This window comes from Flavobacterium sp. (assembly GCF_036741995.1).
GTDB lineage: Bacteria > Bacteroidota > Bacteroidia > Flavobacteriales > Flavobacteriaceae > Flavobacterium.
In genome coordinates this window covers 1-47,264 of record NZ_DAINRG010000017.1, presented here as the reverse complement: position 1 = coordinate 47,264, position 47,264 = coordinate 1, and the positions used below count along the sequence as shown (strand labels likewise).

At 38.4% G+C, this 47,264-nt stretch carries 36 protein-coding genes; 5 read left to right on the top strand and 31 right to left on the bottom strand.

Translation table 11 applies throughout. From position 1 onward, the window contains the following. Nucleotides 1–1,495 (bottom strand): choice-of-anchor L domain-containing protein (locus tag V7D82_RS07325; protein ID WP_333600328.1); only part of this gene is annotated, 1,495 nt, incomplete at its 3' end. Between the two features lie 130 nt (nt 1,496–1,625). Between V7D82_RS07325 and V7D82_RS07320 the strand changes: the two genes are divergently transcribed. The 4 genes from V7D82_RS07320 (at nt 1,626) to V7D82_RS07305 (ending at nt 5,911) form a co-directional block, all read left to right on the top strand. Further along, complete coding sequence (locus V7D82_RS07320; RefSeq protein ID WP_333600327.1) at nt 1,626–2,522, top strand: NifU family protein; 897 nt, start codon at nt 1,626–1,628, stop codon at nt 2,520–2,522. Nucleotides 2,523–2,586: 64 nt separating this feature from the next. Beyond that, a complete protein-coding gene (locus tag V7D82_RS07315) occupies nt 2,587–4,608 on the top strand; it encodes a thioredoxin domain-containing protein (protein WP_333600326.1) in 2,022 nt (673 codons plus the stop codon). A gap of 46 nt (nt 4,609–4,654) precedes the next feature. After that, nucleotides 4,655–5,014: a hypothetical protein gene (locus V7D82_RS07310; RefSeq protein WP_333600325.1), complete on the top strand. Its 360-nt coding sequence runs from the start codon at nt 4,655–4,657 to the stop codon at nt 5,012–5,014. 63 nt (nt 5,015–5,077) lie between these two features. Then, nucleotides 5,078–5,911 carry a mechanosensitive ion channel family protein gene (locus V7D82_RS07305; RefSeq protein ID WP_333600324.1) on the top strand — a complete coding sequence of 278 codons (834 nt, stop codon included), beginning with the start codon at nt 5,078–5,080 and terminating at the stop codon, nt 5,909–5,911. On the opposite strand, the gene tsaB is transcribed toward V7D82_RS07305, so the two are convergent. Genes tsaB through V7D82_RS07290 form a run of 3 tightly spaced genes read right to left on the bottom strand, consistent with a single transcriptional unit; the run spans nt 5,912 to nt 9,308 of the window. Then, nucleotides 5,912–6,577: a tRNA (adenosine(37)-N6)-threonylcarbamoyltransferase complex dimerization subunit type 1 TsaB gene (gene tsaB, locus V7D82_RS07300; RefSeq protein WP_333600323.1), complete on the bottom strand. Its 666-nt coding sequence runs from the start codon at nt 6,575–6,577 to the stop codon at nt 5,912–5,914. Nucleotides 6,578–6,596: 19 nt separating this feature from the next. Further along, nucleotides 6,597–7,925 carry an efflux RND transporter periplasmic adaptor subunit gene (locus tag V7D82_RS07295; protein ID WP_333600322.1) on the bottom strand — a complete coding sequence of 443 codons (1,329 nt, stop codon included), beginning with the start codon at nt 7,923–7,925 and terminating at the stop codon, nt 6,597–6,599. A gap of 3 nt (nt 7,926–7,928) precedes the next feature. Further along, nucleotides 7,929–9,308, bottom strand: coding sequence for a TolC family protein (locus tag V7D82_RS07290; protein ID WP_333600321.1), 1,380 nt, complete (start codon nt 9,306–9,308; stop codon nt 7,929–7,931). Between the two features lie 163 nt (nt 9,309–9,471). Between V7D82_RS07290 and V7D82_RS07285 the strand changes: the two genes are divergently transcribed. Then, on the top strand, nt 9,472–10,863 hold the full coding sequence (locus V7D82_RS07285) for a DUF4403 family protein (RefSeq protein ID WP_333600320.1): 1,392 nt from the start codon (nt 9,472–9,474) through the stop codon (nt 10,861–10,863). A gap of 3 nt (nt 10,864–10,866) precedes the next feature. On the opposite strand, the gene V7D82_RS07280 is transcribed toward V7D82_RS07285, so the two are convergent. From V7D82_RS07280 to V7D82_RS07150, 27 genes are all read right to left on the bottom strand, one after another. Then, nucleotides 10,867–11,076 (bottom strand): hypothetical protein, encoded by a 210-nt coding sequence (locus V7D82_RS07280; RefSeq protein ID WP_333600319.1) that lies wholly within the window; start codon nt 11,074–11,076, stop codon nt 10,867–10,869. A gap of 22 nt (nt 11,077–11,098) precedes the next feature. Next, the gene (locus V7D82_RS07275) at nt 11,099–11,692 is read right to left on the bottom strand and encodes a DUF420 domain-containing protein (protein WP_333600318.1); all 594 of its coding nucleotides are present in this window, start codon (nt 11,690–11,692) and stop codon (nt 11,099–11,101) included. Next, entirely contained in the window at nt 11,685–12,365 is a 681-nt protein-coding gene (locus V7D82_RS07270; protein ID WP_333600317.1) for an SCO family protein, read from the bottom strand. The genes V7D82_RS07275 and V7D82_RS07270 overlap by 8 nt, the downstream gene beginning before the upstream one ends. A 12-nt stretch (nt 12,366–12,377) precedes the next feature. Further along, on the bottom strand, nt 12,378–13,034 hold the full coding sequence (locus tag V7D82_RS07265; protein ID WP_333600316.1) for a hypothetical protein: 657 nt from the start codon (nt 13,032–13,034) through the stop codon (nt 12,378–12,380). A 77-nt stretch (nt 13,035–13,111) separates the two neighbouring features. Next, a complete protein-coding gene (locus V7D82_RS07260; RefSeq protein WP_333600315.1) occupies nt 13,112–13,468 on the bottom strand; it encodes a cytochrome C oxidase subunit IV family protein in 357 nt (118 codons plus the stop codon). A gap of 19 nt (nt 13,469–13,487) precedes the next feature. Continuing rightward, the gene (locus V7D82_RS07255) at nt 13,488–14,519 is read right to left on the bottom strand and encodes a cytochrome c oxidase subunit 3 (protein ID WP_333600314.1); all 1,032 of its coding nucleotides are present in this window, start codon (nt 14,517–14,519) and stop codon (nt 13,488–13,490) included. 43 nt (nt 14,520–14,562) lie between these two features. After that, on the bottom strand, nt 14,563–15,153 hold the full coding sequence (locus tag V7D82_RS07250) for a cytochrome c oxidase subunit 3 (protein ID WP_333600313.1): 591 nt from the start codon (nt 15,151–15,153) through the stop codon (nt 14,563–14,565). A 2-nt stretch (nt 15,154–15,155) separates the two neighbouring features. Beyond that, nucleotides 15,156–16,058: a heme o synthase gene (gene cyoE, locus V7D82_RS07245; protein WP_333600312.1), complete on the bottom strand. Its 903-nt coding sequence runs from the start codon at nt 16,056–16,058 to the stop codon at nt 15,156–15,158. Nucleotides 16,059–16,359: 301 nt separating this feature from the next. Then, nucleotides 16,360–16,977 carry a fasciclin domain-containing protein gene (locus V7D82_RS07240; RefSeq protein ID WP_333600311.1) on the bottom strand — a complete coding sequence of 206 codons (618 nt, stop codon included), beginning with the start codon at nt 16,975–16,977 and terminating at the stop codon, nt 16,360–16,362. Between the two features lie 353 nt (nt 16,978–17,330). Then, a complete protein-coding gene (locus V7D82_RS07235; protein WP_333600310.1) occupies nt 17,331–19,451 on the bottom strand; it encodes a gliding motility protein RemB in 2,121 nt (706 codons plus the stop codon). A 17-nt stretch (nt 19,452–19,468) separates the two neighbouring features. Then, nucleotides 19,469–20,212, bottom strand: coding sequence for a deoxyribose-phosphate aldolase (gene deoC, locus V7D82_RS07230; protein WP_333600309.1), 744 nt, complete (start codon nt 20,210–20,212; stop codon nt 19,469–19,471). A gap of 47 nt (nt 20,213–20,259) precedes the next feature. Further along, a complete protein-coding gene (locus V7D82_RS07225; protein WP_333600308.1) occupies nt 20,260–20,652 on the bottom strand; it encodes a VanZ family protein in 393 nt (130 codons plus the stop codon). Next, a complete protein-coding gene (gene gcvH / locus V7D82_RS07220) occupies nt 20,645–21,025 on the bottom strand; it encodes a glycine cleavage system protein GcvH (protein ID WP_333600307.1) in 381 nt (126 codons plus the stop codon). Before gcvH ends, V7D82_RS07225 begins: the two co-directional genes overlap by 8 nt. 78 nt (nt 21,026–21,103) lie before the next feature. After that, the gene (gene sov, locus V7D82_RS07215; RefSeq protein ID WP_442902381.1) at nt 21,104–28,342 is read right to left on the bottom strand and encodes a T9SS outer membrane translocon Sov/SprA; all 7,239 of its coding nucleotides are present in this window, start codon (nt 28,340–28,342) and stop codon (nt 21,104–21,106) included. A gap of 3 nt (nt 28,343–28,345) precedes the next feature. Next, nucleotides 28,346–28,927 (bottom strand): Holliday junction branch migration protein RuvA, encoded by a 582-nt coding sequence (gene ruvA, locus V7D82_RS07210; protein WP_333600306.1) that lies wholly within the window; start codon nt 28,925–28,927, stop codon nt 28,346–28,348. 83 nt (nt 28,928–29,010) lie between these two features. After that, nucleotides 29,011–31,302 carry an NADP-dependent malic enzyme gene (locus V7D82_RS07205; protein ID WP_333600305.1) on the bottom strand — a complete coding sequence of 764 codons (2,292 nt, stop codon included), beginning with the start codon at nt 31,300–31,302 and terminating at the stop codon, nt 29,011–29,013. Nucleotides 31,303–31,498: 196 nt separating this feature from the next. Then, nucleotides 31,499–33,598, bottom strand: a complete 2,100-nt coding sequence (locus V7D82_RS07200) for a T9SS-dependent choice-of-anchor J family protein (protein WP_333600304.1) — start codon at nt 33,596–33,598, stop codon at nt 31,499–31,501. A gap of 104 nt (nt 33,599–33,702) precedes the next feature. Beyond that, nucleotides 33,703–34,638, bottom strand: a complete 936-nt coding sequence (gene queG, locus V7D82_RS07195) for a tRNA epoxyqueuosine(34) reductase QueG (protein WP_333600303.1) — start codon at nt 34,636–34,638, stop codon at nt 33,703–33,705. Beyond that, nucleotides 34,635–35,657: a Holliday junction branch migration DNA helicase RuvB gene (gene ruvB, locus V7D82_RS07190; RefSeq protein WP_333600302.1), complete on the bottom strand. Its 1,023-nt coding sequence runs from the start codon at nt 35,655–35,657 to the stop codon at nt 34,635–34,637. Before ruvB ends, queG begins: the two co-directional genes overlap by 4 nt. Nucleotides 35,658–35,739: 82 nt before the next feature. Beyond that, complete coding sequence (locus V7D82_RS07185) at nt 35,740–37,530, bottom strand: cytochrome c oxidase subunit I (protein ID WP_333600301.1); 1,791 nt, start codon at nt 37,528–37,530, stop codon at nt 35,740–35,742. Nucleotides 37,531–37,557: 27 nt separating this feature from the next. Next, nucleotides 37,558–38,742, bottom strand: a complete 1,185-nt coding sequence (locus V7D82_RS07180; protein ID WP_333600300.1) for a cytochrome c oxidase subunit II — start codon at nt 38,740–38,742, stop codon at nt 37,558–37,560. Nucleotides 38,743–38,761: 19 nt separating this feature from the next. Next, entirely contained in the window at nt 38,762–40,087 is a 1,326-nt protein-coding gene (locus V7D82_RS07175; protein WP_333600299.1) for a quinol:cytochrome C oxidoreductase, read from the bottom strand. Between the two features lie 27 nt (nt 40,088–40,114). After that, complete coding sequence (locus tag V7D82_RS07170; protein ID WP_333600298.1) at nt 40,115–40,672, bottom strand: c-type cytochrome; 558 nt, start codon at nt 40,670–40,672, stop codon at nt 40,115–40,117. A gap of 8 nt (nt 40,673–40,680) precedes the next feature. Further along, entirely contained in the window at nt 40,681–41,208 is a 528-nt protein-coding gene (locus tag V7D82_RS07165) for a DUF3341 domain-containing protein (protein WP_333600297.1), read from the bottom strand. A gap of 8 nt (nt 41,209–41,216) precedes the next feature. Then, nucleotides 41,217–42,626, bottom strand: a complete 1,410-nt coding sequence (nrfD, locus tag V7D82_RS07160) for an NrfD/PsrC family molybdoenzyme membrane anchor subunit (protein WP_333600296.1) — start codon at nt 42,624–42,626, stop codon at nt 41,217–41,219. 39 nt (nt 42,627–42,665) lie between these two features. Then, nucleotides 42,666–45,722, bottom strand: a complete 3,057-nt coding sequence (locus V7D82_RS07155) for a TAT-variant-translocated molybdopterin oxidoreductase (protein WP_333600295.1) — start codon at nt 45,720–45,722, stop codon at nt 42,666–42,668. A gap of 32 nt (nt 45,723–45,754) precedes the next feature. Next, nucleotides 45,755–47,104 carry a c-type cytochrome gene (locus tag V7D82_RS07150; RefSeq protein ID WP_333600294.1) on the bottom strand — a complete coding sequence of 450 codons (1,350 nt, stop codon included), beginning with the start codon at nt 47,102–47,104 and terminating at the stop codon, nt 45,755–45,757. Nucleotides 47,105–47,264 lie beyond the last annotated feature (160 nt).

The following is a 47,264-nucleotide window of genomic DNA, read 5'->3' as shown; positions in this document are numbered from 1 at the left end:
CCAAAGCAATAGCCGTTTGTGGGGTGAAATCAAAACTCGCCGATCCATCATTCGAAGGATCATCACAAACTACTAAATTAGGAGGTGTAACCGGAGTGGCAACGCATAACGACGAATTGATATGCAAAGCAAATTGTGTTGTTGTAATACAACCTGTGGCATCATCTTCAACTGCAGCATAAATAATTTCTCCTTCTGTCCCGGTATAAGATGTTGGTGTGCCAATTTGATTGGCTATGTTTTGCGCTTCAAGTAATGAGTGATGAAAAGTAAGACTGTTACTTAAACCATTTAAGATAGCCGCAGAATTGTCTGTTAAATCAAAAGTTGGATAACATTCCGTCAAATCACTTGGAGTGCCAACTGGAAGTGAGGCAATATGATCAACCACCATACAGTCTGTCTGTTGACAACCGCCGGGATATGTAATCGTCACACAATAATTACCCGCTTGTACAATGTCATAAGTATAACCATTTGCACCAGGAATAGGGTTTCCGTCTTGAGTCCAAGCATATGTTGCACCGGCAATCGGAACTGAACCGGCTTGTGCTGTAATAACTTTTGAACCACAAACAGCATTGGCTCCTGAAAAATCATTTAATCCTGCATAAGGACCTGTCCCTGAAATATCTGCAGAACCAATATCAAAACTTCCCCCTCCTAAAAATACAGCAGAGTCATAAGAGCCATCATTTAAATCTGAAATAACAAGCTTAATATGATAAACATTATTAGGAATAACAGCCGATGTAGCTGTCATTAAAGTGGTTTGACCATTAAAATTTGTTGCAGATCCTGCCGCATTTGTACCTTGATTGTTGGATCCGAAATAACCACTATTAGCAGCACTACAGGAAGCATTGGTGTTATCATGGATTGTGGTAACCGAAATAGGTGTCGTGGTAGAAGGAATCAAAGCCAAATTTTGTGCTGGTGTTCCCGCCGTAACATTGGTCAGAAAAAAAGCAAAAGCATCAGAATATGTACATTGAAAAGTACCATACTCATCCGAAGCAAACAAGAAATCAAAACTCATTTGATTGGTTAACGGAGTAAAGTCAAATTCTAAAACCGTAGCATTATAATATTCGTCACCACCCGCAGCATCAATGATTCCCAAACCATCCATATAATTTAACAAATCTGCATCTCCTGGCCAGGAAAACGATCCGTCACTCAAAGTAGAACCATTTGGCCCGTGAGCATTCAAAGCGTTCCCAGTACTCAAAATAACCCCTGAAGTTAAAGGAAAATTAGGATTAGTATTGGTAAAAAAACCTATCCCGTTGGAAGAACCAAAATCAGTTCCTGTACTCCAAGATATATTACTAACCGTTCCCACACATGAAGAACTTCCTCCACTGCTTGGCGCAAATAAAACATCCTGAACAAGTTGCGGGACAGTGTAAGTAGTATTGTTAACCGCAATGGCTTGCGAGAAGGATTTTAACCCTGTTAAAACGAGAAAAAAAGCAAGTAAAATTCGTTTCATCAATATGGAGTTTCTTGAGTATTTTAAGAATCTTAAGCCACCCAATATGTTAATTAATTGTTTAAATGCCCAAATATAAGTATTCATAGAAAATAACTTTGTTAAATTTGCAAAAAAATACACTACTACTATGAAAATCACTATAAAAGAAACTCAAAACCCAACTATCCTGAAATTTGAATTCCCCGATTTCATAACTCAAAACGAAAGCTTTGAATATAAGAACATTGACGAAGCCAAAAACTCCCCTCTGGCGCAGCAACTTTTTTATCTTCCGTTTGTAAAAACCGTATACATTTCGGGAAATTTCATTGCTATTGAAAGATTCAGCATAGTCGAATGGTCTGACGTACAAGAAGCAGTTGCCGAACAAATAGAAAGTTATGTCAACAACGGTGGCGTGATTGTGTTGGCCAATGAAAATCCAACCAAAAAGCAACCGATAACGGTTTATGGCGAAACCACGCCCAACCCGGCTTCGCTGAAATTTGTAGTCAATAAAGCCTTGACCAAAACCGCTGTAGAATTCAAAAACATAGACGAAGCAAAACCTTCGCCTTTGGCACAGGAATTATTCAAATTTCATTTTGTCAAAGAGATTTTCATTAGCGAAAATTATGTTTCGGTAACCAAATACGAAAGCACTTCCTGGGATGAAATCACCATAGAATTACGCACATTCATCAAACAATTTATCGAAAATGGTGGAACCGTTATTGACGAAAGCCTGATTATAGCTGACGAAAAACACGAAAAACAACAAATCAAAAACTTTGATCATCTTGATGTGACTTCGCAACAAATCATCAATATTTTGGAAGAATACGTAAAACCGGCCGTAGCGGCTGATGGCGGAAATATTCTGTTTGATTCCTACGACGAAAGTGAAAAACGCGTAAAAGTAGTACTGCAAGGAGCTTGTAGTGGCTGCCCTTCGTCAACTTTTACTTTGAAAAGCGGTATTGAAAACATGCTGAAAGACATGCTTAATGATAAAGATATTATTGTGGAAGCCCTAAACGGATAATCCATATTCAAAAATAAAAAGTAACTTTAAGCGTCCAAAACCGGACGCTTTTTTTATTCAAATCATGAACGAACTGCAACTCGAAACCAGTCCCTATTTATTGCAACACGCGAACAATCCGGTGCATTGGAAAGCCTGGAACCCTCATTCTTTGGCTCAAGCCAAAGAGCAAAACAAACTCATCATTATCAGCATTGGCTACTCTGCCTGTCATTGGTGCCACGTGATGGAGCACGAAAGTTTTGAAAACAACGAAGTCGCCGAAGTAATGAACGCCCATTTCATCAACATCAAAATCGATCGCGAAGAACGCCCGGATATTGATGCGGTATATATGAAAGCGGTGCAAATTATGACCGGTCAAGGCGGTTGGCCGATGAATGTAGTGGCGCTTCCCGACGGAAGACCGATTTGGGGCGGCACTTATTTCAGAAAAAATGACTGGATTAATGCTCTAGAAAAACTTCAGGAAATTTACACTCAAAACCCAGAAACCATTTTTGACTATGCCCAAAAACTGCACGATGGTTTGCAATCGTTGAGCATTATCCAAACTCATGACACTACCGATTTCAACTTTGAAATTTTAGAAAAACTGCTGGAGAAATGGCAAAAAAGTTTCGATTGGGAATTTGGTGGTATGGCGCGCGCACCCAAGTTTATGATGCCCACCAATTACGAATTTCTGTTGCGTTATGGCTATCAAAAAAACAACCACACAATACTGGATTTTGTAAATCTGACTCTGACCAAAATGGCTTACGGTGGTTTGTTTGACACGGTTGACGGCGGTTTTTCGCGTTATTCTGTGGATATGAAATGGCATGTGCCTCACTTTGAAAAAATGTTGTATGACAATGGTCAATTGGTTTCGCTTTACGCCAATGCTTATAAATTGACCCAGAATAAACTCTATAAAGAAGTCATCGAAAAGACTTTGACTTTCGTCGAAAAAGAATGGCTGACCCACGAAGGTAGTTTTTATTCGGCACTCGATGCAGATAGCCTGAATGTTGAAAATCACCTCGAGGAAGGCGCTTTTTACGTTTGGACAAAAAAAGAATTGCAAACGATACTGCAGGAAGATTTTGAGTTGTTTTCAGTAGTTTTCAACATCAATCCGTTTGGGCATTGGGAACATGAAAATTATGTATTAATTCAAAATGAATCTTTAGAAGAAATTGCCAAAGAGCAAAAAATTGCTTTAGAAACATTGGAACAAAAGAAAAAATCCTGGGAACAAAAACTCTACCATGAAAGAGAAAAACGCAGCAAACCAAGACTGGACGACAAATGCTTAACTTCCTGGAATGCCCTTATGCTAAAAGGTTTTGCGGAAGCTTACAAAGCGTTGAATGAAAAAAAATATCTTGACATTGCCTTGCAAAACGCGCAATTCCTAGTCAAAAATCTTTGGAGTCCCGAAGGTAATTTGTTCCGAACTTACAAAAACGGCAAAGCCACCATCAACGGCTATCTCGAAGATTATGCTCATGTGATTCAGGCTTTCATTAGTTTGTATGAAGCGACTTTAGACGAAAGTTGGCTGCAAAATGCCAAGCAGTTGACCGACTATTGTTTTGATTTCTTTTACGATGACAAAGCTCAGTTTTTTTCGTTCACTTCCAAAAAAGACACAGAACTAATCACCGCTCATTTTGAAGTGGAAGACAATGTGATTCCGGCCGCGAATTCAGTGATGGCAAATAATTTATTTCAGTTAAGCATCTACTTCAACAACCGTTATTACGAAACTATTGCCCGGCAAATGACCCAAAATATTGTTCCGACTATTGATTATCCTTCGGCATTTTCAAATTGGCTCAATGTGTTTTTGAATTTTTCGGAGCAAAATAAAGAGCTGGCCATTTGCGGTAACAAAGCGTTTCAGTATTTGGAGCAAGTCAATCAAAAATATTTACCAAATATGGTTATTGCCGGAACTAGCAAGGATTCGACACTTCCATTTTTGGAAAATCGCTTTTCGGAAACCGAAACTTTATTTTACTTGTGTCAAAACAAAACCTGTGACCTTCCGACTGCTGATTTTGAAGAAATTATCAAAGAAATTACACTAAAATCTTAGAAAAAAATCGTAATATTGTTATTATTAACCAACAAAAATTAAAGTCATGGGATTTGGAGATTTTTTTAAAAACTTATTTGGCGGTGCCAAAGGAAAAGCTGCTGATACTGCCGGAAATTTTGCTGAAGAAGCCATTGAAAAAGTAAAAGAAATGGCGGAGCCAATGATGGACAAAGTAGACGAATTTGTAGAAACGGCCAAAGAAAAAGTAAGCGAGTATGTTCCGCAAGCCAGCGAAACGATTGACAATATTGTAGATTCGGCTAAAGAAAAAGTAAGTGAGTTTACGGATAATGCGGAAGAAACCGTAAAAGAAAAAGTGAGTTCATTTGCCGATGACGCTTCTGAACATGCGGAAGAGGCTGTTAAAAATGTCACAAATCGCGTAGAAGAGAACGCCGATTAATTACTAAAATTAGTATTTTTGCATACCTAATATCCCGATTCGTCGGGATTTTTTTAGCGCTTTATGGAAAAAAAAGAACTGCACTACATTCATTCTTTTGGAGAATATGTTGACCAATTCATCAACGCCTTGATTGATTATTCCCCGAAACTGATTTCGGCATTTATTATCCTTTTTGTGGGATTGTATACCATTCGATTCATCAATCGTTTGGCCAGAAAGATTATGATTAAAAGAGAACTGGATCCAACTTTATCCAGATTCCTGGCCGACAGTTTGCTTTGGGCGTTACGCGTCTTATTGTTTGTGACTTTCATTTCCAAATTAGGCATTGAAACCTCTTCATTTGTGGCTATACTGGGCGCTGCTGGTTTGGCAGTTGGTTTATCCTTACAAGGTTCATTATCCAATTTTGCGGGTGGAATGCTGATTATTTTATTCAAACCTTTTCGCGTTGGCGATACTATTGAAGCTCAAGGAGTAACCGGTGTGGTGAGTGAAATTCAGATTTTTGTTACCAAATTAATTACCGGAAACAACCAAACTATTTTTGTGCCGAATGGCAATTTGTCAAACGGAACCATCACCAACTTTTCAATGGCCGGAATGAGAAGAGCTGACTTGTTGTTTTCGCTTTCGTATGAAACCAATATCAAAGCGGCCAAAGACATCGTGCTACAGGTAATGCAGGCACATCCTAAAGTTTTGAAAACTCCCGCTCCTACTGTTTCGGTGAGAGACTTGAGCGATTCTGCCATTCATTTATCCATAAAACCCTGGTCGAAAAATGCCGATTTTGGTGATATGTGTTCCGATATTCTGGAAAATTGTAAAGAAGCTTTTGACACTGCCGGTATAGTGATTCAGCCTTATGTAAGAGAGGCTTCGAAAGAGTAACTAGCCTTTTTTGGGCAACATAAAATCTTTTAAGTAAAACGGCTCAAAATAAGCCACATCTTCAAAATCCTTTTTGGTGAATTTTTCGAAGCTCAAAGCACTCATTTCTTTAGCTGACGGGTATACAATTTCGGGAAGAAAAGTAAAAGTATCTTTGGTTAAAACCGTTTGGCATTTTTCCTGACAATCGCCAATGAAATAGATGTTTTCTGCAATATCAGCATAACTATTTTCGGTTAACACTTCCGCCTGCACTTCCATGATTTTGGTGTGATTGCTGTCAAAAACAGCGCTGTAAACTTCCATTCTTCGGGCATCAATCATCGGCACAATCAAACCGTTGGCAACGGAAACCTGTTTGGCTAAAACCTGCAAAGTATCCACCGAAATCAACGGAACTCCCAACGCATAGCACAAGCCTTTAGCCGTAGAAACACCAATGCGCAAACCGGTATAGGAACCCGGCCCTTTGCTAATGGCAACAGCTTTAATTTGCTGAAAATTGATACCGGTTTCTTTTAAAATGTCTTCTATAAAAACATGTAATTTCTCGGCATGGGAATAACCCTGCTCGGCAATTTCTTTACACAAAAGAGTTTCACCGTCTTTGGACAAAGCCACCGAGCAATTCTTAGTGGCCGTTTCTATGTTGAGGATGTAGGTCAAGGTTTGAGGTTTAATAATGCTAATTAGTAGAAACCGTAATCGAAGAACCTTTTTTATCCTTGCTGTTCTCGGTTCCTTTCTTGACAGTCACTTTATCGCCAGAATTTAAGTCTTTGGTAACGGTTGTATAAGGACCCGTAATCACAACGTCGCCTTTCTTCAATCCGGAAAGTACTTCAATATTAGTATCGTCCTGAATGCCGGTTTTAATGACTCTGATTTTGGCCTTGTTGCCTACTTTCACAAAAACACATTCGTATTTTTTATCGCTTTTGGCTTTTACTTTGTCAGCTTCGCTTTGGTCTTTGATTTCAAATTTCTTAGTAGCTGTAGTATCGGATTTAATCACAACCGAACTGATTGGTACGCCAATCACTTTTTCTTTTCTTTTGGTAATGATATCAACTGTAGCGGTCATTCCCGGACGGAAAGGAGAATAGCTCGCTGGCTTTCCTTCTAATAAATCCTGATACGATTCTTTTAAGATTCTGACTTTTACTTTGAAATTGGTTACTTGATCCGCTGTAGTAGCAGTGCTGGCCGAATTGGAAATGCTCGTCACTATCCCTTTGAATTCTTTTTTCAGATAAGCATCCACTTGAATATTGGTACTGTCGCCCACATTAATCTTAACAATATCATTTTCATTCACATCTACTTCAACTTCCATATTATTAAGATTGGCTACTCTTAACAATTCGGTTCCTGTCATTTGTTGCGTTCCCAAAACACGTTCGCCCAATTCCACACCAAGTGACGAAATTGTTCCGTCTGCCGGTGAATAAATAGTTGTTCTTCCTAAGTTGTCTTTAGATTCAGTTACAGTAGCCGCTGCACTTTCTACATTATAATAAGCTGATTGTTTGCTGGCTTTGGCCACATCAAAGGAAGCCACAGCTTTGTCCCAATCCGATCTGGAAATAATTCCTTTATCGTATAAGGTTTTGTTTCGGTCATAATTGGCTTTGGCTTCTTTAAACGAAGCATCAGCCTGACTCAAACCGGCTTTGGTTCCTGATAAATTAGAAACCGAACGGTTCAATCCCGAAGTATAAAGCATCGGATTTATTTTGACCAACAAGTCTCCTTTTTTCACTACCTGTCCTTCTTTTACCGGCAATGCAATGATTTCCCCGGAAACTTCGGAAGAGATTTTCACTTCAATTTCAGGCTGGATTTTTCCGGTGGCGGAAACAGTTTCTACTATGGTGATTTGGTCTGCCGCGGCAGTTTCTACTTCAACCCCTTCGTCATGATTGCCAATGATTCCTTTTTTTGACAATACAATTAACACAGTAATTAAAACAATTACGATTCCGACTAACCAGTATATTTTCTTTTTTGACATGATTTATTGTTTTTGAATGATTGGGATTCCAAAATAAAGTTCGACTACTTTCATTTTAAAGATGTAATCGTATTTGGCACGGATAACATCCGATTGCGCCGTGGTGAAAAGCGTTTGCGACTGATTAAAATCAAAGGCATTCATCATTCCTACGGCGTATTTTTCTTTGGCATAATTGAAGGCTTCCTGACGGGCTTCAACAGTTGCGAGTGACGCTTCATACGTATTCAACGCGCCTTTAGCATCCGTGATGGCTTTGTAAACATTGGTTTCTAAGTCCAGTTTGGCCTGGTCAAAAGCATTTTTAGTTTTTTCGTAATTGATTTTGCTTTTGTCCACGTTGCCTCTGGCCGAAAACCCGTTAAAAATTGGGATTCTCAATTCCAATCCAAAATTGTGTCCTTTGTTATCGCTAAATTGTTCAAAAACCGGAAGTGGCCCTTGTACTATCGGATTGCCATTGATGTCAAGTCCAACGATTCTGTCGGTATAACTGGCTCTGGTGCTGAAACTGTAGAACCCTGACAAACTAGGTTGGAAGGCGCCTTTTGCTATCTTAATATCTTTGGCCGCCAGGTCTAAATTGCTCTGTGCGATTTTGATTTCCACACGAACCTGATTGGCTTTTTCTACAATAGCTTCGGGAGTTTCTGCCATGACCGGACTTGGTTTTGCTTCCATGTCCACATCGGCTATGTCAAAATTTTGAAAATCGTCTAATTTCAGTAATTGGGCCAAACTCAATCTCGAAATCAACAAGCTGTTTTCGGCGGCTACTACCTTTTGTTTGTCGGCAGCCACGGTAGCTTTCATATCTAATAAATCGCCACGGGGCACAACTCCGGCATCAACCAATTCCTGAGAACGCTTTAATTGCTTGTCATCATTAATGGCCTGAGCTTGTTGCACTTTTAAATTCTCTCTGTTGAAAAGAATGTCCAAATACGCATTGGCCACATATAATGAAATATCATCCTGCATTTTGGTCAATTGATATTGTGCGCCCAGTTGAGCCATTTTAGCTCTTCGCAAACGGTTTTGATTTTGCAGTCCATTGTAAATCGTAATATTCGAATTCAAACTGGCTGAAGTATATTGTGTGGTTTGGTTTTCGTAAAGTCCGGTGGTGATGTTTTGGTTTAAACCAATATTCCAAGAGTGCGAAGCTCCTACATTTAAACTCGGAAGAAAATTACCAACCGCCAGTTTTTTATCTATCGCGGTAGCTTTGACATCCAATTCGGATTGTTTGATAGAGATGTTGTTTTTTAGTGCATATTCCACACATTCCTGTATGGTCCATTTTTTGACTTGCGCCGAAGCGGTGGCTCCCAGAAGCAAAACAAAAAAGAGTACAAAAGAATTTTTCAGTATTTTTTTCATAGTAAATCGGTTAGGGAACCTCTATTTTCTGACTAAACAAAGATATAATTTTTGTCTTTCAATCCACAATTTAGAGACCTACAATCTTAGACTTTACTTTTTGGATTATGTTACAAGTTTATTGCGATTTTACTTTATTTTTGCCGAAATTTTATTTTGCATTATGTCTTCTATTAAATCAACTATTTCCATTCTATTGCTTGCTGTCTTATTCAACAGTTGTTCGACCACACAAAAAATCGAGGCTTTAAAACCGCTTCCTTCTGATGATACGCCTATGGTATACAAAACCAAGACTTCGTTTGTCAACATGCCTTTGGAAATTACTTTGAAAGAAATTGAAAATCAGTTGAACAAAACCTTAGCGGGCGAAATCTACAACGATTCCAATTTGGAAGATGATAATACCGAAATGAAGATTACCAAAACGGCTCCCATTCGTTTGGTGGAGAAAAACGGTAAAATTGAAACGATACTTCCTTTGAAAATATGGTCCAAATTCAAATACGGAACCGATTTCATGGGATTAAACGACACGCGGGAAATTAATTTAAACGGAACATTTACCTTGATTAGCGATGTGAAATTATCGAATTGGAAAATGTCAACCACTTCTAAAATAGAAGATTTCAATTGGTCGGAAAGCCCATCGATATTGGTAGCCGGAAGAAATGTTCCGATTACGTATATCATCAATCCAACGCTTTCTATTTTTAAGGCAAAAGTGGCTAAAAAGATAGACGATGCTATTGAAAACTCTTGCGATTTCAAACCTTATGTGCTTGATGTGTTGGAAAAAATGAGCACGCCATTTTTAACCAGTGAGCAATACCAAACCTGGTTTAAACTGATTCCGGTAGAAGTCTATGTTACCGATGCCGTTTTAGATAAAAGTGAAATCAAGATGGATTTGGGCTTAAAATGCAACATGCAAACCATGGTAGGTTTGAAACCGAAAAACAATTTTGACAAAACCGCCATTGAATTCAAAGCGGTAACTCGAGTTCCGGATAAAGTAACGGCAAACGTAGCGGCCATTTCAACTTATGAAAGTGCGGCACAACTTATTACCGCTAATTTTAAAGGCAAAGAATTTGCTGCCGGCAGCCGAAAAATTGTGGTACAAAATGTAGGTTTATGGCAAAGAGATGGCAAAATCATCATTGCTCTTGACATGACCGGAAGCATCAATGGAACGATATACCTTTCGGGAATTCCAAATTACAATACGGTTACCAAAGAAATCTACTTTGAGCAAATGGATTATGTGTTAAACACCAAAGGCATTTTGACCCGAACCGCTAATTGGTTGCTGCAAGGCGTTATTCTGAAAAAAATTCAGGAAAACTGTCGCTATTCTATCAAAGAAAATTTGGAAGATGGCAAGAAAAGCTTACTGCCATATCTGAACAATTTCTCTCCGATGAAAGGCGTTTTTGTTAACGGAACGATGAATGATTTCGAATTCGAAAAAGTAGAAGTTACCGACAAAGCCATCATTGCTTTTATTACTACTACCGGCAAAATGAGTGTGAAAATTGACGGAATGGATTAAGGTTTATTTTGGACTTTCAACCTTCTCTTTTTTGTAATACATTTTATAGATTACAAATCCGATTACTGCTACTAGGATGTAAGGAATAGCCATTAGAAAAACTATGCCGTCATTCACCGCTTCTACCTTTGTTTTATTGCCTTCGCTTTCTAAAGCCGCGCGACACATAGCACATTGCGCATTAGTAGTCATTCCTATCAGGAAAAAACACAATCCAATAAATAAGGTTTTACAATTAATTCGCATAATACGGTGAAATCATAAGATACACTACAACTCCTGTTACAGCCACATACAACCAAAGCGGGAAAGTGATTTTTGCTAATTTTTTATGTTTGTCAAATCGCTCAGCCAAAGCTCTTACATAGGTAAACAACACTAGCGGAATAATGGCAACTGACAATATGATATGCGAAATCAGGATGAAAAAATAAACATATCTGGAAGCACCTGCGTTAGCTTTTTCTGTAGCATCAAGCATTCCGTCTGCATTAATATCACCAAACTTTGTAGAATCGGCGGTCATGTGATAAGCCACATACATTACCAAAAAAATAACCGAACAGGCAATAGCTGTTGTCATCAGGCGTTCGTGCACCTTTCTGTTGCCATTTTTGATAGCCAATACGCCCATAATTAAAAGCATAGCGGTCAAACCATTAATGGAAGCATAAATGGGCGGCAAAAACGACAAAGGTTCTACCTGAATTCCGAAATCTTTTAGTTTAACCGTAAACAAAATAGCTACGGCTACAGGAATTAGTATCGATACCGCAATAATAGATCCTTTAAACTTTTTCTCTAACGTTTGGTTTCCCGAATTACTCATTTAATAGTTTTTTTATGTCTTCTGTAATGGCTTTAACTCCTTTGGCATCCAATCCATCGTAATATAGAATCGGATTGTTGAATTTATCTTTTCTGCAACGAATATTCCCTTTTTTATCAATCAGGGCAAAAAGTCCCGAGTGTTCAAAACCGGCAGTAATGTTTTTGTTTTCACCCACATACAGATTAAAACCTTTATTGGCTATATCGTAAATGTATTTTTTATCTCCGGTCAACAAATGCCAATTGGAAGATTTCACACCAATTTTTTCGGCGTGTTCTTTCAAAATTTTGGCAGTATCATGTTCCGGATTTATAGAAACCGAAGCGATTCCGAAATTGGGATTGCCGAAAAATTCGTTTTGAATGTCCACCATATTTTTATTCATGATAGGACAAATAGAAGGGCAAGTCGTAAAGAAGAACTCCACCACATATACTTTCCCTAAATAGGTTTCGTTGGAAATTTTGGCTCCGTTTTGATCGGTTAATACAAATTTGGGTGCCGGACCCACTTTCATTAAACCCGTATCCGAATTTTTATGATTGGAAACCGCATCCAAACGGTCTCCTTGCACTACGGTTCCATTACTTATTCTGTTTACAATTTTGGGAATAAAAATAATTCCGAAAACCAAAATGATAAACGCTAATCCGATATATGACTTTTTCATTTTTTGTATGCTCTAAATTTGACGGTCGGCATTGTTTCTTTTTAACGCCAAACGGTATTCTGCTAATATAATTTTCACATCGTCCACCATATCGTTATGCAGTTCTGCAGCCGATGCTGTATTGTACCCTTCTTTATATTCCGGCTCACCCTGAACGCTTTTGCCTTTTCGGCCACGAAGATTTCTCTTTTTGTCAATGATGTAAACTGTAGGTGTTCCGAATTTTGAATCCAATTTGCCTAACAGTTTTAAACTATTGAAATACGTCTGAATCTCGGCAGTCGAAGCAAACACAAAGTGATAGCGGGAAACATTGGAAATCTTGGCCAATTCTTTCAATAGTTTCTGTGCTTGTGGCTGCGTTCCTTCCGGAGCTATAAAAACAAACTGGAAGTCTTTAAAAGGACTGTAGTTATTGTATATTTTTTGATTGAGCGTGAAAAAATTACCGCTGTTCTCCATTAGGTTTTCGCCGGCAAATCCTAAGATGGTTATTTTTTTATTTAACGTTACCGCTTCTCCGTTTAAGGATTTCCATTGTGGGTTTACATCCGGTATCGTTTTGGTAATGGTAGGCAAAGTGATAAAACTGTTTACGCCCGAAGCAAAGAAAAGATAGGCTACAATTGGCAAAACAAACAGTACGAAGAGGACAATATTTTTTTTCATTTTAATTACGAAAAACTGATGTACAAAAATAAAAAAATCCCGATTGTTATCGGGACTCTTTTTGAATTAATATAGTGTTAAAAATTCCATTTAATGGTAGAATCTTTAAAAACCCCATAAACATAAGTTGCTTCTGTAAGAAGTATGAATAGTAAATATAATACAAGGAAAATAACGGTGGCAACTACGGCCCAGCGTAAACTACTTTTTTCACCTTCCATGTGCATGAAAGCCCAAACAATATAGTAAGCTTTATAAAGCGTTAGTATGATGAAAACCCAGTTCAACAAGTTCATGCTTAAAAAATTGTGCATGAATAAGGCTTCAGGTCTTATAATCCCTAGTGTTACCTCAACTATGGTTACAACAGATAAAAGTAAAAATACTTTCCAAATTCTGCCGGTATTTGATACATGTTCGTGTGCGTGTGACATAATGTAAGCTTTCTAAAAATTAAACTAAGTAGAAGAATGTAAATACGAATACCCAAACTAAATCGACAAAGTGCCAATAAAGACCCACTTTTTCTACCATTTCATAAGTCCTTCTTTTCTCATACGTTCCCAAAAGAACATTCAAGAAAATAATAAAGTTGATAACCACTCCCGAGAATACGTGGAATCCGTGGAATCCGGTGATGAAGAAAAAGAAGTCGGCAAACAATTTGCTTCCGTATTCGTTTCTTTTCAGGTTGGCACCTTCTACCACTAAATGAGCATTCCCAACCAAAACATCCGATTCGGCTCTAGTTAAAATCTCTCTGTGTTTGTTATGATTTAATCCCGGTTGAAGCTTAGTGTTTTTTCGGTCTTCTTCGGTATCTCTGTAGATTTTTTCAGTTCTTACTAATAATTCAGGATGCGCTTTGTAACCGGCCTGTACTTCAGCAACAGAATAAGTAGAAAGTGTTTCTTCATCTTTCATGAACCATTTCCCTTTACTTCTGGTCAATTCTTCTCTTTGTCCCGGAAGTTTAACCGCGAAGTCTTCTAGTTTTACTCTTTTTCCTTCTTTGGTAACAAACTGGATGATGCTTCCACCTTTGGTTTCAACAGCTCCGTATTCTCCATGAATGAAGTTTTTCCACTCCCAGGCTTGTGAGCCAACGAAGATTAAACCTCCAACAATGGTCAGCAACATATAAAATGCCACTTTCTTTTGTTTCATTTGATGTCCGGCGTCCACCGCTAATACCATAGTTACCGAAGAGAAAATCAGAATAAAAGTCATCAAGGCCACATAGTACATTGGTGCTTCCACCCCATGCATAAACGGAAAGTGCGTAAACACCTCATCGGCTAAAGGCCAATTGTCGATAAATTTAAATCTTGAAAATCCGTAAGCAGCCAGGAATCCAGAGAAAGTTAAAGCATCCGATACGATAAAAAACCACATCATCAATTTGCCATAACTAGCGCCCATTGGCTCGTTTCCGCCACCCCAAGTATTTTCTGTTTTATTAGCAGTAGTAACTGTCGCTCCCATAAAAGTTATTAGTTAAAAAGTTCCCAAATTTAGATTTTTTTTCTTATTTAAAGAAATATAAAAAGAAAAACAAACAAATCCATAAGAAATCAAGAAAGTGCCAATACATCGCACCTAGCTCAATTCCAAGCGTTTGACTTGAATTGTATTTTTGTTTAAAATGATTATAAATTATGATTAAAAGCGAAATCAGCCCTCCGGCAAGGTGAGCCAAGTGCAACACAGCGATTACATACAAAAATGTGGTGGCAATATTACTCTCCGGACCGGTGAAATAATAGCCGGCATCCATCACTTGCCCAAACCCTATAAATTGTAAAACCACAAAAGCAATTCCAAGTCCTAAAGTCAGCAAAAGGAAGTTCGTCGTGGCGGTTCTGTTGTCTTTTTGAATGGCTTTTTTGGCCAAATGAAACGTAACGCTACACAGGATTATCGTTAGGGTACTGAAATAAAAAGCTGTTGGTAATTGAAAATCTTTCATCCAGTCTTCTCTGGATTTACTCACTACAAAAGCACTGGTTACGCCGGCAAACATCATCATCATACTCATCATGGCGAACCACAATAACAATTTGTAGGATCTTGAGGTACGGGCTTTGTGTTCTTCGGCGGTCATTGGTATTGTTGCCATAACTATCTTAAAAATTTATCTATAATATAAACTAACTGTAACAAAGTGATATAAGAAACGCTCACCAACATCAAAGTTCTGGCGGCTTTGGCGGTTCTTAATTGGTATAATTTCACAGCATAAAAAATCATCCAAAGTCCGAGCAAAAATACAATTCCTGCCGCAACGGGCGAAATAAATAATCTTCCTGTATATCCCAAGCAAGGTAGTAAGGATGCCACCAACAACCAAACCGAATACAAAATAGTTTGTAAAGCGGTTGATGTGTCCTTTTTCCCTGTAGGCAACATAAAGAAACCTGCTTTTTCATAATCCTCATAAAGAAACCAACCAATGGCCCAAAAATGAGGAAACTGCCAAAAAAACTGAATTAAGAAAAGTGTTCCGGCTTCGATACCAAAATTATTGGTAGCCGCTACCCAGCCCAACATAAACGGAATTGCTCCGGGAAAAGCCCCAACAAAAACCGAAAGTGGCGTATACACCTTTAACGGCGTATAAATGCTGGTATATAAAAAGATGGAAATCGCCCCAAACATGGCCGACTTCGGATTAATCAAATACAAGAGAATCAAACCAACGATAGTCAGCAAACTCGCCACAAACAACGCGTGATTCGGCGACATTCTGCCCGAAGCCACCGGACGATTTTTGGTTCTGTCCATCAAAGCATCCAGGTCCTTTTCTATCACTTGATTGAAAGCGTTGGAAGCGCCCACCATACAGTAACCGCCAAGAGCCAGCATCAATAAAGTCGTAACTTTTAAATCCTGAAAATTAACCACACCGAGAAGATAACCGGCTATAGAAGAAAACACCACGCTAATCGCCAAACCTGCCTTGGTGATTTCTTTAAAATCAATCGCAATTTGTTTTATGGAAAATGGAGCAGTGGTAGCGTTCATCAGTGGTTTTAAAACTGGCGCAAAGGTACTTTATAGAAAACGATTTGACAAAAAAATATTGAGGTATATTTTGCATTTTTATTGTTTTCAGAAGCACTTGTTTTTCTTCTCTTTCACTTATGCTCCCGCTATCCACGCTACAAGGTAGCTCGCTCCTATCGGGGCTATTTTGGATGTTTTGTTTCCTTTAGTCATTTCGGCAGTATACCATCACGCGAAGACTATTATAACAAGGATAAATTGAATAAAAAAAGAGGCCTGCTAATTGACCTCTTTTTACTTTACAAGTTTTTATTTTTTTTTAATTGATTGGGAGCAATACTGTATCTACAACATGAATAATCCCGTTAGAGGCTGATATATTGGCTGCAGTAATATTAGCGGTGCTTCCAATAGCGGTAATAGAACCACTTGGAGTTACTGAAAATTGACTTCCTAAAAGCGTTGTTATTTGACGGATTCCTTTTTTGGGAACAACACTATTAGCGGCACGTCTTCCTTCAACAACATGATATAATAAAACATCACGTACTAATGGCGCCGGAAGATCAGTGATACTAGTAACGTTCAATGCGGCGTATAAATTTTGAAATGCCTGATCGGTTGGCGCAAATACAGTATATTGATCTGTTCCGTTGGCAAAAAGATTTACAAGTCCGGTATCAAGTTCAGAATCTACATATACCAGAGCAGAAACCAATTCATTAAACCCGCCATTAACCGCTATTCCGGCAATTGATGAACTTCCAGGAGCCGGTGAACGATTGAGCGAATCAAAAGTCTCTTTTATTGAGAGCTTTGATGCTGTTTCCTGAGATGTGTTTTCATCAGTAGAACAAGATGAAAAACTAAACAAAATAAGAACTAGTAATACTAATGCCTTTAAGGCAGTAATTGGATTGAAAATTTTGTTTTTCATGGTGAATGTTTTTAATGTTAATATTATTGAAATTGTTGATTTCTATTAAAATAATAAACCAAAAAATGGCTTTAAAAACATTAGCAGGATATAGAGATGGAGTAAAATAAAAAAACTATAGTTTGTTTAATTATTTTAACCCAAAGTTAAACAAAATATTTACACCAATAAAACTTTAATATTAAATTAACAATCGTTTATTAATAGATAAAAAGATTACCAAAACCTGTTAGGTATAAATAGTTTGTTATTAAAAAAAAGGTACTCTTTACATTACGAATACCTTTTTGCAATCTTTTAAATTAATGCGGATAAACCATTCCGTTTATGCAGATGAAAATTTAGGCTATAATCTAATAATCAAAATACCAATTAAAGATGTCGCATCTCAACCCAACGGAAAACCAAGTAGTGCTTTCTTTAATCGTCGTGGCTGTTTCAGTGGCCGGATTGAAATTTCGGTAAATAAAACTACCGAACAGTTTCATATTCGTAGCCGGATTTATCAAATACCCAGCTTGAATATCCGCTATGAACACATGGGTTTTATTTCCTTGCCCAATGGTTACCCCTTCGTCATAGGGGCGGTTTTCTTCATAATCTTTGTAGATATTCCCGCCATAATTATAACTATCGGTAGCGGTATCAAAATCCAAACCGCGAAGTCCGGTGGTGAATTTGGCATCGGCAAAATAACGTCCGCTGTGGTAACGCGCAATCGCGATTAATTCTTTAAAGTTTCCTCCCCATTGGTGGCCTAAACTTTGGTTGTTGTGTCCATAATTGGTAATCACATCACTATGCGAGTACACATAAGGGCGCACATGGTTGTACTCTATCTGCAGCATCAGGTTTTTGATGTTGAAAGCGTTGTAGTATTTGGCCCCTAATTGGTAACCGTATTTGTTTTTCCAGCTTTTTTTGCCGGCTTTCATATCGCTTAATGAAAATTCATCCAACAAGAACTGTCCGTAAAAATTAACCTGATTGTTCCATTTGTATTTAGAAGTCAAGCCCAACATGGCATTCCCGGTTCGTGCCGAAGATTCAAACTCTACTGAACGATAGAAAATAATCGGATTCACAAAACTCATATCAAATCCACGATTGTTCTTATTCGTCCAAATCACCGATTCGAAAAAGCCCAAGTTCCAATTGTTAGTCACATTCAAACTCAAATAATGACTGGCGGCAAATTTGGTAGCATAAGTTCTGTCTACCGTAGCTTCGGGACGCACGTCTTTGAGCCAAGTGTAAATGTTAGTGTATTTTATCTTCCAAAAGGTAGTATTCAATTTGAAATACGGATACGGGCTCGCACCATCAGCCAACAATAAGGAACGGTAGCCATCGCCTATAAAGTTTTTACCGTACCCCAAATTGATATTAATGAATTTACTAGGCGTATACGCTAAATTAGCTTCGGCCATCGGGAAATCATAAGCATCCGATTTGAAAGGTTTTGCAATGCCAATACCGGGAATAATTGCCGGGTCGCCACCATCCGGTTTTATCGATTCGGCATAGCGGTTGAAATAATCTGCAAACCTTCCCTGGCTTTCATAAATGGTCGTTGTAAAATTTAAATCCTTTCCTAAACCACCATTAAACTGAATGCCACGTGTATTGATAAACGTATAATTGGCCGCACTCGGGTCGCTTTTCCCCACTTGCAAATCAATAATCGGATTCAGCGTAAACCAGTAATCTTCGCCTTGGATTTCAACTAAATTTTCATTCCAAAATTTCCGTCCCCACCACTCTTGCTTGTTTTTCAACAGCTTTTGGTTTTCTTCTTTCAGATTGTAATATTTGGCAACTTCTGCATAAGAATAAGGTTTTGAAGCCGTGTGATTATTAGCACCCACCTGATTCATTTCGTCATCAAACTGCGAATAATAACTATGCGAAAAAGGAATGTTCAAATGACTTTCAAACTGCGGATTGGTGAACTTTTTGTACTTCACACTATCCAATTCTGATAAATATTTATCTGATGGTTTGTAGATTTTGGAGGCTTTCTCAGCTACTGCTTCCGCTTCTTTTTGCGCCTGAACTTCGGCAGCACTTTGCAACGGAATCGCAATCTTTATCGTGTATTTGGCATAGGTTGGATTTCCGTTATAGGTTGGCGGACTTATCTTTGGTAGTTTACCAAAAACTCTTTTGCTTTCAGCTACTAATGATTCTTCATTAGCATCAACATAGGTTACCACAAAGTTCCCTATGTCCGTAACTTCAAAGAGTACGATGACATTCCCTCGGTAATTGTTTTGTTTCAGATTGTCGGGCACTTTGAAATTGTTATATACAAAATCCTGAACCTGACTGTTAAAACAAGTTTCCAATGCTTGTGCCTGCAAGCCTTCGCAAGCCGGAAAAACCGGAAGTCTTTCGCTTATTTTCTGAGTCACTTGTGCGTTGGAAACTACACTGCAAAACAACAATACTAAAAAGGGAATTATCTTTTTCATGTTTTTGGAATAATAAATTAATAACCGCTTGAAGCCGTTCCTCCGTGCGCAATAGTTTTGGCAGCTGAAGTCCCTATTCGTTTTACACCCAAGCGAATCATTTCCTGCGCTTCTTCATAAGTTCGCACTCCACCGGCAGCTTTTACCGGAAGTGGTGAAGCGTTTTCGAGCATCATAATGATGGTATGTACTGTGGCGCCATTGGGCAAACCGTTTTCGGTTTTGAAAAAACCTGTGGAAGATTTCACAAATACATTTGAAAAGTAGTCTTCTTTAAAGTTGGAAATAATGACATTCTTAATCAGTGTCGAAAATTGAATGATTTGCGCATCCGTCAGTGCGGCCACTTCAATAATCCATTTCACGACTTTATGATTTTCGAAAGCTAATTTGGTGCCTTGATAAATTTCATTCTTTACCAGATCAATAGCACCGCTTTTAAACGCCTCATAGTTGCACACGAAGTCAATTTCATCTACACCATCTTCAATGGCCTGCATGGCTTCCTCCAGCTTTTTCTCTAGAGTATTGGTGCCTTCCGGAAATGAAATCACGGTTCCTACCAACACTTTTGATTTGGCTTTGGTTATCATTTCTTTGGCCATTTTCACTTTATCCGGTCTAATCATGATGAGTTTAAAACTTTCATCAATGGCTTCCTTAATAAACCCTTTTACAATGGTATCATTGTCTTTTTCGGACAAACCACTTTGCTCAGCGGTTTTCAAATAAGTGGAGTCGAGGTATTGCTTTATATTCATGGGATAAAAGTAAAAAAAAATCCCGACTTACATCGGGACTTTCTTTGTTAGCTATTTGGTGATTGTATTTTACTTTCTTTTCTTTTTTTATAAAGAATAAAGAAAAATAATGCGGCGGCGGCTCCTGTTAAATTGGCCAACACATCAAAGATATCGGCGTGGCGTGTTGTGGTACAGGTTTCCTGCAAGAACTCAATTAGTATTCCGTAGCTTAAGGAAATCAACAGCACTTTTACAATGAGCTTCAAATCTGTTTTATCCTGCTCGAGCCATAAGTAATACCCCCAGAGCATGGTGAACACAAAATGAAATGTAAAATGAACGTATTTATCGACTCCCGAAACATGAACGGTTGGCAATTCGCCAAACTTCATCAAGCACAAAACACCAATTAAGGCAGTCCAGCAAACTGCTAAACCGAAAATTGTTTTTTTACGCACCAATAAGTTCTTTATAAGCATCGCTCGAAAGCAATTCGGTAACTTCAGCCGCGTTGGCGATTTTTAGTTTAATCATCCATCCTTTCCCATAAGGATCAGAATTGACATCTTCTGGAGTTCTTTCTAATGCGTCATTGAATTCAATGATTTCTCCGGAAAGCGGCAAAAACAAATCGGAAACAGTTTTTACGGCTTCTACCGTTCCGAAAACTTCGTCTTTGTCCAATGTTTGATCCAAAGTTTCTACTTCAACGTAAACGATATCTCCTAATTCTTTTTGAGCAAAATCGGTGATGCCAACAGTGGCAATATCGCCATCAATTAAAACCCATTCGTGGTCTTTTGTATACTTTAAATTGCTTGGTATATTCATTAGTTTGCTTGTTTATTAATTTTCCTCAAAAGTATAATTTCTGCAGAGATTATTAAAAGGAATGTTTCAAAAGTTTAATTAATTTCCAAAATTGTAGCGCAACGTAAATCCGGCTTTAATATTGGTTAATGGGAACGAAGTTGAAATAACCGGTTTCGAAAACGAATGGTCATAGAAGAAAATCGCCGTTAGGTTTTTACTAAGTGAATAATCCGCTGTCAGTTTGGCTGACCAAATGTTTTGTCCACCACCCAATTGATTGTTATTGTAATCTAAATAACGGACAATGGTTTTGTTATTCCTATACGAGAAATCAATTTTAACATTCAAATCACTTTTGATAATTCCCGTTGGGTTATCGGCCAATTTTGAGGAGAAAATTACATCTTTGAAACGGTATCCTAAACCGATCACGTATTCTTTTCCTTGTACTTCGGTCAATAAGTTGTTATCAAAACTCATCGATAAACTTCTATCTTTTTTCACTTCGGCCAGGATTTTGAACGAGTTTTTCATTTCAAAATCAACTCGCACCAAAGGATTGAATTGCTCCACTAAGTTAATGTTTCCAATAATGGTTTTGTTATAATAATTCCCGGTATTCGGATCAATTTCGCCCGGATGCTGATCATAATCAAAGTTAGAACGGAAAGAATTAATCGTATAGGAAGCTCTATAAGCATGTTGCAAAGAGAAGCGTTTGAAATTGTCTTTAAAGAATTTGTAACGCATCAATCCGCTATATTTTACAGTCCAATTTGGTATTGGAATATTCCTGAAGGCGTCTAATGAAATGCTCTTCGCCGTTTCGCCCGCACCAAAAGAATATAAACCTGTATAAGCTGCTAACAAGGACGGAATTAACACCGCCTGACTATTTTTGCTATAGCCTAAAGGATAACCTTCGGCATCTAAGTTGGCTGGGTTCGTTATATCAATCCCTCTTGCAGCCGCTAAACGATTGGCAATAATGATTCTGTTATTTCTAAATTCATCAAAAGCAGAAGAACCCAGTTCATCACTTTTCTTAAAGGATGTTTTCAGCATCACGGTAGAAATCGAGAAGTTACCGGTGGTATATGGTGATCTGGAGTTATAATCTCCGCCAGTAACATCATATTGTTCCGAGTAATTGCTGGCATACGTTCGGTCGGCCGTTAAATCAATCTTGAAATCAGGAAACAAATCAACATTGGCAGTCATCCCTAATGTTTTGGTCACCACCTGAGTATAGTTTTGGTTAAAATCAGGGTAAGTGGTTAACCAACCTCTTTTTGCCGCTTCATAACGTACATCTTCTTGGGAACCGAAAACGAAACCAAGAGACGGTTTTGCCGAACCAAAGAACCCTAAGCCGGGTAAGAATCCCGGAAGCACAGTTCCTTCGTTTCGGGTGTAATTAACCTGAACATTTTTCACACTGGTCAAAACACCTTTCAAACCATCTAAAAACACATTGGCCGATTTTGCCGGTTGCACTTTAGTATTTGTTATTTTTTCACCTGGTTTTGGCAAACCTATAGGCTTGGCTGCCGGAGTAGCCGGTTTTTTACCCAATCCGATGTATTTATAGAATGTCTCCATGTTGAATGCTGTATTCAACTTGTGCGCTCCGGCATTTTGAATAGTATTTCCAAGATTATAGGTACTACCATCACTGGCTTCGATAGATTGTAATGCCAAAGAAGCTCTTTGCCAATTGTAATCTCCGGTATAAGAATAACTGGCTTTAACAAAAGCTAAAAATGGGATTTTGTTGATTGGCAAATCATAATTCACTACAATCTGTTGGTTGTGCTGGTTGGCTTGCCCAACATTCCAAAAATCGGTCCAAATCGTGTTGCTGTCATCCACTACGTTGTTATCGTCTATATAGTTTCGCACAATATTATGGGATGCAGCCGTATAGTTAACTTTCAATGATTTTGTAATGTTGTAATTAAATCCATATTGGTAATTAAACATATAATTTCTTCTAAACAATGGGTCTAAAGCAATTCCTGACACATCCACTTGTCTAAACTGCTGTCTGTTATATTGTCTAATAATATTGGTACTAAACGAAATACTCGCCGGCAGGTAATTGAAATTGAAATCACTCAAAAGTTTCCAATACTCGCTTTTCTTAAAGAATTTATTTTTCTTAAAAGGCTCCACTGCTTTCGGCTGGAAAGAAAACGTGTAATCAACAGCGGTATTGACTTGTTGATCCATATAGTTTTCTATCTCGTAATTGTGTTTTTCAACTTGATTATAAGAATACGAAAGCGTTAAATTCTCTGGATCATACATATGTTGTTTCTGATCCGGTGCTCTTTCTTTTTTAACTCCGATGAAGTTGATACTTTTTCTCTTTGTATAATCAATTGCTCTGTTTGTGATATTAGCTCTTGCAGCAGCATCGGGAGTGTTGTCCAACAATTGTTGCAGTCTCAAATCCTGATTATACGGATCATATTCTGGAGTAATGGTTTCTTCGCCAATAGCATAATTGAACGGTAAATTGATGCCCCATTTCTTTGGCAATAATTTACCCAAACTAAGATTGGTTACTATGTTGTACTGTTTAGTGTCTTCTCTGCTTCTTTCTTGTGGGCCTTGTTCCAAAGCTCCGAAACCAATGGTACTCATTCTTCCGGTAGCAGAAACCGTGGCAAAATCAGCTAAGTTGGTATCCATATTTAATACCGCAGCCATACCACCTTTGTTGTTCATGTCGGCCAAACGCAATTCGTTAAACCATACCTCACCTCTAATCGGTTGTGTACTTCTGTTTCTTATACCCACCATCAGGGTTCTTACTAAACCAAAGTTTGGATTTCCTTTTACTCCAAGTCTAAGCGATCCACGAGACGTATTCCCGGCAAGCGATGGATCTAAATCAAAGTCATTTTTATACAAAACACCATCCACAAAATCACCTGGCGCAGCACTCATGGCTAAAATTTTCAGTTTTGACAACAAACCTGTAGGCAAATCAATATTATTAAGTTCAGGCCATATTTGATCTGCCGCGGTAGGTGCCGGTAAAAGTGGTGTTACTTGTAACGGAATCTCAACTTCATAGTAGTTATCGGTAAAGTCATTTCCAAAACGAATGAAAGCTGACATCTGATTGTTTTGTAACGGAGTGGTGTCCGATTTTAATGCCTCAGCGTGTAAAAACATTTTTAATTTGTTGTACTGACGCATGTCAACACTTACGTTTTTAAATACGGCTCTCGAATCTCCCGCTTCCAATCCAACTGTTCCTGAAACTCTCAACGAAAGCGACTGCTCATTTTGACTGATGACTTGATTCCCATTAGGACTTACTTCTCTTACTACTCCCGGAGGCAATACGTAGTGGATAGGATCTCTTTGAGCATTTTCCTGGATGCTTACTGACAGCACGTCAAAATTTGTCCCGGTATCATCTGTATCCGAATCTGTAAGCGCATCAAACGGTTTATCATATCGTCTCCATTCGCCACGAACTAAATCCAAAGCACCAAAACGAACGGTAATCGGCTGGTTAAAACCTGTCATGAACATCCTCATGAAACGGATAGAACGAAAATCGGTTATACTCCCAATGGTATTCGTGGGCTGCGTTACCGGGATTTTGAATTGTAACCAACGTACTCGTGTGGTTAATCCGTTGGGTAATTGAACATCTTGTTCTACTTTATCGGTAACAAAATTAGTCGTTCCCACATCCATCGTTGAATTGATATCCACTTGGTATTCATAGTAGGCATTGACCGTATTCATGGTATTATCACGGTTGATGTCTTCTACATCGGGAAGCGTTGTAGAGCCTCTGTTGTTGTCAGAAACATTTACTGGTGAATTCCCTTGTACCCCATTATAATTTTTGTAACGATCAAAAACACTACCGGAAGCATTTAAAAAATACTGATAATTATCGGCTGCCGGGTCATTTTGAGCAGCAAACCCCGGAGCTATATTCGGCAAAGCTTTTTCGGCATCATCGTTAATCCCGTCAAACCCGACGTCTTGAGCATCACGGTTAGACCCATCGGCATCAAAAGCATAAATAAGCGATTGTGACGATGGTACTTTCCCCCATACCGTTGGATTGGTCAATGTTTGAGAAGTACTACTCGCCGGTAATCCGTTTTCATATTGTTTACGTTCGTCCTTTAAAACGTCTTCTGAAATTTCTCCTAAGTTGAAAAATAGTTTTCCAGCATTACCGGAATTGGCTTGAGCGGAAGGATTTCCCGGATCATAATACGGATCCATAAGCCAAAACTGGATGTATTCTACATTACTTTGTTCGAAATTGGTAGAGTTAATAGCCCTTGTAATACCCCCGAAGTTTTTTGTCGGATCACTAAAACCGGATGAATTCAGTGCTTCCGGGTTATAATTGTAAGGCCCTCTTTCATTAGGATAATAAGTCAAATCAAGCGTGTTGATTACAGTGGATTGTCCAAGTGCTAAATCTTGATTAGGAAATAGTTCGCTGATAAAAATTCTACGGGTACTGTTTAAGGAAACTCCATCGGTACCAATATCTCCCGGTGTTTGCACATAAATGGTAGGGTCAATAGTATACCAACTCATTTTGGCTCTTTTGTAGCCATAACTTAAATCAACTGCGGTGGAATTAAAATCCTGATAACCTGTAACACCGGCTTGCCATTTCGGAACGCTGGATAATGTCCAGGATAGCGGAGACCGCATATCAATGGTCGTTTGGGATCCTTCAAAATCATCAACATAAACCGTAGATTCTCCTTGAAAACGGTCGGCTTTTGGTGTGTCCGGTTTTAAGAAAGCTATTTCCCCTCTTAAGGAGAAGTTAGACGGAACATCCGTATCAATATTAGGCAACTTATTTACCAATCTTGTTAAAAAGGGAACCTCCGTTGAAAAATTACCATTGAAACCAAAAATAGTATTGTTTACAGACTCTTGTCCATAATTTGATTTGCTGGTAAACGGTTTTTCGGTCATTTTAATCAAGGTAGCGCCTAATAAAAATTTATCCGAAAATTTGTGCTCCACATTAACTCCCATAAAACGTCGGGTTTGTTGCCCAAAAGTAGAGTTGTTTTCAACCGAAACCTGAATCGGTGTATTAGAAGCCTGCAAGGATGGATCTAGAATTTGTACTCTACCGGCTTGATAATTTACGCTGTAATCAATACCTTCCTGTAACACTCTTCCGCCTGCAGTTACCACCACCGAACCTCTTGGAACGTTGTAAGCTCCAATCGGAATTCCATCTCCACCGGAGGATTTAAATCGTCCTTTTAATTGAAATTTATTTTTATCGGCTTCTTGCAAAGCACCAGCTTGTGTGCTGGTATACATAGTACGGAAAACATATTTTGCTTGGTTGGAATTAAAGTCGGCTAAGTTGGCTGTATCACCGTTATAATTTTCGGTCGGCAGCGTTCTCAATTTTTCAAACAAATGTTTACCAAAAGGCTCTACAGTCGTAAAAATTAATCGCCCGTTCTGTTGGTCAACGGTAAGTCCCGGCATGAAATCAAAGAAACCATCTCCACCGGCCTGCGGGTCATTATTGAAATTCAGTTTATCAACATTGAAAACCTTTAGCAAAGGCGTTTCGGCCACATCAGCTGGTAAAGGAGAGGTTCCGTTAGCTGGCGTGATGTAATTTAAAGGAGAAGGATCGGTGTATAAAATGTTAAATCTAAAATCCTCTTGTTGCAATTGAAACGCTCCCGGAATTTGATAAATATTTTTCATCATCAGGTTCCAGATTGGTTTTTGAACATTGGTCAAGTTACTTTTCAACATTTTCAAAATCAAACTCTGAGAGGAAACAGCTTCTGAAGAGGTACCACTTCCAGTTACTACTGTAGCATCGACACCGTCTGTACCAAATTCTCCCACCTGATAAACCTGATCACCAATAGTATACTGATAAGCAACGGCCAATACTTCATCATTGGCTAATTTTTGTTGTAACGAAATATACCCTAGCTGTGGGTGAAAAGTGAATTCATTAGCGGCCAGTTTTCTGGCGTTTTCCAATTTTGAGTAGTCTGTCCCTTCATCAACCGGATTGTTAAAACCGGCACTTGAAGTAACTATGTCTCTAATACTGGAATTTAATAAACCGCCACCAGCGGTAATTAAAGCTGGATTGTATTTGTTGTTGGTATTATCGGTTGGCGAATCCGTTCCGGCATCAAAGAAGTTTCCAGGAAGCGGCGTAACCGCTACCACCTGATTGTTGGTCAAACCGGTTAATGGTGCTTCTCCTAAATCTTGTAAAGCGATAATATTCCTTAAATTGTTACTGGTGGTACTAACCCTATTTTGTTTATTGGTTACCCATACTTCTATTCTGGTAATTTGTACTCTACTGTCTATGAAAGGATAATTCCGAAGCGCCTGATCGTATTTATTTCTGAAATATTGCGATAAGAAAAAGTGTCGGTCAGCGTCATAGTCCAAGGCAAATAATTCGAAATCCTGAATCGTTCCCCCGCCTTGTGCCGTAACCGATTTGGTTTGTGATTTTTGTTCCGAGAAAACACCGGTTACCGTGGTTTTCCCAAATTGCAATTGGGCTTTAACCCCAAACAAACTCTGGGCACCGCGTATCAAAGAATTCGTAAGTGGCATACTCACATTACCAACTTCTATCTTTTGAATAATATCATCTTCCGTTGGGGCGTATTCTAATTTAATCAGGTTCTGAAAAGCAAAGGTGGATTGCGTATCATAATTGGCATTTACGCTCAAACGCGTTCCCACTTTCCCCATCAAACTCATATTGATTCTTTGATTAAAATCAAAGGTAGTTTGCGCTCTGTTTCTTGGTGAAAAAGAAGGATTATCTTGCTTGGTATAGCGCACACCTAGGTCCATTTCAACAGAACCGGTTGGTTTTACATCAATGGTATTGGACCCAAAAATGGTTTCAAAGAAACCGGAATTCACATAAAATCGTGGTAATAAATCTTTTTTCTTGGCATCGCTACCATCTTTCTTTCCGTCAATCGCATCCGATTTTTGTTTGTAATAATCCCTCATGGATTCGCGCAACACCAATTCTTCGTATTCCTTTGGCGTTAGAATAATGGGGTAATTGATGTTAAATCCTTCAAAAGTACTCGTGTAAATGTATCTGTCGGTGGCAGGATCATAAGTGTAAGCATTAACTATACTATTCGGGTTTTTTATTTCGACTTTTCCCGTTGAATAGCCTAAACTGTCTTTTGCCGTTTCATTTACCTGTGCAGAAACGGAAGCACTAAGCAATAAAACTAGCCCAAAGAGTACCCTTTTGAAGTTTAAAAATGGTTTGGTAAAGTATATTGTTTTCAAGAATTATAAATTTTTTAATGCTTGTTTGATTATTGTTTCAACAGTTGCTTCCGGGTTTTCTTTTATGATTTTATCCACCACTTTTTCCGCATTCTTTCTAACATATCCCAAAACCTCTAAAGCAGATAACGATTCTTCTCTGTTAATATTGTGTTGGGATGTCGAAATTTCGCTTAAATCATAGATTTTTAACACTTTCTCTTTTAAATCGAGTATCACCCGCTGTGCTGTTTTGCTTCCAATTCCTTTTATAGATTGGATGGTTCCTACATCGGCACTGGCAATGGCTTGTATGATCTGTTTTGGATCTAAAGACGACAACATGGTTCTGGCAATACTGGCACCAATTCCGGAAACCGACAATAATAATTTAAACAATTCTCTCTCTGATTTTTCTACAAAACCAAACAAAGAATGTGCATCTTCTTTAATTTGAAGGTGCGTGAATAACTTAATAAAATCAGCATTGGGGAGTAGCGAGAAAGTATGCAACGAAATATTAATGTGATAACCAACACCATTGCAGTCAATGACTACTTCGGTTGGCGATTTTTCCACTAATTTTCCCTGAATGTGTGCTATCATTTTGTTTGAAATCTAATTCCAAATATAGCGAAATTCTTTAATTGACAAAATCTCAACGCTATATCTCTTCAATATTACCAAAACTATTGCGCTGAGATCTTTTTCCTTTTCTCTTTTTCCTGCGCATCAACCACTGCAACGGCCACCATGTTAACCATTTCTTCTACGCTGGCTCCCAATTGAAAAATATGAACCGCTTTTTCCATGCCCAACATAATAGGTCCTACAGAATCAACTTTGTACAACTCTTTCAACAGTTTATAAGTAATGTTTGCTGCCTCTAAATTGGGGAAAATCAACGTATTTACTTTCTTTCCGGCCAATTTTGAAAAAGGGAATTTTGCTTTCAGCATCTCCGGATTTAAAGCAAAGTCGGTTTGAATTTCACCATCAACAATTAAATCAGGATAATATTTATGCAAATACGCTACTGATTCCCTCACTTTGGAAGCACTTTCATGCGCTGACGAACCAAAGTTTGAAAACGAAACCATAGCAATAACGGGTTCCATCCCAAACATTCTAACAGTTTTAGCGGTCATCAAAGCAATTTTGGCCAATTCATCGGCAGTAGGATTTGGGTTGATGGCCGTATCCGATAAAAACATCGGACCACGATTGGTCATCATCATATTTGTAGTGGCAATCAACGTAATGCCGGGCGCTTTCCCTATCAATTGCATCAGCGGTTTTACCGTTGACGGATAACTTCTGGAATAACCTGAAACCATCGCATCTGCATCGCCTTCATTTACCATCATTGCGGCAAAATAGTTGCGTTCACGCATCCATCGTTGGGCATCAAGTTGTGAAATCCCTCTTCGTTGGCGAGCTTTCCAGTAAATATCGCCATACTTCATTCTGCGTTTGTCTTCTTCTTTGGTTTTTGGATCAATGATGGGCACTTCAGCATCAAAACCTAATTCTTCTTTGAGTTCCAAAATCAATTCCCGGTTTCCTAGAAGTATTGGATGAGCAATGCCTTCTTCGTAGGCAATTTGCGCTGCTTTCAATACATCTAAATGATCGGCTTCAGCAAAAACAACACGTTTTGGCTCTGTTTTAGCTCTGTTGGTTAACAAACGAACCATTTTATTATCGGAACCTAAACGGTCTAATAGTTCTTCTTCGTATTTATCCCAATCGGTTATCGGATGCAAAGCAACACCTGAATTCATGGCCGCTTTGGCTACAGCCGGTGCTACCACAGCAATCAATCTTGGGTCAAATGGTTTTGGAATGATGTAATCTTTGCCAAAGTTCAAACGCATTTCACCATAAGCAATATTCACTTGTTCCGGAACCGGTTCTTTGGCTAATTCTGCCAAAGCATGAACGGCTGCCATTTTCATCTCCTCATTGATTTTCGTAGCTCTTACATCAAGTGCGCCACGGAAAATATAAGGAAACCCAAGTACATTATTTACTTGATTAGGATGGTCTGAACGACCGGTTGCCATGATAATATCTTTTCGGGTAGCAATTGCCAAATCATAATCGATTTCAGGAATTGGATTGGCCATAGCAAAGACAATAGGGTCTTTGGCCATTCCCAATAACATATCGGGAGACAATATATTTCCGGCGGAAAGTCCCAGGAAAACATCGGCATTGACTAAGGCTTCTTTTAAAGAAGTTCCGGGTTTGCCGTGAGCGTATTTTTTTTGCAAATCAGATAAATCAGTTCTTTCTGAAGACAGTACTCCGTCTTTATCAAACATGATAATGTTTTCAGCTTTTACACCCAATAACATATACAAATTGGCACAGGCCAAAGCCGCTGAACCAGCTCCGGAAACAACTACTTTGACATTGGTCGTTTTTTTCTTTGCCAACTCTAATGCATTCAACAAAGCTGCCGAAGAGATGATGGCTGTTCCGTGTTGATCATCATGCATCACCGGAATGTTCAATTCTTCTACCAAGCGTCTTTCAATTTCGAAAGATTCCGGGGCTTTGATATCTTCCAGATTAATTCCTCCAAAAGTGGGTGCGATATTTTTAACGGTAGCAATAAATGCTTCTACATCTTTAGTATCCACTTCAATGTCGAAAACATCAATATCAGCAAAAATTTTAAAGAGTAAGGCTTTGCCTTCCATTACCGGTTTTGAGGCTTCGGGACCAATATCGCCTAATCCTAAAACGGCAGTCCCATTAGTAATAACAGCTACTAAATTCCCTTTGGAAGTATATTTATAAACGTTGTTTACATCTTTGGCAATTTCCAAACAAGGCTCAGCAACTCCCGGCGAATAAGCCAGAGATAAATCTCTTTGGGTAGCATATTTTTTGGTAGGGACTACTTTTATTTTACCCGGCGTTGGTTTGGCATGATATAATAGTGCTTCTCTTCTTTTACTGTATTTGTTCATTGTCTTTTTTGTTGCGAACTACAAAGGTAGGAGACTGAATGTAAAAAGGAAATTTTTGAGGGTTTCTTTTAAACATTTATTTAAATTTTTAAATAACACCCCACTACTTGTTAATCGTTTTAAAATCACTAATTGGCATAAAGCAAAAGTCCCGCATATGCGGGACTTTTTTATTTAAAATCAAATAATTTTGACCTTATTGTTTGATTACTTTAACCGTTTTAATTTGGTTATCAGAAGTAATTTTAACCAAATAAGTACCGGCAGTTAAACTTGAAGTATCAAGTAAGCTTTCTGTACTATCCGTAAATTTCGACATTACTTCCTGTCCTAAAACATTTACCACTTGAATTTTAGAGATGTTTTTATCTGAAGATATAGTCAATACATCTTTAACCGGGTTTGGATACACTTTTAATCCTACGTTGTTAAATGTTGGCGTTCCTAAAGTACCGAAACAAATTACAGATCTTGTTCTGTTAACTGCTTCATCACCACACTGATCATCGATATGAGTGAAAAACTCAACCGTTCCTGTAGCGTTAGCCGTCCAAGTAACAGGCGTAGTTCCGTATGCGTCAGCTGTATTTCCATCAGCACTAATTGTGATCAAATCGGTTGACGTTGAACTAATAAATTGATAGGTTTGACCCGATACCACATTCACTAATGAAAATTCACCAGCATAACCATCAGTAACAATATCTTCAACCGTTACACCATCACATACTGTAGATGTAAATGTAGCAGAAGGATATTGTCCGTTTGGCGCATTTAAGCAATAACCAGGAGGTACTTGTGTAGTAAAACTAAAAGAAGTACAACCTGTAGCTTCACCAGCTAAATTTTTTGGAACTACCATCCAATAGAATGTAGTATTGAAAGAAGGGATAGTTAAAGCAGCAGAAGTAGTAGTATAATTACCAACCAAGTCAGCGGCACCCAATGGTAGCGTTGTTCCTCCGTAGAAATCATAACTATCCGGTGCATCTCCTGTTGTAGGCGCATCCCAAGTAAAAGTAACTACAGGTCCTACAGGAACATCTGTAGCTCCGTCAGCCGGGAAAGTAAGAGTAGCACAATCCGGCACAGTAGCTGTTGATCCGCTACACATTACTGATCTTGTTCTGCTTACTGCTTCATCACCACATTGATCATCAGTATGGGTATAAAACTGAACTGTTCCTGTTGATGTTGCTGTCCAAGTAACCGGAGTCACACCATAAGCAACGGCAGTATTTCCTCCATCATCACTGATGGTTATAAAATCAGTAGCAACAGAGCTGCTGAATTCATAAGTTAATCCTGCTGTTAAATTAACAGTAGAATATTCCCCTGCATAACCGTAAGGAGTAATGTCTTCAACTGTTACTCCATCACAAACTGAAGGTGTAAAGTCAGCTGTTGGATAATGTCCGTTAGGAGCATATAAACAATAACCCGGAGGTGCTTGTGTCGTAAAACTGAAAGTAGAACATCCTGTAGCTTGCCCGCCTAAATTTTTTGGTACTATAGCCCAATAAAAAGTAGTAGCATATCCTGGTATTGTTAAAGCAGCAGAAGTTGTGGTATAATTTGCAACTAAATCAGCTGATGATAATGGCAATGTAGTCCCTGCCCAAAGATCGTAGCTATCAGGAGCATCTCCTGTTGTTGGCGCATCCCAAGTAAAAGTAACTACTGGTCCTACAGGTACATCTGTAGCGGCATCAGCAGGGAATGTAAGTGTAGCACATCCTGGAGCAGTTACATTTGAGGCTAACGAAACATCATCTATTGCCCAATTATCTCCATCATCTTGCGCCATAACAAAGGCAACATAAATAGATTGACCAACATAACCACTTAAATCAACTGCTCTTTGCGACATTGTAAATGGCAAATCCGCTTCTGTTTTGGTATCAATAGTAGTAAATGATGAAATATCAGTTTGTGAAGTAGTAGAAACTCTAATAGTATATTCAGTTCCATAATCTGCAGTATATGTTTGTCTTTCAAAAAAAGCCAACAGTACATTTGGAGCTGTTACAGTAAATTGAGGAGTTACTAACCAATCCTCATTGGTCCCACCAGTTCCAGCTTCATATCTTACAAAAGCCCCTTTGGTGCCTGAAGCAACATTGGCAGCAACTGTTGAAGTAGTCCAGTTTTGTGCTGTACCAAGACCATTTTGCCCTACAAATGATGCCCAGCCCGCAGGTGGAAATGTAGCGCCTTCAAATCCTTCCGGAAATTGAGCATATCCTTTTGAAACAAATGCTAAAAGGACAAAAACCATTAAAGTAATTTTTTTCATATAATTGATTTTTAATTAATTCCTGTAAAAATAGTTAATTAGTTTATAACTTCACAAGCTTTTTTTTTGCAAAAAACGTTAAAAATTAAAAAAAATATAAAATTTTATTTAAAGTCATTTTTTATAAAATCAATATTTCTAGTTAAGCCTTCCCATTTTGTTCTTTTTACAGCTGAGTTTTTGAAAACCTTCAGAAAAACGTCTTTAGTAATTTCCTCCCAATCTTTTTTGGAAAAGGTCAACAGTTCCGGATTTGGATGGAATAATGGTTCCTTATGCGGTTTTGAAAATCGATTCCACGGACATACATCTTGACACACATCGCAGCCAAACATCCAATCATCGAGCTTGCCTTTCATTTCCATTGGAATCTTTTCTTTTAACTCAATGGTGAAATAGGAAATGCATTTGCTGCCATCAACTACATAGGGTGCGACTATAGCTTCTGTTGGACAGGCATCAATACAGGCAGTACAAGTTCCACAATGATCCGTCACTTTATGGTCATATTCTAAATCTAAATCGATGATTAATTCCGCTATAAAGTAAAAAGAACCTACTTGTTGGGTCAACAAATTGCTATTTTTCCCTATCCACCCTAAACCACTTTTGGCAGCCCAGGCTTTATCTAAAACAGGAGCCGAATCGACAAAAGCTCTCCCGGAAACTTCCCCGATTTCGGTTTGAATCGTATGCAATAACTCTTTTAGCTTTTCTTTGATTACAAAATGATAATCCTGTCCGTAAGCGTATTTGGAAATCTTGTAACTGTCTTTATTCTGTTCTTCAGAAGGATAATAATTCAGCAATAACGAAATCACACTTTTGGCATCATCTACCAGTAAAGTAGGATCCAATCGTTTGTCAAAATGGTTCTCCATATAGTTCATTTCACCATGACGATTTTGGTTTAACCAATCTTCTACTCTTGGTGCTTCTTCTTCCAGAAAACCAGCTTTGGAAATTCCACAGGACAAAAAACCGAGGCGTTTGGCTTCGGTTTTGATGAGTTGCGTGTATTTTTCTTTATTGTTAATCAAAACAATCCTCCTTGAATATTGGTTTTGATTTTTCCTAAGTGTTTATAGGCTTTCTCGGTAACTTCTCTACCGCGGGGCGTTCTCACTATAAATCCTTCCTGAATTAAAAAAGGTTCGTATACTTCTTCAATGGTTTCGCCACTCTCGGAAACAGCTGTAGCCAAAGTGGAAAGTCCTACTGGACCTCCTTTAAATTTATCGATTATGGTAATCAAAATTTTATTGTCCATTTCATCCAACCCATGCGCATCCACGTGTAAAGCCTTTAGTGAGAAACGAGCAATTTCAATGTCGATTTTGCCATTGCCTTTGATTTGGGCAAAATCACGAACACGGCGCAATAACGCGTTGGCAATACGCGGAGTTCCTCTACTTCTACCGGCTATTTCTATCGCAGCCTCCATAGTAATTGGCATTTTCAAAATGCTGGAACTGCGTTGCACTATAGTAGTCAAAAGTTCGGTGTTATAATATTGTAAGCGACTTTGAATTCCGAAACGGGCCCGCATCGGCGCCGTTAATAGCCCTGAACGTGTGGTAGCACCCACCAATGTAAAAGGATTTAGATTGATTTGAACCGTTCTTGCATTGGGGCCCGATTCAATCATAATATCAATCTTGAAATCTTCCATAGCGGAATATAAATATTCCTCCACTACTGGACTTAAACGATGAATTTCATCAATGAATAACACATCTCTTTCTTCCAAATTAGTCAATAATCCGGCTAAATCTCCCGGCTTGTCTAAAACCGGCCCTGAAGTAATCTTGATACCAACACCTAATTCATTGGCCAAAATATTAGCCAAGGTTGTTTTTCCTAATCCCGGTGGCCCGTGAAAAAGGGTGTGATCCAATGCTTCCTCTCTTTGATTGGCTGCTTCCACAAAAACTTTTAGGTTTTCCAATACTTGTTCCTGTCCTGTGAAATCATCAAAGGATAAGGGTCTCAACTTTTTTTCTAAGTCAAGCTCATCGGGATTAAAGTTGGAATTGGTTGGATTCAGATTTTCATTCATACTACAAATATATAACAAAGTTGACTGCAAATAAAAATGCCTTTCGATTAGGAAAGGCATTTACTATATTTTACAAAAAGGATTAGTGGTGTAACACTTCTTCTCCTTCTTTCATTGGTACGTTTTGAGGAACGAAATCTTCGTCATGACCTGGTTTGCTGTAATCGTATGGCCATCTGTGAACTTCCGGAAGATCGCCTTCCCAGTTTCCGTGGATGTGTTTGATTGGTGCTGTCCATTCTAACGTATTAGACCTCCATGGATTTTGAACTGTTTTCTTACCGTAGAAAATACTACTAAAGAAGTTGTATAAGAATACCAATTGGAACGCACCTCCAACTAAAGCAAACGTAGTAATGATAACGTTTACATTTTGCAAATCATCAAATAACGGGAAGTTGGTATTGGTGTAATATCTTCTTGGTAAACCTGCCATTCCGATGAAGTGCATTGGGAAGAATACTCCGTAAGCACAAACTGCGGTTACCCAAAAGTGAATGTAGCCTAAGTTTTTGTTCAACATTCTTCCGAACATTTTTGGGAACCAGTGGTAAATACCGGCAAACATTCCGTAAAGTGCTGAGATACCCATTACCAAGTGGAAGTGAGCAACAACGAAATACGTATCGTGAACGTTAATATCCAAAGTACTGTCTCCTAAAATGATTCCTGTTAAACCTCCTGTAATGAAAGTAGAAACCAATCCGATAGAGAATAACATCGCAGGGTTTAACTGTAAGTTACCTTTCCATAAAGTTGTGATATAGTTAAAGGCTTTTACTGCCGATGGAATTGCAATCAATAATGTCGTGAACGTGAACACCGAACCTAAGAATGGATTCATTCCTGAGATAAACATGTGGTGACCCCAAACGATAGTGGACAAGAAAGCAATCGCAATAATAGACATAATCATCGCTCTGTAACCAAAGATTGGCTTACGAGAGTTGGTTGCAATAATTTCAGAAGTAATTCCTAATGCAGGAAGTAATACGATATAAACTTCAGGGTGTCCTAAGAACCAGAATAAGTGCTCAAACAATACCGGTGACCCTCCTTGGTAATGCAATACTTCACCCGCAATATAGATATCGGACAAGAAGAAAGAAGTTCCAAAACTTCTATCCATGATCAACATCAAGGCTGCAGAAAGTAAAACAGGGAAAGAGATAATACCGATAATGGCTGTGATAAAGAAAGCCCAAACTGTCAACGGTAATCTTGTCATTGACATTCCTTTGGTTCTTAAATTAATAACCGTTACCACATAGTTCAATGATCCTAATAGGGAAGCTGCAATGAATATTGCCATCGAAACCAACCATAATGTCATTCCGGTTCCAGAACCTGAAATAGCTTGTGGCAAAGCACTTAATGGTGGATAAATAGTCCATCCTGCTGATGCTGGTCCTGATTCAACGAATAGCGAACATACCATTACAACACTCGAAACAAAGAACAACCAATAAGAAACCATATTCAAGAATCCTGAAGCCATATCTCGTGCTCCAATTTGTAGTGGAATAAGTAAATTACTGAAAGTTCCGCTCAATCCGGCAGTCAACACGAAAAATACCATTATGGTACCGTGTATGGTTACTAATGCTAAGTATATTTCATTAGACATTACTCCGTTTGGAGCAAACTTATCGCCTAAAAGAAAATTAAAAATCTTAAATGATTCTTCAGGCCAAGCCAATTGCATTCTGAAAAGCATTGACATCCCAACACCTATAACACCCATGATGATACCTGTAATCAAATACTGTTTGGCAATCATCTTGTGGTCAATACTAAAAATGTATTTAGTAATGAACGTATCTTTATGATGGTGTTCGTGTTCGTGATCGTGGTTGTGAGCTTCTGCTGACATATAGGTTAACTTTTAAATTTTATTTTATTATTTCATTTCTGCTTGAGCAACTACGGTAGTGTCTTTGCTTTTTGTAGAACTTGAGTCTTTCGTTGGTGTTGCACCTGCTTCTGAAGCTTTAGCTTCTGCTGCCGCTGATTTTACAGCCTGCACTATAGTTTTTGGTGCATTTTCTTTTAACCAGTTATTGTACTCTTCCGGTGTATCTACTACAATTTTCATTTGCATGTTGTAGTGTGATGCGCCACAAATTTTGTTACACAATAACAAATAATCAAAAGTATATGGATCTAAAGCCGGTTGGCCTTCCGCCACTAATTTTTCGCTTTTCTTAGCTCTGATAACATTGATATCAGCTACTTTTTGAACCATAGCTGGCAATTCTCTCATTTCAGCTGTAGTGCGTATTGGAGTAAAAGAGAAGTTGGTTACCATACCAGGCACACAGTTCATTTGTGCTCTAAAGTGTGGCATATAAGCAGAGTGCAATACATCCTGAGAACGCATTTTGAAAATGATTCTTTTTCCTTTAGGAATGTGCAATTCCGTTGAAGTAAAATCATCCTGAGCATTTGGATCCGACAAATCCACACCAAGGTTATTGGCCCCGTCAATGTATCTAACGTTTGCTTTTCCTAACACATTATCTTTTCCTGAATATCGAGCTTCCCATTTGAATTGTTGCGCATAAAGTTCGATAACAATGGCATCATCAGCGTCTTTTTCATCCACAAACATAATGTTGGTCCAAGCGTATAATCCGTAAAGAATTAATCCAGCTAATACAATCGCCGGAATAACACTCCAGATGAATTCTAAACGGTTGTTATCGGCAAAATAAAGTGCTTTTTGTCCTTGTTTCCCTCTGTATTTAAAAGCGAAATAGTGTAATAAGGCTTGTGTAATAGTTTGTACAAAGAAAATTAACACCATAGAGATAACCATCAGATTATCAACTTGAGCGCCATGCGCCGAAGCGGCATCTCCAATTAAAGGGAATTTGCTATAGTTCCAAAGACAGAAAATAGTCGTCAGGTATATGAAACATAAGAATCCGAACATCAAGTAACCGTTAACTTTATTATCGTTATCGTTTGCCACTTGCGTGGTATTCACATTTCCACCAACTTGTGTTAAGTCGAATATTTTAGTTAACTGCCACAGGGCAACTGCCAATAAAACTACAACTATAAGTACCAAAAGAGTTGTCATTTGTAATTTACTTTAAATATTAATAATGAAAATGTTTACTTTCTTCAATGAAAGGATTTCGTTTTGGAACCAACGGTGCTTTTGTTAAGGCGCTGAATACTACAAAAATGAACAATCCTAAGAAGAACAATACTGCTGCTATTTCCGGTACACCGATGAACCATTGGTCACCCACTGTTGCCGGCATAATCATATTGAAGAAATCAATGTAATGTCCGAACAAGATAATGATACCTGCCATAACGATAATCCAGAAGATACGTTTGAAATCGGTATTGATTAACAACAATATTGGGAAGATGAAATTCAATACGAATGCTCCGAAGAATGTGATATTGAAATGTTCTATTCTTGTTTTGAAATATGTAACCTCTTCCGGAATGTTGGAATACCAAATCAACATGAATTGAGAGAACCATAAGTAAGTCCAGAACACACTGATACCAAACATGAATTTTGATAAATCGTGAATGTGACTTGAGTTTACGTTTTCTAAATACCCTTTAGATTTTAAATAGATAGTCACCATTTGGATTACAGTAATACCACTCACGAAGAAACTGGCAAATACATACCATCCGAAAAGTGTACTGAACCAGTGCGGGTCAACCGACATAATCCAATCCCATGACATGATAGATTCTGAAACAATAAAGAATACTAAGAATGCCGCTGACATTTTGAAGTTCTTTTTGTAGAAAGTATTATCGGTAGCTTCGTCTTGCGCCAAACAGTTTTTTCTAGATAAATAGCGGTATAAATTCCAGCCTCCAATGAAAACTGCCGCTCTGACAATCCAGAAAGGGAAGTTCAAATACCCAGATTTAGCAGCAATCATGTGATCATAATTCGCGCTTCCTTTGGTAGTGATTCCTTCTTCCATCCAAGCAAACAAATGATTGAAATGCATTCCTGATAATAAAAGAATGATAAAGAAAATGATAGAACCCGGAACCAAGTATGAAGTAACCCCTTGCATTACACGGAATAATACCGGAGACCAACCTGCTTGTGCCACTTGTTGAATTGCATAGAACGCTAAAGCACCCATGGCGATCAACATAAAGAAGATACAAGCTACATATAACGCAGCCCAAGGCTTGTTTTGTAATTGATGAAATACGTGTTCTACGTGTTCTTTATGCTCTGCTTCCGCTTTGGCATCATGTTTTTCAACGGCATGTGCAGTATGGGCTTCGCCATGCTCGTGACTTTCAGAAGCCAATATCGTTTCAACGTCTTGAATTGTTTTTGGTGCGGTTAAAAAACCATACCCAATTCCTAACGCTCCAACGAGCATTAAGACGAAAGAAAAAGTTTTTAATTTACTTGAAAAGGTATACATATCTATAACAATCAGTTTATTCTACAATTATTTGCTTTTTAGTTCAAGAACATAAGCAGCTATCATCCAACGTTCTTCTTGAGACAATTGATTCGCGTAAGAACCCATTGAGTTCAAACCATACGTTTCAACGTGGAAAATACTCCCTACAGTAATTTGTCGGTCTTTGTAATTTGGAACCCCAAGGAATTTTTGTTGTTTTACCAATTTTCCTTGTCCATCACCCGCTGTACCGTGGCATATCGCACAATATATATCAAAAAGCCCTTTGGCTTTTTCCATATCAATTGCGGTTGAATCCAATGGTGATTTTACAATTGTTTTTGAAAAATTATATCCTTCGGTGGTGTTTGGAATCTCATAAGGAACAAAGCCTCTTTTGATAGCACCCACTGGTGGCAATTGTCCTTCTTTTCCTTGTAATCCTGTAGGCGATTTGAAAGCATCAGATTCTGAATAGGTTTCATAAGCCACAGATTCATACATGTTGGGCATGTATTGGTAATTTGGTTTCGAATTATCTTTACAAGATGAAACGGAAACAATGATACCCAATAATACTGCTGTTTTAAGTAAACTTTTCATATCTATTATTAATGCTTATCAATTACTTTAACTTCTACTGCACCGGTTGCCTCGAAAAATTTCACCAATTCGGCTTCGTTATCTTTAACCGCAACTTCCATTAGGAAATGATCGTCAGTAGTTCTCACATCCGGATTTTCAGCTTGTTTGAATGGCCATAATTTACTTCTCATGTAAAAGGTAATCACCATTAAATGCGCTGCAAAAAATACGGTCATCTCAAACATTACCGGAACGAAAGCCGGCATATTTTGATAGTAAGCGAAACTTGGTTTACCACCAATATCCTGTGGCCAATCCTGAATCATGATGTAATTCATCATGGTCGTCGCTACCGCTAAACCAATACATCCATAAATGAATGCACAAATGGCTAATCTTGTCGGAGCAATGCCCATCGCTTTATCCAAACCGTGTACCGGAAATGGGGTAAAGACTTCTTCAATGTGATGATGAGCGGCTCTCGTTTTGTGAACTGCATCCATCAATACATCATCATCATTGTATATAGCGTGTATAACTTTATTACTACTCATAGCAATTATTAATGTTTATCTGAATGATTATGACCTTCTAATTCTCTTTGTCTTTTATAATTTTCTCCCGAAGATTTCAAGATTGTTTTAACCTCTGCCTGTGCAATCACTGGGAATGTTCTGGCGTATAAAAGGAATAATACAAAGAAGAAACCAATGGTACCAATGAAAATTCCAATATCAATAAAGGTTGGTTGGAACATCGTCCAAGATGATGGAAGATAATCTCTGTGCAATGACGTTACGATAATTACGAAACGCTCAAACCACATACCGATATTTACCACAATCGAGATGATGAAAGAGAACATGATGCTGGTTCTTAATTTTTTGAACCACATGAACTGAGGCGAGAATACGTTACACGTCATCATCGACCAGTATGCCCACCAGTAAGGACCGGTTGCTCTGTTCAAGAACGCATATTGCTCATACTCTACTCCTGAATACCAAGCTACGAATAACTCGGTGATATAAGCGACACCCACGATAGAACCTGTAATCATGATTACGATGTTCATTAATTCGATGTGTTGGATAGTGATATAAGCTTCAAGGTTTGACACTTTTCTCATAATAATAAGCAGTGTGTTTACCATCGCAAATCCTGAGAATACCGCTCCGGCAACGAAGTAAGGAGGGAAGATAGTCGTATGCCATCCCGGAATCACCGAAGTAGCAAAGTCAAAGGATACAATCGTGTGTACCGAAAGTACTAAAGGAGTAGCTAAACCTGCCAATACTAAAGATACTTCTTCAAAACGTTGCCAGTCTTTTGCTCTTCCGCTCCATCCAAAAGATAGGATAGAATAAATTCTTTTTGTAAAAGGAGTTACTGCTCTGTCTCTTAACATAGCGAAATCCGGAAGTAAACCTGTCCACCAGAAAACTAGTGATACCGAAAGATACGTCGAAATTGCAAATACGTCCCAAAGCAATGGCGAGTTAAAGTTTACCCATAGGGAACCAAATTGGTTCGGAATTGGTAATACCCAATACGCTAACCATGGTCGACCCATGTGGATGATTGGAAATAAACCGGCCTGGATTACCGAGAAGATGGTCATCGCTTCCGCAGAACGGTTAATCGCCATTCTCCATCTTTGACGGAATAATAATAATACGGCCGAGATAAGTGTTCCGGCGTGCCCGATACCTACCCACCAAACGAAGTTGGTGATATCCCAAGCCCAGCCTACTGTTTTATTTAGTCCCCAAGAACCGATACCGGTTGAGACGGTGTAGATGATACAACCTATTCCCCAAAGGAAAGCTATTAATGCGATAGAAAATACAGTCCACCACTGTTTATTGGCTCTTCCTTCTACTGGAGCAGCTACATCTACAGTTACATCGTGATAAGATTTATCACCTATAACTAAGGGTTTTCTAATGGGTGCTTCGTAATGAGACGACATAATCCTTTATATTGTTTCTTAATTAATTATTTTTTGATACTAGGTATTTCTAACTTTTACGTGGTAGAATACATTTGGTTTGGTACCAACGTGCTCTAACAAATGATACATTCTTTTATCTTCGGCTAACTTAGCAACTTTGCTTTCTTTGTTGTTAACATCTCCAAAAACCATAGCTCCTGAAGAACAAGCGGCAGAACAAGCTGTTTGGAATTCATCCACATTAACTTCTCTTCCTTCACGTTTAGCTGTTAGGATAGTCAATTGTGTTTTTTGAATACACATAGAACATTTTTCCATAACCCCACGAGAACGAACATTCACATCCGGATTGATTACCATACGACCTAAATCATCATTCATGTGGAAATCAAATTCGTCATTATTGTTATACAAGAACCAGTTGAAACGACGTACTTTATACGGACAGTTGTTAGCACAGTAACGAGTACCCACACAACGGTTATAAGCCATTTGGTTTTGACCTTGTCGTCCGTGTGATGTCGCCGCTACAGGACAAACTGTTTCACAAGGAGCGTGGTTACAATGTTGACACATTACCGGTTGGAAAGCTACCTGAGGATTTTCAGCTGGGTTTTCCATTTCACCGAATCCGCCTAATGATCCTTTTTTACCAAATAATCCGTTGAAGTTTTCTTTTTTCTCATCGTCTTTAGCAAACGTTTCTTCCGAAGAATAATAACGGTCAATACGCAACCAGTGCATATCACGGCTTCTTCTTACTTCTGATTTTCCAACAACAGGAACGTTATTTTCAGCATGACAAGCAATAACACAAGCACCACATCCGGTACAAGCATTCAAGTCGATTGACAAGTTGAAATGATGTCCAACTGAACGATCGAATGATTCCCATAAATCTACTTTCGTAGCTTCCACTTCTTTGTGATCTAGAGATACCATCGGAACTTCATTCCATTCCTTAGCGTCTTTTGTATTGAAAATTGTTAAAGTGGTTTCTTTAATAATATCCCCTCTACCCATCAACGTTTTTTGTGACTGAACACAAGCAAACTCATATTCTCCACCGGCTTTTTCAAGGGTAGCTGATTGAACATTATTAAAGTTGGTATAGAAAGTGTAAGCGTTAACACCTACCTGCATTTCTTCTTTTAAAGCGGCTTTTTTACCGTAACCTAATGCTAAACCTAAAGTCCCAACGGCTTGTCCAGGTTGAACAATAACCGGTACCTGCATTTTAACTCCGTTTACCGTAAGGGTAGCATTACTTCCGTTAAGACCCCCGTTAGCTACTATTTTATTTTCTAATTTTAATCTATCCGCATCTGCTTTGGAAACCGTTACATAGTTATCCCAAGATACTCTTGTAATCGGATCCGGAAACTCTTGCAACCAAGGATTGTTTGCTTGTTGACCATCTCCTAAACCGGTTTTGGTATACAATACTAATTCAAAATCTTTTGCCGGAGTTACTTTGGCCAAAGCATTAGCAGCGGCAGCATAATCAGCAGAACCTGAAATAGAAGCAGCAGCTACTCCAAGAGCAATACCATCGTGAACTGTTTTGTTCCAAGTGGCACCATTAGTATAGTTAGCCGAATTAGCTTTTAAATAATCGTAATATGATGCACTGTTACCATTCCAAGACAACAATCCTTCCTGGAATTGTTTTGAACTGAATAACGGACGAATCGTTGGTTGCGTCAAGGAATACGTTCCTTTAGTCAACATTAAGTCGTTCCAAGACTCTAAGTAATGAGGAGCCGGAACAGCAATATTGGTAATCGAAGCCGTTTCATCTTCTTTCAAAGAGAAGGCTACCGATAATTTTACTTTTTTCAATCCGCTTACGAATTTAGCGCTATCGGCCAAAGTGTAAACTGGATTCACACCGCTCATGATTAATGTATGAACACTTCCAGCATTCATATCAGCAATTAACTGAGCTACTTTTTCGTTAGATCCTTTTCTGATTTGACGGGTATCAGCAGTAGAAACTGCTTCACTAGCCAAAGCCTGATTGATTGCCAATACTAAAAGTTGTGCATTTTTATCTTGAATTCCGGAAACTAAAAGACCTTTAGTTCCGGCAGCTTTTAATTGTTGGGCTGCTTTAGTAACCACATCTTCGTTTGCCACTTTTCCGGTAGCAACAGAAGCACCTGTGATTACATTGTATATTTTTACTAAAGCTACTTTTTGGTCAGCCACTTTCATTGGCACACGTTTATCAGCAGCTGCTCCAGACAATGTCATGTTAGCTTCAAACTGATAGTGTTTTGACATTTTTCCAGCTTGTGGAATTCTTCCCTGAGCATAGCCCGAGTCAAATCCACCACCTTGCCAATCCCCTAAGAAATCAGCATCTAATGAAACGATAGTATTGGCTTTTGAAAAATCGTAATTTGCTAAAGCTCTTTCTCCATACACCGCTTCGAAAGCATCCAAAGCTGGAGATTCAGAAACTGCATCATAAACAACGTGTTTGGCTGTTGGGTTTTTAGCGATAAACTCAGCAATTAATTTTTCAGTTGTTGGACTGGCTAAAGTACCGGTCAGTAAAACTACTTGACCACCTTTTGCTTTAGCATCTGCTAAACTGGCTTTGATTTTCAAATCAGCTTCTTGCCAATTAGCGTCTTTCTGAGCAATTTTAGTAACTTTCAAACGCATGCTGTCATACAATGACAATACCGAAGCATGAACTCTGGCATTGGCAGCAAACTTAGCACCGGCTATAGTATTGTTTTCAATTTTGATTGGACGACCTTCACGTGTTTTTACCAATAAATTGGCGAAATCAAAACCGTCAAACATAGAGGTTGCATAGTAATCAGCAACACCCGGTATGATTTGTTCCGGTTGTAAAACGTAAGGAATTGATTTGTGTACCGGACCTTCGCACGCAGCCAATGTTGCAGCTGCCGTACTGAATCCAACGTATTTCAAGAAATCACGACGAGTAGTTGATGAAGAAGATAATGATTCTTTATCAGATAAAAATTCATCTGTTGGAATTGCTTCCACGAATTCATTATTTCTAAGCGTCTCAACAATAGAGCTATTTTCGTTTAGCTCCTCAACACTTTTCCAGTATTTTTTGTTCGATGACATCGTATATAAATATTAGCTTCTTAATAATTTTATTAGTAGTGACACTTACCACATTCTAAACCTCCCATTTGTGCTGCAGTCAATTTGTCTACACCGTATTTTTTAGAAAGTTCTTCGTGAATTTTTGTGTAATAAGCATTGCCTTCCATTTTAACATCGGTTTCGCGGTGACATTTAATACACCAACCCATAGTCAACGGAGCGAATTGTTTTTGGATTTCATACGTCTGAACTGGGCCGTGACATTTTTGACATTCAATACCCGCTACCGTTACGTGTTGAGAGTGATTGAAGTAAGCGAAGTCAGGCAAGTTATGAATACGAACCCATTTTACCGGATGTGTTTTTCCAGTATATTTAGATCCATCCCAACCTACAGCATTGTATAATTTTTTGATTTCTCCGTCATAGTATGCTTTTGAATATTCAGCTGTTCCTGTAGTATCTGATACTTCAGAGATATTTTTGTGACAGTTCATACACACATTCAACGAAGGAATACCTGCGTTTTTACTAACTCTGGCTGCCGAGTGACAGTACTTACAATCGATACCATTACTTCCGGCATGAATTCTGTGTGAGTAGTGAATTGGCTGTATTGGTTCATAATTTTGGTCTACACCAATTTGCATCAAATATCCATACACAAAATAACCACTGGCCAACAACAAGAACACTGAAGTTACAAATACTAAAAATTGATTTTTAGCAAAAGCTTTCCAAATTGGCAATCTGGCTTCTTTATCTGCAGCTTCTATTCCGTTTGCTTTGGCTACTTTGGATAACACATTGTTCACAAAGAACAACATGATCACCAACATTAGCATCACCAAGGCTAAAGCACCAAGGATAACATTGTTTGAAATACCGCTATTGTCTTTTTCAGCTGTTAAACCACCGCCAGCAGCCACCATTCCTTTTGGCGCTTCCGGTTTTGGCTCGCTTGTATAGGCTAAGATGTTATCCACATCTTGCTTAGACAATTGAGGGAACGCGGTCATTACTGACTGATTGTTTTCGGCAAACAGTTTAACCGCATCAGCATCGCCTGATTTTATCAAAGCAGAACTGTTGGCTACCCATTTGTAGAACCAATCTTTGGCATGACGACCTGTTACACCTCTTAACGCTGGTCCTGTCATTTTCTTATCTAAAGCATGACAAGCAGCACAATTGGCATTAAACAAAGCTTTCCCTGCTGCTGCATCACCTCCACCAGTTGCAGCAGGTGCAGCCGGAGCAGCAGTTGCCGTAGCAGAAGTAGCCGCCGGAGCAGCTGTAGTAGCATTTTGAGATAATGAAGTTAAGGAGAATGATAGCGTTAAAGCTAAACCGAAGAGTATTTTCCTTGAAATCGAATTATGGTTACCCACCTTTTTCATATAATATAATGATTATCGACTAATGTTGGCATGATTTTTTCTGAGTTAAATTCAGCTAAAAATCTGCTCTTTATTAAAAACTTGCACAAAAATACGACTTATGAACTATTCTCAAAACCTTAAATATATCTTAAATATCAATTTATATTAATTCTAAATA

Coding starts and splice junctions, on each gene's coding strand:
- V7D82_RS07320 (WP_333600327.1), top strand. CDS start 1,626: ATGAAAATCACTATAAAAGAAACTCAAAACCCAACTATCCTGAAATTT.
- V7D82_RS07315 (WP_333600326.1), top strand. CDS start 2,587: ATGAACGAACTGCAACTCGAAACCAGTCCCTATTTATTGCAACACGCG.
- V7D82_RS07310 (WP_333600325.1), top strand. CDS start 4,655: ATGGGATTTGGAGATTTTTTTAAAAACTTATTTGGCGGTGCCAAAGGA.
- V7D82_RS07305 (WP_333600324.1), top strand. CDS start 5,078: ATGGAAAAAAAAGAACTGCACTACATTCATTCTTTTGGAGAATATGTT.
- V7D82_RS07295 (WP_333600322.1), bottom strand. CDS start 7,925: ATGTCAAAAAAGAAAATATACTGGTTAGTCGGAATCGTAATTGTTTTA.
- V7D82_RS07290 (WP_333600321.1), bottom strand. CDS start 9,308: ATGAAAAAAATACTGAAAAATTCTTTTGTACTCTTTTTTGTTTTGCTT.
- V7D82_RS07285 (WP_333600320.1), top strand. CDS start 9,472: ATGTCTTCTATTAAATCAACTATTTCCATTCTATTGCTTGCTGTCTTA.
- V7D82_RS07275 (WP_333600318.1), bottom strand. CDS start 11,692: ATGAGTAATTCGGGAAACCAAACGTTAGAGAAAAAGTTTAAAGGATCT.
- V7D82_RS07270 (WP_333600317.1), bottom strand. CDS start 12,365: ATGAAAAAGTCATATATCGGATTAGCGTTTATCATTTTGGTTTTCGGA.
- V7D82_RS07265 (WP_333600316.1), bottom strand. CDS start 13,034: ATGAAAAAAAATATTGTCCTCTTCGTACTGTTTGTTTTGCCAATTGTA.
- V7D82_RS07260 (WP_333600315.1), bottom strand. CDS start 13,468: ATGTCACACGCACACGAACATGTATCAAATACCGGCAGAATTTGGAAA.
- V7D82_RS07255 (WP_333600314.1), bottom strand. CDS start 14,519: ATGGGAGCGACAGTTACTACTGCTAATAAAACAGAAAATACTTGGGGT.
- V7D82_RS07250 (WP_333600313.1), bottom strand. CDS start 15,153: ATGGCAACAATACCAATGACCGCCGAAGAACACAAAGCCCGTACCTCA.
- cyoE (WP_333600312.1), bottom strand. CDS start 16,058: ATGAACGCTACCACTGCTCCATTTTCCATAAAACAAATTGCGATTGAT.
- V7D82_RS07240 (WP_333600311.1), bottom strand. CDS start 16,977: ATGAAAAACAAAATTTTCAATCCAATTACTGCCTTAAAGGCATTAGTA.
- V7D82_RS07235 (WP_333600310.1), bottom strand. CDS start 19,451: ATGAAAAAGATAATTCCCTTTTTAGTATTGTTGTTTTGCAGTGTAGTT.
- deoC (WP_333600309.1), bottom strand. CDS start 20,212: ATGAATATAAAGCAATACCTCGACTCCACTTATTTGAAAACCGCTGAG.
- gcvH (WP_333600307.1), bottom strand. CDS start 21,025: ATGAATATACCAAGCAATTTAAAGTATACAAAAGACCACGAATGGGTT.
- ruvA (WP_333600306.1), bottom strand. CDS start 28,927: ATGATAGCACACATTCAGGGAAAATTAGTGGAAAAATCGCCAACCGAA.
- V7D82_RS07205 (WP_333600305.1), bottom strand. CDS start 31,302: ATGAACAAATACAGTAAAAGAAGAGAAGCACTATTATATCATGCCAAA.
- V7D82_RS07200 (WP_333600304.1), bottom strand. CDS start 33,598: ATGAAAAAAATTACTTTAATGGTTTTTGTCCTTTTAGCATTTGTTTCA.
- ruvB (WP_333600302.1), bottom strand. CDS start 35,657: ATGAATGAAAATCTGAATCCAACCAATTCCAACTTTAATCCCGATGAG.
- V7D82_RS07185 (WP_333600301.1), bottom strand. CDS start 37,530: ATGTCAGCAGAAGCTCACAACCACGATCACGAACACGAACACCATCAT.
- V7D82_RS07180 (WP_333600300.1), bottom strand. CDS start 38,742: ATGACAACTCTTTTGGTACTTATAGTTGTAGTTTTATTGGCAGTTGCC.
- V7D82_RS07175 (WP_333600299.1), bottom strand. CDS start 40,087: ATGTATACCTTTTCAAGTAAATTAAAAACTTTTTCTTTCGTCTTAATG.
- V7D82_RS07170 (WP_333600298.1), bottom strand. CDS start 40,672: ATGAAAAGTTTACTTAAAACAGCAGTATTATTGGGTATCATTGTTTCC.
- V7D82_RS07165 (WP_333600297.1), bottom strand. CDS start 41,208: ATGAGTAGTAATAAAGTTATACACGCTATATACAATGATGATGATGTA.
- nrfD (WP_333600296.1), bottom strand. CDS start 42,626: ATGTCGTCTCATTACGAAGCACCCATTAGAAAACCCTTAGTTATAGGT.
- V7D82_RS07155 (WP_333600295.1), bottom strand. CDS start 45,722: ATGTCATCGAACAAAAAATACTGGAAAAGTGTTGAGGAGCTAAACGAA.
- V7D82_RS07150 (WP_333600294.1), bottom strand. CDS start 47,104: ATGAAAAAGGTGGGTAACCATAATTCGATTTCAAGGAAAATACTCTTC.